Consider the following 53,258-nt stretch of genomic DNA (forward strand, 5'->3'; position numbering starts at 1 on the left):
GGGGTTGGCGTAGCGCTCGGTGTACTCGTCGACCAGCTCGGCGCGGCGGGCGACGGGATCGGCCGAGCTCTGCAGCTCCCGCCGGTAGAGGATCTCGACGGCGCCCTGGGGCCCCATCACGGCCAGCTCGGCCGACGGCCAGGCGAAGGCGAGATCGGCCCCGATGGACTTGGAGTTCATGACGACGTAGGCGCCGCCGTAGGCCTTGCGGGTGATCACCTGGATGCGGGGCACGGTGGCCTCGCAGAAGGCGTACAGCAGCTTGGCGCCGTGGCGGATGATGCCGCCGTACTCCTGGTCGACGCCGGGGAGGAAGCCGGGGACGTCGACGAACGTGAGCAGCGGGATGTTGAAGGCGTCGCAGGTGCGCACGAAGCGAGCGGCCTTCTCGGCCGACTCGATGTCGAGCACGCCGGCGAGGACCATGGGCTGGTTGCCGACGACGCCGACGGGCTGGCCGTTCACCCGGGCGAAGCCGCAGACGATGCTGCCGGCCCACCGGGGGAAGTACTCGAAGAAGTCACCGTCGTCGACGACCGCCTCGATGATCGTGTGCATGTCGTAGGGCACGTTGGGGCTGCTCGGCATGATGTCGTTCAGCTCCGTGCACAGCCGGTCCGGCGGGTCGGCGGGCACGTCGATCGGCGGCATCTCGAGGTTGTTCGAGGGCAGGAACCCGAAGAGGTACCGCACGTCGTCGAGGCAGGACTTCTCGTCGGGCGACACGAAGGTGGCCACGCCCGACTTGGTGGCATGGCTCTTGGCCCCGCCCAGCTCCTCGAGCGTGACCTCCTCGCCCGTCACCGTCTTCACCACGTCGGGACCGGTGATGAACATGTGGGAGGTCTCGTCGACCATGAAGATGAAGTCGGTCATGGCCGGGCTGTAGACCGCCCCGCCCGCGCACGGACCGAGGATCACCGAGATCTGCGGGGTGACGCCCGAGGCCAGCACGTTGCGGTGGAAGATCCCGCCGTAGCTGGCGAGGGAGACCACGCCTTCCTGGATGCGGGCACCCGCGCCGTCGTTGAGGCCGATGAGCGGCGCCCCGACGGAGAGGGCCAGGTCCATGACCTTGTGGATCTTCTCGGCGAAGACCTCGCCGAGAGCCCCACCGAAGACCGTGAAGTCCTGGGAGAAGATGAACACCTTGCGCCCGTCGATGGTGCCCCACCCGGTGATCACACCGTCGGTGTAGGGGCGCTCCTCGATGCCGCTCTCGTGGGCCCGGTGACGGGCCAGCATGTCGAGCTCGTGGAAGGAGCCCTCGTCGAGCAGGTACTCGATCCGCTCCCGGGCGAGCAGCTTGCCCTTCGAGTGCTGGCGCTCCACCGATCGCTCGGAACCGGCGTGGATGGCCTGGTCCTTGCGCTCGGCGAGCTCATCGAGCCGTTCCTGCATCGATCGTTCCGACATGGGACGGGATAGTACCGACCGCCCGGGCCCCCTCCGAAACGGCGGGCTCGTCGGGGGTGTCCGGCGGCGTTCCCGGGCGGCTCAGAGATCGAAGATCTGGTGCAGTTCGTAGGGGGCCACATGGTCGAGCTGGCCGTACGTGCACGAGGCCGGATCCCGGTCGGGCCGGAAGCGCACCAGCCGGGTGGCGTGGCGGAAGCGGTCGCCCTGGAGGTGCTCGTAGGCCACCTCGGCCACCAGCTCGGGCCGCAACGGGTGCCAGGAGAGGTCCTTCTTGGCGTTCCACCGGCTGGGGGCGCCCGGCATCCGGGTGGGCTCGGCCCCGCCGGCGGCCCCTCCCCACCCTCGCCACGGATGGTCGGCCAGGGCGTCGCGCTCGTAGGGGGCGACTTCGTCGACGAGCTCCCCTCGACGACGCGCCGTGAACGACGTGGCCACCCCGACGTGGTGGAGTCGCCCGCCGTCGTCGTGGAGGCCCAACAGCAACGACCCGATGCCGTCGCCGCTCTTGTGGCGCCGGTAGCCGGCCACCACCACGTCGGCGGTGCGCTGGTGCTTGACCTTGAGCTGGCTGCGCTTGTCGGGCGTGTAGACGCCGTCGAGCGCCTTGGCCATCACGCCGTCGAGCCCGGCCCCCTCGAAGCGCACGAACCAGTCCTCGGCGATGGCTCGGTCGGTCGTGGCCGGCGTGAGGTGCACCGGCGGGCGCACGCCCGCGAGCGCGGCCTCGAGCAGGGCTCGGCGCTCGGCCAGCGGACGGCCCATGAGGTCGGCGTCGTCGAGGGCGAGGAGGTCGAAGGCCACGAAGCTGGCGGGCGTCTCGGCGGCCAGCCGGTCGACGCGCGAGGCGGCCGGGTGGATGCGCTGCTGGAGGGCGTCGAAGTCGAGGCCGTCCGGGGTGGCGATCACGATCTCGCCGTCGACGACGCCGCGGTCGGGGAGCGCGGCGGACAGCGCCGCGACGAGCTCCGGGAAGTACCGGGTGAGCGGACGTTCGTTGCGGCTGCCCAGCTCGAGCTCGTCGCCGTCGCGGAAGACGATGCAGCGGAAGCCGTCCCACTTCGGTTCGAAGTGCCACCCGTCGCCCTCGGGCAACCGGTCGGCGGCCTTGGCCAGCATCGGCTTGACGGGCGGCATCACCGGCAGGTCCACGGCTCGACCGTACCGCCCGGCCCTTGCCGTCGAGCGGGGATCAGCCGGTCCCGTCGGGGTGCCGGGCCCGGCTGGGCTGCACCCGGGCCGGTTCGCCGGCGGCCTTCGGGAAGTTCGGGGGCCAGGGCGCATCGCCGAGACCTTCGGCCTCGTCGCGGGCCGCCAGGTCGAGCAGGGGCTGGAGCGAGAACGCCTGGTCGTCCATGGGCTTCTCGAGGTCGCCGACGTCGGCCCAGCGCGCCGGCACGGTGGCCAGCGTGAAGTCGGCCAGCTCGACGGCATCGAGCTCCTCCCACCGGAACGGCGCCGACACCCTGGCCTCGGGGTTGGCCCGCACCGAGTACACCGACGCCACCGTGCGATCCCGAGCGTTCTGGTTGTAGTCGAGGAACACCCGGTCGCCTCGCTCCTCCTTCCACCACTTCGAGGTGGCCAGGTGGGGCACCCGCCGCTCGACCTCGCGGGCCAGGGCCAAGGCGGCCCGCCGCACCTCGAGGAAGCCCCACATGGCGGCGATGCGCACGTTGACGTGGATGCCCCGCGATCCCGAGGTCTTGGGCCACCCGACGAGCTGGTGCTCCTGGAGGACGTCTCGCACCACCCCGGCGACCTCTCGGACGGCGGCGAAGGGGACCCCCGGCTGGGGATCGAGGTCGACCCGCAGCTCGTCGGGGTGGTCGAGGTCGAAGCGCCGCACGGCCCAGGGGTTGAGGTCGAGGCAACCGAGGTTCACCGCCCAGACGACGTGGGCCAGGTCGGCGGGGCAGAGCTCCTCGGCCGTGCGACCGCTCGGGAAGGCCACCGTGGTGGTCCTCAGCCACTCGGGGCGGCTCTTGGGCACCCGCTTCTGGAAGAACACCTTGCCCTCGGCGCCGTCCGGGAAGCGCTTCAGCACCGTGGGCCGGAGGTGCACGCCGCGCAGCGCCCCCTCGCCGACGAGGAGGTAGTGCTGGACCAGGTCGAGCTTGGTCTCGCCGCGAGCCGAGAAGAACACCTTGTCGGGATTGGTGACCTTCACCTCTCGGCCGGCCACCTCCACCATGGTGAACGGGCTCGCCATGGCCGCACAGGCTAGGTCGGCCGGCCGTCTCGAGCCCTCTGACCGACGGGCGGATGCCGGGGGCGGGTGACACTCCGGGCGCGGACCCCTTACCCTGTGAGGGAGGCACCCGTCGCCACACCCCGCGCGGCGTGCCGGACGAAAGGACGCCCCGTGTTCGCAAGCATCGGTCCCCCCGAGATCCTCATCGCCCTCCTCGTGATCGCCCTGCTCTTCGGCAGCACCAAGCTGCCCAAGCTGGCCCGGTCCCTCGGCTCGGCCAAGGGCGAGTTCGAGAAGGGCCTCAAGGACGGCGAGCAGATCAGCGCCGAGTCCGACGACGAGCCCACCAAGGACGCCAGGGACACCAAGGCCTGATCGCGGTCTCGGGCCTGGTCGACGGCCCGGCCTCGCCCGCTCCGACCCACCTCAGGATGCACAGCCCGGCGTCGGCCGGGCTGTGGCGCGTCGGGGCTCAGGTCCGGGCGGCCGCCAGCCGCTCGGCCCGCGCGGCCAGGTCGGGGGCGTCGAGCGCCGCCGCCACCTCGGCGAAGCCCGGGGTGGGGCCGGTCCAGGCCAGCTCGGCCACCGATTCGATGGTGGGGGCATCGGTCTCGATGGTGGCGATGCGGCGGAACAGCAGGGCCAGGTCGAGGTCCTGTTGGAGGGTGCTGGCCAGCTTGGCCGCCCCTCGCACCGACACGTCCCAGTCGGTGGCCGCCGCCGGGATCTCCTCGAGGTGCCCGTAGCGGGCCAGCACGGAGGCCGCCGACTTGGCTCCCCATCCCGGGAGCCCGGGGAACCCGTCGGCGCTGTCGCCGACCAGCGCGAGGTAGTCGGGGATCGACGCCGGCGGCACGCCGAACTTCTCCTCCACGCCGGCGGCGTCGAGGACCACGCCCTTGCGTCGATCGAGCTGCACGATTCGGTCGCCGACCACGCACTGGCCGAGGTCCTTGTCGGGGGTGCAGATGCGCACCTGGTCGACGGCCGGGTCGGTGGCCGCGATCGCCGCTGCCGCCCCGAGGGCGTCGTCGGCCTCGAACTCGATCATGGCGAAGACGGTGAAGCCGGCGGCCGCGAGCGCGTCCTCGAGCAGGGGGAACTGCGCCAGCAGCTCGGGGGGCATGCCCTCGCTGGTCTTGTAGCCCTCCCACAGCTCGTTGCGGAACGACTCGACCACGTGGTCGGTGGCGATGCCGACGTGGGTGGCGCCCTCCGCGAGCAGTTGGAGCATCGAGCCCACCACGCCGCGGGTGGCCGCCACCTCCCGTCCGTCGGCCGTCACGTGCGACGGCACGGCGAAGTGGTACCGGAACAGCTCGTAGGTCCCGTCGACCAGGTGCACCTGCATGACGGCAGCCTCGCACGACCGAGGAGGAGGTGCCGTCCGGGGGTCAGGACGGAAAGGCGGGCATCAACGCTCCACGCGACCGACGCGAACCCCGAACACGTGGGCGACGTCGCCGGACGCCAGCCGGGTGCTGTGGTCGAGCTCCAGACCGGCGGAGCGGCCGAGCGTGCGGAGCTCCGACGCCGTGCGCTCCTTGCCCCCGTCGGTGAGCGCCGCCATCAACACGTCGGCGGCCACGGCCATGTCCGGGCGAGGAACGATCGTGCGCTCGCTGTCCACGACCACCACACGCGCTCGCCCCTCCGCCGCCTCGGCAACACGCTGGAGGATCCGGGACGCGTCGCGGTCGTCCCAATCGTGAACGACGTTGACCAGGAGGTAGGTGTCGAACCCCGGCGGCACCTGTTCGAAGGCATCACCACCGACGGCGGTCAACCGTGGATGGTCGACGGCACGCTCGACGACGCCGGGGAGATCGAGAACGGTCGCCCGCCGACCGGGCAGCATCTCGAGCAGGGTCGCAGCCAGGGCGCCGGTGCCGCCGCCCACATCGCAGATGCTCTCGGTGCCGTCCCAGTCGAGGGCGGCGGCCAGCACGAGACCGTGCATGCGACCACCGGCAGCCATCGCCCGATCGAACGTCGCCCACCGGTCGGGATGGTCGGCCATCCACTCGAAGAAGGGGGCCCCGTTGGCCTGCGCGAAGCCGTCGGCTCTGCTGGAGTCGGCGGTGAGCCCGGCAACGGCGGTGACGACCTCCTCGCCGCCGGAGAAGTCGACCCAGGCCCTCCAACCGCCGGGATGATCGTGTCGGAGGAAGGCGGTGACGGCGTTGGGTCGAACTCGACCTCGTCGATCCATGCCGACCCACCCGCGTGTGGCCGCGAAGCGAAGGAGCCGCTCGAGCATGGCCGGATCGGCGTCGAGCTCGGCCGCGAGATCGAGGATGCGTCTGGGGCCGGTGAGCGCTTCGGGGACCCCGGCCTGACAGATGGCCACCAGAACTCGGTGGTCGAGCATCCCGAAGACGCCCTCGAGGATCCTCGCCGGAGGCGGTGCCATGGATGCGTGGACCCGACCGAGGAGGGCTCGGATGCGGTTCCCGACGAGGGTGACCCTGCCAGATGGAAGGAACGGGACGCCCAGCACGTCCTTCGAGGTGGGCGCTGTGGCGAGGACGCTGGTCGTGTTCACAGGATCTCTCTCGGGGTGAGTGGGTGGCTGGCGCCGGATCGGAGCTCGGCGCCAGCCCGCTTGTCGGTTTGGATCAGGCCGCGGCAACGAGCGGGTCCGCTTCAACGGGCGCTCTGGTCTCGAGCGCGAGCTGGGGCAAGCGGCGGTCGAGCCAGCCGGGCAGCCACCAATTGCGCTCGCCGAGGAGCTCCATGGTGGCCGGCACGAGGATCATGCGCACGAGTGTGGCGTCGAGGAGGACGGCCGTGGCGAGCCCGAGGCCGGCGAGTTTCGCGATCACGTCGTCGTTCAAGAGGAAGGCGCCGAAGACGACGACCATGATGGCCGCGGCGGCGGAGATCACCCGAGCGGTCGTGGCCAGTCCCTCCACCACGGCGTCGCTGTTGCTGCGCCCGCGCTGGTGCTCCTCGCGGATTCGGCTCAGGAGGAACACCTCGTAGTCCATCGAGAGGCCGAACAGCATCGCGAACATGAGGATGGGCACGAACACGGGCACTGGGGTGGCTTCGGGGATGCCGAGGAGCTCTCCGAACCGTCCGCCCTGCACGGCCAAGGCGACCACCCCATAGGCCGCGGCGATTCCCAGGAGGTTCAGCACCGCCGCCTTGAGGGCCACCAGTGGTGCCCGGAAGACCGCCAGCAACAGAACGAAGGACAAGAGCAGGACGGCGGCGATGAACCACGGCAGGCGGCTTCCCTCGTGGTCCGCCTCGTCGATGAACAGCGCCGTGAGTCCACCGACGAGCACCCCGGTGCCCGTCTCCGCCGACACCGCCGGGAGCACCTCTGCCCGCAGCCGACGAACCAGAGCTTCGGTGGACGCGTCCTGGGGACCACCGACCGGCACAACCGTGAGCAGCGTGGTGGTGCCGCCGTCGTCCGTGGCACCGGGCAGCACCGCGGCGACGGCCGGATCGTCGACGAGTCGATCGGTCGCCACCTGCGCGGCCACCGGGGCATCACCGGCCGGGGCATCGACGGTCACCAGGAGCGGCCCATTGGCGCCCGCCCCGAAGGCGGCGGCCGTCAGATCGAAGGCCCGCCGACTGGTGAGCGACGTGGGGTTGGTGCCGGCATCGGGGAATCCGAAGCGCAGGGTCGTCACCGGTGCGGCGAGACCAACGAGAATCACGACCGCGAGCAGGCCGAGGACGACCGGACGGCGCTGGACGCTTCGGCTCCAGCGAGCCCATCGCTCCGAGCGTCCGGAATGGCGCCGAGCTCCAGGCATGTGGAAACGGTCGATGCCGTGCCCGACGAAGCCGAGGACCGCAGGAAGCAGGGTCAGCGCTGTGCCCATCACTGCTGCGACGGCGATCACCATCGCCAAGGCCGCGCCCCACATGTACTCGAGGCCGATGATGCCGAGCCCGAGCAACGAGATGACCACCGTGCCCCCGGCGAAGACCACCGCACGCCCGGCGGTCGACATGGCCGTGACCACAGCTTCGTGCGGACTGGCTCCGGAGGCCAGTTCGTTGCGGTAGCGGGTGACGATGAACAACGCATAGTCGATGCCCACGCCGATGCCGATCATCGTCGCCAGCATCGAGCCCCATTCGGGGATGTCGATCAGGTGGGCGATCAGCATGGCCAGGCCCGATCCCACTCCGAGGCCCACCAGGGCGAGAGCGATCGGCACCCCGGCAGCGAGGACCGACCCGAAGGCAACGAGAAGGACCAGCAGAGCAGCGATGAGGCCGAGCCCTTCCTTGCCGGCGTCGCCCTGCTCGGCGTACTGGACGGGCCATCCCCCGAGCTCGATCTGCAGTCCGTCGCCGCCGGCAGCGACCGATCGGTCGATCAGCGCCCCGACGGCATCCGGGGGAACGGCTTCCGCCCGATCGTCGAGGGTCACCGCGACGAGCGTCGTTCGACCATCGGGTGCCGGTAGGGGCGCACCGACGTCGGCGACATGGGCCATGCCGGCCAGGCCGGCACGAAGTTCCTCGAGCCGACGGGTGGCATCTTCGGTCGCCAGACCGGTCGACGCCTTGGCGACCAGGTACACGGCGTCACCTGCCCGGTCGGGGAACCGGTCGGTCATGAGCTGGCGGACCGCAGCCGAGTCGGAGCCCGGCATCGAGTAGTCGGCGCGATGCTGGCCACCGGCGACGAACGCCAGTGCGGTCGCCAACGCCAACGCCATGGCCCAAGCAACGACGACCCGGCGGCGTCGGTGGTAGCACCACGAGGCCAACCGTGCGATCCCGCTGGTGACCGGAGTCGAGCTGTGGCTCATCGGGTCACCGCCGAAGAGTTGACCGTGAAGGCCGCCGCTGTCCGACGTGCGTAACGTCGTCGGCTCATTCGCCAGATCAACTCGATCATCTTCGGGGTGCTGTCGAACATCGCTTGCGTCTCGTCGGCGCTGAATGTCGAGACGAGCCACGGGACGGTGAAGGCCAGCTTGCGGGGGTCGTGATACTTCACAGCGCGTGCGTTCAGGGCCTCGAACTCAGCGGCAGTGAAGTGCCGCTCGAAGAGTGGCACCACGTCATCGTCCTCGGTTTCCAGATGTGACTGCACCAGCCGCGCCATCTGGACCGATGCATCGATGGCAACTCGTTGGTTCACCGACCAGTCGCCGTCGAGAGCCAGTCCTTCGATGGCTTCCCCGAGACGGCCGCCGACGTCGTCGAGGTGGTCATGATCGGCGGCCAAGCCCGTCTCGTAGGCGGCGAACGTCGGTACCCGCTCGGCCAGGGCCGGGAAGAAGATGTCGTCCTCGATGACATGGTGGTCATGGAGGTACGCCGCAAAACCTCGGTACCACCAGTGCAGGGCACGGGCCCGGCTCCGGTCCCCCGTGGGGATCTGGCCGATGGTCACGGCGAGGTCGCCGGCACTCTGGCGGAGCGCTCGGTGGATGAGGCGGAAGGTCGTGGTGTCGGGGGCGTCGTCCATGGTGTCTCCTCAGTCGTCGGAACGGACTGGAAGCACCGTGGGGCACGCCGGTTGGCGGGGACTTGGCGGGCACTTGGCGTGGGGCGGGCTCATCCCCGGTCGCGTACGTCAGCGGCGGCTTTCGGCAACCTGTCGGGCCACGTAGACCAGATCGTGGGTGGAGGCCAGGGCCTCAACTCGCCGCAACGCATCCTCTCCGCGGGAGCGGTCGCCCGGCCCGGCCATGTCGAGGAGGAATCGCCCCTGGTAGAGGAGCGACCGTGCGAGCCAGGCCGGCGTTCGCAGCCGCTCGTGGCCGGCGACCGCCTCGTCGAAGAGAGTTCGGGCTCGCTCCGTGTCCCCGAGGAGCACAGCCGAACGGGCCAGGGCCAACCCGACGAGACCGGCGCTCCCGCCGCCGGATCCCGTCGCCGCCCATCGCCCCTCGAAGGGCTCGAGTTGAGACGCGATGGCCGATGCTCCAGCGATGTCACCGAGGCTGACCCGGGTGTGCAGGCCATAGGTCGCTGCGCTGAGCATCGTGTAGTCGTCGGCGAACGGGATGCCGGTGTCGATCTGATCGACGACCGACGCCGCCATGTCGAGCCGACCAGCCTCGGTCACCAGCCATCCGGAGAACTCGGCGGCGAGTCGCCCGTAGTGAGGGCTGGCGGCCGCCGCCGCCCTGATCCGGGGCATGGTCGCGTCGATGCCACCTCGGTCAGCGGCGATGGCCGCGACCTGAGCCATCTCCATGAGGTCGGCATCCATTCGCCGGGTCCGTCGGTAACGGAGGGCCGCCTCGCTGCACAACGCCTGTGCCTCCTCGTACCGGCCGTGCGCGAGCGCCATGGCGCCCTGGAACCATCCGAGCTGAGCGAGCAACGGACCTCCGCCGATCCGGTCGGCCACGGCGCGGCACTCGGCGATGTGCGACGCGGCGCCGTCGTGGTCAGCCGATTCGTAGTGCGTCAGCGCGAGCTGAAAGCGAGCGATGAGTGCGAGGTGGTCGTCGAGCCCGTGCGTCTCGACGAGCTCGAGCACCTCGAGAGCGGACCTTCGACGCTCAGCGAGCTTGGTCGGTTCGAGGGGCCCACTGGCGTTCAGCATGACGCGACCGAGGACGTAGGGGTCGCCCGAGGCCCGGGCGGCCTCCACCGCCTCCGACCGGACTCCTTCGATCGCGGCGCTGTCTCCATAGGTCAACTCGACGGCAAGAGCCCCGAGCACGAGAGCCCGGCTCACGAAGTCGCCATGGTCGAGGAGGTCCGCAGTGCGCCGGAGAGCGGCGATGCACCGGGGATCGACCGTCCCGTAGCTCTGGTTGGGCCACAGATGGGGGCTGCCGAGCAGCGCCGCGGCCCGGCCGAGTGCCGCCACGTCACCTGCCACCTCCGCCAGTTCCATTGCCTCGAGCGCCGCCCTCCTCGCCGCTTCCACCAGATCGGCTTCGAAGCGGACGGCCGCCAGGTTGCACAGGGCACCGATCCGTCCGGCGAGGTCGCCGGGACGGAACGAAGCCAACGACTCGACCACGCGAGCCCAGTGACCGGCCGCGTCCTCGAAGCCGAACTGGTCGCTGGCCAGGCGGGCCGCCTCCGTGGAGGCCTCGATCGCCAACTCGGCCGTCCCGGCCATGGCCCCGGCCATGGCGTGGTGGGCGACCAGCGCAGCGCTCGAGCCCAGTACCGGGCCGGTGCGCCGGGCGACCGTGCGAGCGACGGCGGCATGGATACGGGCGCTGCGAACGGAATTGACCTCCGCCGCCAGCGCGTCGCAGACGAGGGCGTGGGAGAAGCGGAAGCGGCCGCCTTCCTCGTCGACCACCAGTCCAGCGTCGAGAGCCGGGGCAAGGGCATCGAGGGCTGCATCCAGCGGCTCCTCCGCCACGGTGGCCACCACAGTCAGCTCGAACCGGCGGCCGACCACCGACGCAACGGTCAACAGCTGCTGGGTGGGGGCGGGCAGTCGGGCGACCCGGCGCCTCACCACGAACTGCACCCCGGGCGGGATGGCGGTAGCAGCACGAGCCGCTGATGCATCCGTGAGCCGACCCTCGGAGGCCAACAACTCACTGAGCTCTTTGACGAACAGGGGATTGCCCCCCGTGCGGTCGTGGACCAGGGCGGCGACGTCGCTCGGCACGTCGACACCTGTTCGAGCGGCGAGCCACTCGGAAACTGCGCCCTTCTCGAGGCCGAAGAGCGGGACCTGCACGATCCCGGGGGTCCGGGACAAGGCGCCGAGTGCATCGACCAGCGCCACCCCGCTGTCATCCTCGAGCGGCCTGACCGTCACCACCACCAGGATCGAAAGGTCGGTCAGCTCACCGGCGACGTGAACGAGGAGGCGAAGGCTGTCGGCATCGGCCCATTGGAGATCGTCGATCACCAGCAACAGAGGCACCTTCGCCGAGCGCAACGTGTCCACGACGGCGCGATACAGGGCGAAAACGGCACCCGGGGCGACCTCGGACGACTGGTGGTATTCGTCGGGCGGAACGAGAACCCGGTCGACGACGCCTGCCTCGCGGACCTGTTCGGCGAGATGGGTCGCGGACCAGAACGACGGTGTGGCGCCGCTCTCGGGACAGCGGGCCCACGCGGTGACGAAGCCGCGCTGTCGGGCCGCGGCGGCCACCTCCTCGACCAGTCGCGTCTTCCCGACTCCCGGTTCCCCGAGCACCACGGCGGCAGCACCTCGACCGGCCGCGGCGCCGGCGAGGGCCGCCATGAGGGCGGCCAGCTCCCCGTGGCGGCCTATCAGCACGGGCCGGTCGGGTACCGCCACCGGCGACGCTGATCCCGAACCAGCGTCGTCGACGGGCGACGACCTCCGTGGCGGCTCGTCGGGCGCCGACGGGCTCGAAGGGCGCCACTGGAGCGCCATCGAGTGGTTCAAGAGATCGGCCTCGAGATCCCGCAACTCCGGGCCGGGGTCGAGACCGGCCGTGTTCGCCAGCGCTCGCCGAACTCGCTCAACCACACGCAAGGCCTCGGCCTGTCGGCCGGACCGGTACAGACCGAGAGCAAGGAGGGTGTGGAGGTGCTCGTCGAGCGGGTACTCGGCGACAGCCGACTCCAGCATGCCCACGACCTCGATGTGGTGGCCGAGACCGAGACGAGCCTGCGCGGCGAGGGCCAACGCGGCAAGGCGCCTCGACGAGAGGCGGGCGGTCGCCTCCACCACGAACGGCTCGTGGGCGAACTCGGGCAGCGGCGGACCGGTCCACAGGGCCAGGGCTTGATCGAGAGCTGCTACGGCGCCCGCCGGGTCGCCGGTGCGGAGACGGGTTCGGCCGTTGGCCACGAGATCCTCGAAGTGCAAGACGTCGACCTCGCGCCGACTCACATCGAGGCTGTACCCGGGGGCCTGCGTCCGCAGCACCTTGGCCGCCTGTCGCGGCCGACGGTCGGGTTCGAGCGCCCGGCGGAGGTTCGACACATAGGTCTGCAACGACACCCGCGCCTTCGGAGAGTCGTCCCAGAGCAGTTCGACGAGGCGATCAGAGGCGACGACCCTGCCGGCTTCGAGCAGGAGTACGGCCAGCACCGAGCGCTGCTTGGGAGGGCCGAGTTCGACCACCTGCCCGTCCACACGGACTTCGAGCCCGCCGAACAGTCGGTGGTACCGAATGGGGGAGCCCGCTCCTCTCGCCGAAACGGAACGGCTCTCATCGCCCACCGCCAGGGTCGGCCCCCCGGGATCGCCGTTCATGAGCCGGGGATCGTAGTCATCCGTGCGATGAGAGCGCATGCGCCGCTCCGGCCCCCGATCAGGTCGGTCCCTGCCGGGAGGGGCGAAGGATCGAGATCAACCCCCGGTCACGTCGAGGATCGCTGGGTCCGGTCGAGCCCGACCCGCTCAGAAGAGGAGCTCCTCGCCGGCGGTCGAATCGACACCGAGACCCTGGCCCAGGATCTGATCCGAGCGCGCGCCACCAACGTCGGTGCCGAACCTCCTGTGGCGCTGGTGTCCCCACCGAGGATCCGGCATCATCCGTCGGTGGGACTGCCCGGCAGGACACCGATCGAACGGGCGCCGAGAGTGCTCGCCTGGATGGTGGGGGCCACTCTCGCGCTGGCTTCGTGCGGAGGGGGCGAGTCGGGCGGACCCGCGACGGCCGACGCTCCTCCCCCCACGTCCGAGACCGATGCCTCGACGACGCCCCCGCCCTCGACGCCAGCCGTCGCGGCGGCGATCGAGTTCACCTGGACGACGTCCTACGTCGGCGATGGGTACGGGGTGAGGGTCGAGGTCAGCGGCACCGTGGGCGAAGGGTGGGCGTCGTACACGATGAACGGCGTCCCGTTGCTCGGCTCCGACGGCGGGGACTACGCCGACCTGATCCCGATGATGGTCGGTGCGGGGATCAACGGTTTCGTCGACCCGCCATCCGGTTCGGACACGATCGACTCCGCAGGTGTCACCGAGGTCGTTGTCGACGGCGACCTCCGCTGGTACCGCCTCCCTTGGCTGCTCGACGAAGCACCGTCCGCACTCGACGACGCCGAATGGGTGCAGGTCGACGCGTCCTCGGACACACCCCCCATCGACCTGGTCACCTACGTCGTCGCCGAACGGTTCGACACCGCCCTCGCTGAGCTCCGTCGGGCGGCCGGCGCCGGTGCGACGTACACGCCTCCTCCGGGGGACGATGAGATCGCCGCCCTCTTCGGACCCTGGGTCGGCGCCGACGGCGCGATCGAACCGACGGGCAACGCCGAAGAGGGTGAGGCCCGCTGGGGCGTCACCTACACCTACGAGCCAGACGGAGTGGACGGGTTCGCCCGAGGCGAGGTGTCGTGGCACACGACAACGGACAGCCGACCTCCAGCGCTCGCTCCCGACACGTCGATCACCGCCGGACGAGTGTCGACGGCGATGCGCTGAGCCGCTCGGCGAACGCGCCGTACCGCCGGAGCGTCGCCGGCGTGCGCTGTGGGCCGGCAATCGGACGAGGGCTCAGAAAAGGAACTCCTCGCCCGAGGCGCGCACGGTGACGTCGCTGATGGAGATGCCCCAGGGCTGGTCGATGACCCAGACCACCTGGCGGGCGAGCTCCTCGGGGCTGATCGCCCAGTAACGGATGTCGTCGGGGTCGGTCATCTCGGCGGGCAGAGCGCCCTCCATCATCTGGCCGATGTGGCCCCAGTAGCTGTCGGCGTTCTGGCCAAGCAGCCCGACCACCGCGGCGCCGTTGACGATGGAACCGCCGAGACCGGTGCCGGGCACGCCGGTGGGCTTGACCGTGGTGACCTTGATCCGCCCCTGGGACTCGGCCCGCAGCGCCTCGCCGAGCACGTTGACCGCGGCCTTGGTGGCGGCGTACACGGCGGCGCCGACGGTGGGGGTGTTGCCGTAGATCGACGAGATGTTGACGACGTGGCCGTGGCCCTGCTCGAGCATCTGGTCGTGCACGGCGATGATGCCGTGCAGCACGCCCTTGAGGTTCACGTCGATGCACCGGTCCCAGGCCCCGGCGGCCTGGGCGTGGTCGGCGTAGAAGGCGAGCGGCATGATGCCGGCGTTGTTGACCATCACGTCGATGTGGCCATAGGAGTCGACCGCCTCACGGGCGAGCGCCTTCATCTGGCCGAGGTCGGTGACGTCGGCGGCGACCGCCCGGGCCTCGCCCCCCTGGGCGCGGATGGCCTCCACCGTGGCCGTGACGGCGGCGACATCGACGTCGGCGGCGACCACGCGCCCGCCGCGGGCCGAGACCATCTCGGCCACCAGGCGACCGAAGCCGCTGCCGGCCCCGGTGACGACGACGACCTTGTCCACCACGTGATCAGCCATGCGCCGACGCTACTGCGCAGGCCCCCGGCGCGGTCAGGAGCGGGGCACGTCGCTCCAGGGGCGGTCCTTGTCGACGCGGACGTCGCCGGGGAGGCCGAGGATGCGCTCGCCGAGGATGTTGCGCATGACCTCGGAGGTCCCGCCCTCGATGGTGTTGGCCCGGCTGCGCAGGAACCGCGCCTGCGTGGTTCGGAACGCTCCCCCGCGACCCACGTCGTAGCTGCTGTAGAGCATCCCTTCGGCGCCCATGAGACCGAGGGCGAAGGCGTAGATCTCCTGGTTGAGCTCGGCCGACATCATCTTGCCGATCGAGCCCTCCGGCCCCGGCGTACCCACCCGTCGGGCGGCCGCCGCCCGCATGTTGGTGAGGCGCAACGCCTCGGCCCGGATCCAGAGGTCGACGAGCTGGTCACGCTCGACCGGACCCCCGCCGTACTTGTGCCACATGGCCACCGCCTCGGCGATGGTGCCGCTGCCCCGCGGCGGGGTGCCACCGCCGAGGGAGACCCGCTCGTTCATCAGCGTGGTGAGCGACACCCGCCAGCCCTCACCCACCTCGCCGAGGCGATGCGAGTCGGGGATCCGCACGTCGGTGAAGTACACCTCGTTGAACTCGGCGTCGCCGGTCATCTGGCGCAACGGGCGGACGTCGACGCCGGGGGCGTGCATGTCGACGACGAAGTAGGTCATGCCCTTGTGCTTGACCGCGTCGGGGTCGGTGCGGGCCAGCAGCATGCCGTAGCGGGAGACGTGCGCCAGGGTGGTCCACACCTTCTGGCCGTTCACGACCCACTCGTCGCCGTCGCGCACCGCTCGGGTCGACAGGGAGGCCACGTCGGAGCCGGCGCCGGGCTCGCTGAAGAGCTGGCACCAGATCTCCTCGCCGGTGAACAGCGGGCGCAGGTAGCGGTCGCTCAGCTCGTCGGCGCCGTGGCTCAGCACCGTGGGGGCACCCATGCCGTGCCCGATGGGGTTGCGGGCCCAGGCGTTGGGCCCGCCGGCGGCGGCGATGGCCTCGTCGATCTGCTTCTGGTGCTGGGGCGCGAGCCCGAGGCCGCCCTTGCCCACCGGGAAGTTGACCCAGGCCAGGCCGAGGTCGAACTGGGCTCCGAGGAACGCCACCGGATCGCCCTTGGGATCGTTCTCGCCGAGCAGGCGGTCGATCAGGTCCTGCACCTGGGCGGCGTCGTTGGTCACATCGGTCGCAGTCACGGGCCCGAGGGTAGGCCCACCCGGAGGCCCGGTGCCCACCGGAGCGGGCCGGTGCGTTCAGTCGCCGGATCCGGCCCAGAAGCGACCCCAGGAGGGCCAGCTCTCCGGCACCGTGCCCCTCCCCCACGACCGCTCGGGCCAGTTGGCCGGCGACTGGTCGAGCGGGTTCTCGTCGCGGGGGACCCCGTAGAAGAGCTCGTGGATGCGCCGCACGAAGAACCAACGGCCGTCACGGCGCTCGTACGTGTCGCGGTAGAGGATGGCCTGACGGATCATGCGGTGGTCCTCGACCACGTCGGCCAGGCAGTACACGCTGCCGGTGGCGTGGTCGGCGTCGACGAGGTCGACGACCTGGCTGGTGACATGGAGCATCGACGGACCGATGGCGCCCAGCGACGCCCGGAACGACTCGGCCAGCGCCTCGCGACCCGTGCGCCGGCGACCCACCTGCACGTCGTCGACGAAGAGGGCGACCAGTCCCTCGATGTCCCGCGCGTCGATGGCCACCGCGTAGCGGGAGGCCAGGGCCCGGATCTGGTCGTGGGCCCACAGCGCGCGCACCAGGGCCTCGGGGTCGTCGCCGGAGGGTGGGGAGGAGGACAGGTCGGCCATGGGCCAACGCTAGAGCGGAGCCCAGGGTGGGACCCTCCACGACAGCCCAGGGTGGGACCCTCCACGACAGCCCAGGGTGGGACCCTCCACGACAGCCCAGGGTGGGACCCTCCACGACAGCCCAGGGTGGGACCCTCCACGACAGGACAGCCCAGCGTGGGACGCCGGCCGACCGGGGACCGGATCACTAGCCTCGCCCCCGATGACGACCACCCCACCGTTCGCGCCCGGCTCGATCTCGCTGCGGCTCTACCCCCACAACGAGCTCGACGCCCCGGCGATCGTCGAGCACCTGTGCGCCATGGCGGCGCGGGCCATCGACGTCGGCTTCGACGGCGTCATGACCAGCGAGCACCACGGCGGCTTCGCCGGCTACCTCCCCAACCCGCTCCAGGTCACCGGCTTCCAGTTGGCCGCCATGGACGACGGGTGGGCCGCCCCGTGCCCGCTGCTCATGCCGCTGCGCCCGGTCGGCCTGCTGGCCGAGGAGGTGGCCTGGCTCGACGCCCGCTTCCCCGGCCGGGTGGGGCTGGGGGTGGGGCCCGGGTCGCTCGAGTTGGACTTCACCGTCGTGGACATGGAGCTGTCCGAGGCCGTGCCCCGGTTCAAGGCCGACCTCCCCCGCCTGGCGGCGATGCTGCGAGGCGCCGACCTGGGTGTGCTGGAGGGCGACCGAGCGCTCGCCGGCCTCGCCGCCGACGGCCGCCGCATCCCGATGCTCACCACCGCCATGAGCCCCGCCGCCGCCCGACGGGCGGCGTCGGTCGGCGCCGGCGTCCTCTACGACGGAGCCAGCGTGCTGAGCCGCCTGCGCCGCCTCTCCGACGAGCACCGCGCCGCCGGCGGCACCGCCCCTCGGGTGCTGCTGCGTCGGGTGTGGATCGGCGAGCCTCCCGAGGAGGCGTTCGCCGCCCAGTTCGAGGTGTACCAGGGCTACACGCCCGCCGAACGCCAGAGCCACTGGGAGGGATCGGGCTGGATGACCGGCGACGACCCCGCGGCCATCGCTCAGGAGCTGGCCACCGCCGTCCACGAGTCCGGCAGCGACGCCCTGAACCTGCGCATCCACGCCCCCGGCATCGCCGCCGAACGGGCCCACGAGCAGATCGAGGTGCTCGGCGCCGAGCTGCTCCCCCGACTCCGACCCCTGCTCGCCGCCGGAGGCTGACCCGGTGCGCCTGGTCGTCGACCGCATCGAGGTGCCCGGCGCCGGGCGGGTGCGCCTCAGCGGTCCGGGCGGGCCCGGCGGCGGGCTCGAGGGTCTGGCCACGTCGCTCTCCGGCCCGGCACCGTGGCCGGCGGAGCTGTTGCCGTCCGGGGCCGAGGGCGAGCGCTGGAGCTGGCGCATCGTCGAGGACGCCGGCGCACCCCGGGCCGTGCGGCGCGCCGCCCTCGTGTTCCGTCTCGTCGACGTCGTCGGCCCCGTGCGGATGTTCCGCCACGGCTACCAGTCGTGGAGCCCGTGCGGCACCGCCGTCTTCGGCCGTGACCGCGACCCGTCGCTGGCCGCCGGTTCGCTCGAGCTGGTCCGGGGGGTGCACCAGGCCGACCAGAGCGTCGTCGACGACCCCCAGGAGCTGCGCTCCGAGTGGGTGACGGTGCTGGCCGACAGCCGTGGAGAGGCGGTGCTCGTCGGAGCCGACGGCGGCACCGAGCACGACACCACCTTCCGGCTCCGGTCCGGCGAGGCCGACCCCGAGCTGTGGTGCGAGGCCTTCCTCGGCGACCTGGTGCTCGGCCCCGACGAGGTCCGCTCGTTCCACGACCTGGTGGTCGCCGCCGGCCTCCCGGCCGAGGACCTGCTGGCGGCCTGGGCCCGCCTCGCCGGCCGCGTCGGCGGGGCCCGCACGGACGCGCCCTTCCAAGTCGGGTGGTGCAGCTGGTACCAGTACTTCCACGACGTCACCGAAGGCGACATCGTGGCCAACCTCGACCGGGCAGGCGACTGGCCCTTCGACGTCGTGCAGGTCGACGACGGCCACCAGCGCGCCATCGGCGACTGGCTGGTCACCAACGACCGCTTCCCCAGCGGCCTCGAGGCCATGGCCGCCCGCATCCGGGATGCGGGGCACCGCCCCGGCATCTGGCTGGCGCCGTTCCTCGCCGCCCCCGACTCAGAGGTGGCCACGACCCATCCCGACTGGCTGGCCCGGTTCCCCGACGGCTCCCCGCTCATCACCATGTTCAACCCGCCGTGGGGCGGCGGCCTCGACGGGTTCATGTACGGCCTCGACACCAGCCATCCGGAGGTGCTGGCCCACCTCGAGGCGGTGGCCGCCACGCTCGTGCACGCGGGCTTCACCTACCTGAAGCTGGACTTCACGTTCAGCCCTTCCTTCGACGGCGTCTGGCACGACCGCTCCCTGACCCCCGCCCAGCGGGTGCGCGCCGGGTTCGACGCCGTCCGCGCCGGCGCCGACCGGGCGGCCCGGATCGCCGCCCCCGACGAGGGGGCCTTCCTCCTGGGCTGCGGAGCGCCGCTGGCCCACGTGGTGGGGGTCGTCGACGGCAACCGCATCGGTGCCGACGTCGCCCCCTCCTGGCCGGTCGAACCCGCCACCGAGCCGCTGGCCGGCTACGTCGAGAGCCAACCCTCCACGGCCAACGCCTGGCGCAACACCGCGGCTCGCAGCTCCATGCACCGCCGACTCTGGCTCAACGACCCCGACTGCGTGATGTTGCGCACCGACCACACCGCCCTCGGTGAGACGGCGGCCACCACCTGGGCCCACGCCGTCGGCGTGTCGGGAGGCATGGCGTTGGTGTCCGACGACCTGGCGTTGCTCGGCCCCGACGCCCGGCGGCTGTTCGACGAGGTCATCGCCCTGGGTCGCATCGCCGACGACGCCGCCCGGGCGGGGTCGCCACCCCGACCACCGGGCCTGATGGCCGCCGAGGCACCCGAACGGTTGTCGTCGGCCGCCGGTTCTCTCGTGGTGGAGGTCCCGACCGGCCGCTCCCGCCTCGACCGAGGCTGACCGGAGTTCAGACGATGAGGTCGCCGACGTCGCCGCGGACCAGCGTGCGGTACAGCTCGGCGTAGAGGCCCTCGGCGGCGAGCAGCTCCTCATGGCGCCCGGACTCCACCAGGCGCCCACGGTCGATCACCAGGATCTTGTCGGCGCTGCGGATGGTGGACAGGCGATGGGCGATCACGAGGGCGGTGCGACCCTCGAGCGCGGTGGCCAGCGCCTGTTGCACGAGCGACTCGTTCTCGCTGTCGAGGTGGCTGGTGGCCTCGTCGAGCACCACCACCGCTGGGTCCTTCACCAGCATCCGGGCGATGGCGAGGCGTTGCTTCTCGCCGCCGGACAGCCGGTAGCCCCGCTCGCCGACGACGGTGTCGTAGCCCTCGGGCAGGGCGGTGATGACCTCGTGGATCTGGGCCGCCCGGCAGGCGCCGATCAGCTCGGCGTCGGTGGCGTCGGGACGCGCGTAGCGCAGGTTGGAGGCCACCGTGTCGTGGAAGAGGTGCGGGTCCTGGCTGACCACCCCGACCGCGTCGCGCAGCGAGTCGAGGGTGAGGTCGCGAACGTCGTGGCCGTCGATGCGCACGGCACCGCCGGTCACGTCGTACAGGCGGGGCACCAGCGAGCTGAGCGTCGTCTTGCCCGCGCCCGAGGGGCCCACCAGGGCGACCAGCTGGCCCGGTTCGACGCTGACGGTGACGTCGTGGAGCACCTCGACACCGACCTGGTCGTCGAGGTCCGTGCCCGGGGCCTCGAGCGACGCCAACGACACCTGGCTGGCGGCCGGGTACCGGAACGAGACGTGGTCGAACTCGATGCCTCCCTTGGGGGCCTCGAGGGCCACCGCCCCGTCGCGATCGGTGATGGGGTTGGGCAGGTCGAGCACCTCGAAGACCCGGTCGAACGACACGAGGGCGGTCATCACGTCGACCCGGGCGTTGGAGAGCCCCGTGAGCGGGGCGTAGATGCGAGCGACCAACGCGGCGAGGGCGACCATGGTGCCCAGCGTGATGGTGCCGCTGATGACCAGTTGGCCGCCGAACCAGTAGACGAGGGCCGTGCCGATGGCCCCCACGAGCGTGAGCGCGATGAAGAACGTGCGCCCGTACATGGCGCTGCGGATGCCGATGTCGCGCACCCTCCCGGCGCGCGACGAGAACTCCGTCGACTCGCGCGAGCGATGCCCGAAGAGCTTGACCAGCAGGGCACCCGACACGTTGAAGCGCTCGGTCATGGTGGTGTTCATCGAGGCGTTGAGGTCGAACCCCTCCCGGGTCATGGCCGAGAGGCGCCGGCCGACCCGTTTGGCCGGGATGATGAAGATCGGGAGGACGACGAGGGTCATCAGCGTGAGGCGCCATTCGAGGGCCAACATGGCCGCCAGCGTGGTGACGAGCACGATGACGTTGGACACCACCGACCCGAGCGTGGTGGTGACGGCGCGCTGGGCACCGATGACATCGTTGTTGAGTCGACTCATCAGCGCACCGGTCTGGGTGCGGGTGAAGAAGGCGATCGGCATGGCCGACACGTGGTCGAAGAGCTTCACCCGCAGGTCGTAGATGACCCCCTCGCCGATGCGGGCCGAGTACCAACGTTCGACGAACGACAAGGCGGCCGCGGTGAGGGCGGCTCCGACGATGAGGGCCGCCAGCAGGTGCAGGGCGCTGCGGTCGCCCTCGGGGATGGCCTGGTCGATGATGCGCCGCAGCAGCAACGGCGGCACCAGCTCGAGCAGGGCCTGCACGACGATGACGCCGATGAACCCGACGATGGCGCCCGTGTAGGGCCGGGCGAACGAGAGGACCCGGCGCATGGTGCGGCGGCCGAGCTTGACGCCCTTGACCCGGTCGGGGTCCGAGCCCATCAGCATGTGGGGGGACTGGTGCATGAGACCCGCCAGGCTACGGCGGGCTGACCCGGACCACGCCACCGGGCGGGCGCGTGGTCGAGGCGTTGAGTGGCGGAGAGTGTGGGATTCGAACCCACGGTGACCCGAAGGCCACAACGGCTTTCGAGGCCGCCCCATTCGTCCGCTCTGGCAACTCTCCGCCGTCGACACTAGCGGCGCCCGTCGGGACCGGTCGAAACCGGTTCGCTCCGCATCCGACCCGTCCACCCAGGCGGCGGGGGCACCCGGACCAGCGGTCGCAGGACGGCGGGGCGGGATCGACGTGAAGGCTCAGCGGCGCTCGGCGAAGAACGCCGTGAGCAACGCCGCGCACTCGGCGGCGCGCACGTCGATGGTGGTGGCGAACTCGTGGTTCAGCCGGGGATCGCTGCCGAGGTGGTAGAGCGAGCCGCAGGCCCCCGCCTTCAGGTCACGAGCACCGAACACCAGCCGGCCGATGCGAGCGTTGACCAGGGCCCCGGCGCACATGGCGCACGGTTCGAGGGTCACCACGAGGGTGGCGTCGGAGAGCCGCCACCGGCCCAGGGCCTCGGCGGCGTCGCGAAGCGCCAGGACCTCGGCGTGGGCGGTGGGATCGCCGAGGAGCTCCCGCTCGTTGTGGCGCGCCGCGACCACCGCACCGTCGACCACCACCAGCGCACCCACCGGCACGTCACCGTGGGCGAGGGAGCGCTGCGCCTCGGCGAGGGCCAGGCCCATCAGGTCGTCGTCGGTGGGGGGCACGGCGGACGACGGAGCCCTCAGGGCGTCCGGGACTCGAGGATGGCCATGACCTCACGCAGCCGATCGGCATGCTTGGTCTCCTCGCGCCCGTTGAGGCGCAGCAGCCGGGCCACCTCCGGGTCGTCCTCGTGGTCGGCCCACCCCTGGTAGCCGGCGTCGCCGTCGATCTCGCCGGCCACGATGAGCGGCAGCATGGCCGGATCGATGGGATCGGGGAGGTCGATCTGGAGGGGCTCGGACAGCTCCGGCGGGGCCTCGTAGCCCTCGCCCACCTTCAGCTCGAGGGCCCGCAGGACCCGGCGGGCGTGGCCCGCTTCCTCCCGGCCGTTGCGCCGCAGGAGCACCGCGGCCTCCTCGTCGCCGATGCGGTCGGCGAGCACGTCGTAGAACGCCACCCCGCTGTTCTCGAGGCGCACCAGGAGCTCCATGTCGGCCACGTCGAGACGTTCGACGGCGGCCAGCTGGAGCGAGGCGGAGAGGAAGTCCATGGCGCCATCATGGTCCACATCGCCCGGCGCCGGACGCGAAGAACCCGCCTCGTCGAGGCGGGTTCCGGCGGAGGGAGTGGGATTCGAACCCACGGTGAGTTTCCCCACACACGCTTTCCAAGCGTGCCGATTCGGCCGCTCTCGCACCCCTCCAGGTGCCACCCGCCCGGGGAGCCGGGCGGACGATCGCAGCGATGAGGGTATCGTGTCGCAAGGCCCGCTCTCGCGTGTGGCGGTCGGGTCCTGTGCAATCGAAGCCTGTGAACCGAGTCAGGGCCGGAAGGCAGCAGCTCTCAGCGGGACCTTCGATGTGCCGCAGGTCGCCTGACCGTCACACGGGGGAGCGGGCCCGGCCGCGCCCGGGCCTCTCCCCGCCAGACCCCGGGCCGATCCGCCGCCGGTGAGCCCGGGATCCGGAGGGCGCCGTCACCGACGATCGGTAGGCTCGGATCCCGATGTCGTACCAGTCGCTCTACCGTCGCTACCGTCCCCGCCGCTTCGCCGAGGTGCGCGGCCAGCAGCACCTGGTCTCGGCCCTGCGCAACGCCGTGCGCGAAGACCGTGTGGGCCACGCCTACCTGCTCAGCGGCCCCCGGGGCACGGGCAAGACCTCCACCGCTCGCATCCTGGCCAAGGTCCTCAACTGCGAGAACCCGGTCGACGGCGAGCCGTGCTGCGAGTGCCCGTCGTGCGTGGCCATCGAGGCCGGCACCAGCTTCGACGTCCACGAGCTCGACGCCGCCTCCAACAACGGCGTGGAAGCCGTGCGAGAGCTCATCGCCAAGGCGTCGCTGGGCACCCCGGGGCGCACCAAGGTGTACATCCTCGACGAGGTCCACATGCTCTCGAGCGCGGCGTCGAACGCCTTGCTCAAGACCCTCGAGGAGCCGCCCGAGCACGTGGTGTTCGTGCTGGCCACCACCGATCCGCAGAAGGTGCTGCCCACCATCCGCAGCCGCACCCAGCACTTCGAGGTGCACCTGCTGCCGGCCACCGACCTCGAGTCGCTGGTCGACGACGTCGTCGCCGACGCCGGCCTCGACGTCGACGAGGTGGGCAAGGCCTACGTGCTGCGCGCCGGTGGCGGGTCGGCCCGCGACACCCTCTCGGCGCTCGACCGCGTCGTGGCCGCCGGCGGGGTGCCCGACGAGGCCGACGCCCTCGACGAGCTGGTCGAGGCGCTCTGCGACCGCGACACCGCACGGGCGCTCGTCGCCGTCGACGCCGCGCTGGCCCGCGGCCGCAGCCCCCGGGTCCTCGGTGAGTCGCTCATCGCCCGCCTGCGCGACGTGTTCCTCGCCGCGGTGCGGGCCGACCTGTCCCGCCTCACCGAGGCCGACCAACAACGCTGCCACGACCACGCCGAACGCCTCGGAGCCGCCGGTGCCACCCGGGCGCTCGAGGTCCTCGGCGACGCCTTCGTCGGTATCCAGGACGCCCTCGACCCGCGCATCCCGCTCGAGGTCGCCCTCGTCCGTCTCACCCGGGCCGACGCCGACACCTCCCCCGCGGCGCTCGCCGAACGGCTCACCCGTCTCGAACGGGCCCTCGCCGAGGGCGGCACGGTCGCCGCGCCGGCCGCCCCTCGCAGACCGGCGCCGTCAGCAGCCCCCGCCTCGGACGCCACACCCGCTCCGGATCCGGCGCCCGCCAGCGCCGCCGCGCCCGCAGCCCCGTCCACCTCGGCGTCTCCCGCCGAGGCCGAGCCCGAGAACGAGGACGACGGGCCGACCGCCCCCACCGGCCCCGGGCCGCGGTCCGGTGCGGGAGGACGACCGGGCGACGTGGCCCGCGAGCAGCTGGCCCGGGCCCGCGGCGCCGAGGGGGCACCTGCTCGCCCGCCCGCACCGGCCGACCCGGTCGCCACCGAGCGACCCCCCTCCCCTCCGCCCCGGCGCCCCGGACCCCCGTCCCGCCGTGCCCCCGGGGCTCCCGCGCCGTCCCCCCGGCCCGACCGCACGCCGGCTCCGACGCCGCCGTCCGCTGCACCCGGTCCGCCGTCGGCCGACCCGCCCGCCGACGCGCCTACCGCGGCCACCACCACGCCCCCGTCGGGCCAGGCCCTGCCCGACCGCGACATGCTCACCATCGCGTGGGGCGACACCGTGCTGAGTTCGCTCCCCCAGAAGGCCAAGGTGCGCTTCGCGGGCGGCCGGTGGGTCACGGTCGAGGACGGCGTCGCCGTGTTCGGGCTGCCCAACGCGGTGCACGCCCAGCGCTGCGAGGAGTGCCGCCCGGACGTCGAGACCGCCTTGGCGGCCCACTTCGGCACCGCGGTCCCGGTCCGTCTCGTCGTCGACGAGCACGCCGAAGCCCCCCCGACACCCGGGGCGCCGTCGCGCAGCACCCCCGACCACACCGAGGCCGACGACGACATCGACGTGAGCCAACTGGCCGATGCCGACGACGTGGCCGACACCGGCCTCGACCGAGTCACCTCGGTGTTCCCCGGCGCCGAGCTCGTCGACGACGGCACCGACCAGCTCCTCTGAGCCCCCCACCCACCCAGACCAGGAGCCCCGACGTGAACGACTCCCTCGACCTCAACGCCATCCTCGGCCAGGCCATGGAGATGCAACAGCAGCTCCTCGAGGCCCAGGCCGCCGCCGCCGACGCGGAGGTGACCGGCCACGCCGGCGGCGGTGCCGTCACCGTGACCGTCACGGGAGGCCTCGAGTTCCGCTCGGTCTCGATCCGCCCCGATGCCGTCGACCCCGACGACGTGGAGATGCTGGAGGACCTCGTGCTGGCGGCGCTGCAGGACGCCATGGGCCAGGTCGGCGAGATGCAGCAGAGCTCCCTCGGCGGCCTCGACATGGGCGCCCTCGGCGGCCTCGGCGGCCTGGGTGGCACGGCCGGAGCGGGCGGGCCCGCCGACCTCGACATGGGCGCCCTGCTCGGCGGCGTGATCGAGACCGACGCCACCGACGCCGACGGGGACGACGACGACCACACGACCGGTGGCGAGGGCTCGACCGGCTCGTGAGCGTCTACGCCGGACCCGTCCAGGACCTCATCGACGAACTGGGCCGCCTGCCGGGGGTCGGACCCAAGTCCGCCCAGCGCATCGCCTTCCACCTGCTCAAGGTGTCGCCCGACGACGCCGCCCGCCTGGCCCGGGCCATCACCGTGGCCAAGGAACGGGTCACGTTCTGCACCCGGTGCTTCAACATCGCCGAAGGCGCCGAGTGCGGCATCTGCAACGACCCCCGACGGGAGGCCGGCCTGGTGTGCGTGGTCGAGGAGTCCCGCGACATCGTGGCCGTCGAGAAGACCGGCGAGTACAAGGGCCGCTACCACGTGCTGCAGGGCGCCATCAGCCCCATCGAGGGCATCGGCCCGGACCAGCTGCGCGTCAAGGAGCTGCTGGCTCGCCTCGAGCCCGAGGGGATCACCGAGGTGATCCTGTGCACCAACCCGAACATCGAAGGCGAGGCCACCGCCATGTACCTGGGTCGGCTCCTCAAGCCCCTCGGCCTCGCCGTCACCCGCATCGCCAGCGGCCTTCCGGTCGGCGGCGATCTCGAGTACGCCGACGAGCTCACCCTCGGCCGCGCCCTCGAGGGCCGACGCGCCGTCGAGTAGCCCTCCCACCACGACGACCGGGCGGCGCGTGCGACGAAGGCCCGACTCGATGGCCCGGACCCTCGCCGCGCGGTGACACCGTCGGGCCGACCGCCCTGGGCGGCTGGGTCAGGCGACCGTCTCGACGAGCAGGGCGTCGCCCTGGCCGCCGCCGCCGCAGAGGGCCGCCGCGCCCTTGCCGCCACCACGCCGCTGGAGCTCCATGAGCAGGTGCAGCAGCACCCGGTTGCCCGACATCCCGATGGGGTGGCCGAGGGCGATGGCCCCGCCGTTGATGTTGGTGACCTCGTTGGTGATGCCGAGGGTGTCCATGGAGGCGATGCCGACGGCGGCGAAGGCCTCGTTGAGCTCGAACAGGTCGAGATCGCCCACGTTCATGCCGGCCCGGGCCAGGGCCTTGTTGATGGCGTTGGCGGGCTGGTTGAGCAACGACGCATCAGGACCGGCGACCTGCCCGAAGCCGAGGATGCGACCGAGCGGCGTCACGCCGAGGCGTTCGGCGACGGCTTCGGAGCACACGACCATGGCCGAACCCCCGTCGGAGATCTGCGAGGCGTTGCCGGCCGTGATGTTGCCGGCCTTGTCGAAGGCGGGTCGCAGGGCACCCAGGCTCTCGGCGGTGGTGCCGGGTCGCACCCCTTCGTCCTCGCGGAACACCACCGGGTCGCCCTTGCGCTGGGGGATCTCGACCGGCGTGATCTCGTCGTCGAACAGGCCGTCCTTCTGGGCCTTGGCCGCCCGCTCGTGGCTGAGGGCGGCGAGCTCGTCCTGGGCCTCGCGGGAGATCCCGGCGCTGGCCGCGTACTTCTCGGTGCCCGCCCCCATGGCGCACTGGTCGATGGCGCAGAACAGCCCGTCGTACATCATCGAGTCGACGACGGAGGCATCGCCCAGGCGGTAGCCCTGACGGGCGCCCGGCAGCAGGTAGGGGGCGTTGGTCATCGACTCCATGCCGCCGGCCACCACGATCTCGGCTTCGCCCGTCTGGATCATCATGTCGGCCACGTGCACGGCGTTGAGACCAGAGAGGCAGACCTTGTTGATGGTGGTGGCGGGAACCTCGAGGGGGACCCCACCGGCGATGGCCGCCTGGCGGGCGGTGAGCTGGCCGGCGCCGGCGAGCAGCACCTGGCCCATGAGCACGGCGTCGACCTGGTCGCCGGAGATGCCGGCCCGCTCGAGTGCGGCCTTGATGGCGATGCCACCGAGGTCGGTGCCCTGGAAGCCGGCGAGGGCGCCGGAGAGCTTGCCGATGGGCGTACGTGCGCCCGTGAGGATGACGGATCCAGCCATGGGTTCCCTCCCGAGGGTGACAGGGTCGTCAGTGTAGGGACGCGGGGCCGGGGTCAGCCAGCGCAACGCCCCCCGGCGAGACGGTCGACGGCGGCTCGGGACCCCGACGACACGCCGGGATCAACCCAGATCGCGTCGGTTGGCGCGCAGGGCCTCGCGCTGGCCGGCCGGGTCGCCGGGCCACGACGGCGCGTCGGCGGCCGCCCGGGCCGCCCGGCCGACGGCGGCTCGCACCATGCGACCGACGGGGTCGCCGCCGCCTGCCCTCGGATCGGCCATCGGCGGCTCGGAGATGGAGGGCGCCCCGGCATCAGCCGATCGACCACTGCCCCCCAGAGGCACCACGCGCCCGTCGCCGTGGTTGCCCCCTTGGGGGGAGAGGTCGACCGGATCGACGGCCGCATCGAGGTCGGCGGGACCGGCGGCCGCATCGAGGTCGGCGGTGAGGTCGACGAGGGCGTTGGGCGACGAGGCGAGCTGTTCGATGGTGGTCTCGAGCTCGCGTCGGGCGGCGACGAGGCGACCGAGTGTCCCGTCGGCCGACCGTCGCACCTGCTCGGCCTCGGCCGTGAGCTCGCGGGCCTGACGCTCGGCCTCGGCGACGAGGTCGGCGGCCCGCTCCCGTTCGTGGCGGGCCAGCGCCTCGGCCTCGGCGGCCTCCACCCGAGCGCGGGCGACGAGCGCATCGGCATCGGCCTGGGCCCGGGCTCGCGTGGCCGCGGCCTCCACCTCGGCGCGCCCGATGATGGCGTCGGCCTCGGCCCGCGCCCGCGCCAGCAGGGCGGTGGCATCGATGTCGTCGGGGGTGGGGCCCATCAGTGCCTCCTCGCGCCGCACGAGCCGAACGCTGTGCGTGACGGGCATGCTCACACTACCCAGGGTGGTCGGTTGATGTGCGGACCGGGTGGGGCCTCCCGGAGGCCCTTCGGTGACGACCGCGTCAGCTTCCTGGCACGGCGACCCGGGACGCCGCTACCTTGCCGCCATGCAGCCCATCCTCGACGCCATCTCGGCCGGTGCCTCCTCCGAGGAGTTCGCCGCCCTGGAACTGCCGGAGTCCTACCGGGCCGTGGTCGTCCGCAAGGACGAACAGACCATGTTCGAGGGCATGGACTCGGCCGACAAGGACCCCCGCCGCGCCCTACACGTCCAGGAGATCGCGCGCCCGGAGCTGGCGCCCGACGAGGCGGTCATCGCGGTGATGGCCAGCTCCATCAACTTCAACACCGTGTGGACCTCGATCTTCGAACCGCTGCCCACGTTCGGGTTCCTCACGCGCCTCGGCAAGGAGAGCTACTGGGGCAAGCGCCACGACCAGGACTTCCACAACGTGGGGTCGGACGCGTCGGGTGTGGTGCTGCGCGTCGGCTCGGCGGTGCGCAAGTGGAAGCCGGGAGACAAGGTCGTGGTGCACTGCAACCACGTCGACGACCAGGACCCGTCGAGCCACAACGACTCGATGCTCGGCGACAACCAGCGCATCTGGGGCTTCGAGACCAACTACGGCGGTCTGGCCGACCTGTCGGTGGTGAAGGCCAACCAGCTGATGCCCAAGCCGGCCCACCTCACCTGGGAGGAGGCCGCCGTCAACGCCCTGTGCAACTCCACCAGCTACCGCATGCTGGTCTCACCGCACGCCGCCGCCATGAAGCAGGGCGACGCCGTGCTCGTCTGGGGGGCCACCGGAGGTCTCGGCGGCTACGCGGTGCAGTACGTGCTCAACGGCGGGGGGACGCCCGTCGGGGTGGTCTCCTCACCCGAGAAGGCCGAGCTGCTGCGTGACCTCGGTTGCGAAGCCGTCATCGACCGCAAGGCCGCCGGCTATCGCTTCTGGGCCGACGAGCACACCCAGGACGAAGCCGAGTGGCGCCGTCTCGGCAAGGACATCCGGGGGCTGATCGGCCGCGACGTCGACATCGTCTTCGAGCACCCGGGACGTCAGACGTTCGGGGCGTCGGTGTTCGTGGCCGCCCGGGGCGGCACCATCGTCACCTGTGCCGCCACCAGCGGCTTCATGATCGAGTACGACAACCGCCACCTCTGGATGAAGCTCAAGCGCATCGTGAGCTCGCACTTCGCCAACTACGCCGAGGCCTGGGCCGCCAACGAGCTCATCCGGCAGGGCAAGGTGCAACCCATCCTGTCGGCCGTCTACCCCCTCACCGAGACGGGCGAAGCCGCCTACCAGGTGCACAAGAACCTCCACGAAGGCAAGATCGGGGTGCTGTGCCTGGCTCCCGAGGAGGGGTTGGGCATCGACGATCCCGAGTTCCGCGCCCAGGTCGGCGAAGATCGCATCACCGCCTTCCGCCGTCACGGCGCCTGACCCCACCCCCCGAGGAGCACCCCCATGAGCATCTCCACCCGCCGCCCCGGAGACGAGGACCCCGGCGTGCAGTCCACCCAGTCGGGGGCCACCCGGCCGCTGCTCACCGAGATCGATCACATCGCCATCGCCGTGCCCGACCTCGGCGAGGGCATCGACTACTACCGCGAGACCTTCGGCGCCACCGTCGAGCACCGCGAGGTGGTCGAGAGCGACGGGGTCGAGGAGGCCCTCCTGCGGGTGGCGGAGAGCTACGTGCAGCTCCTCACCCCCACCCGACCGGACTCCACCGTCGCCAAGTGGCTCGACAAGAAGGGCGGCCCGGGCATCCACCACGTGGGCTACCGGGTGGCCGACTGCGCCGAGGCCCTCGACTCGGTGAAGCGCCAGGGCTTCCGTGTCCTCGACGAGGAACCCCGTCCGGGCTCCCGTGGCACCACCGTGGCGTTCATCCACCCCAAGGACGCCCTCGGGACCCTCATCGAGCTCGTCCAGGAGTGACCACACCGGGCCGCGGCGAGCGCCCGGCCCGGCCGCCGAGACGTCGCCGGGTCGGGGCGAGGGGCTAGGCGCAGTTCACGCCCCGCCAGCGATCGACCTCGCTGGCGGCGGCACCGACCTCGCCCTGCGCCGGGTAGGTGTCGATGCGCCGGCGGGCATCGGCCGCGCTCGACGTCCCCCGAACCTCGTCGGCCAGCCACCCGGTGAAGTCGGCCAGCACCACGAGCGGCTCCGACAGCGCCGCGGGGGCACCCGGCTGGGCCGAGGCATAGAGCGCCGCGTCACGCCGGGCGTCCATCTCCACCCGCATCCTCTCGTCGGGCCAGCTCACGCCGTCGCGGGGGATCAGGTCGGGGACGGGCAGCACCTCGGCGAGGACGACGCAGACATCCACCGAGCCGGCACCCCCGGGCGCGGGCGGAGCGGGAGGGACGACCGAAGGGGCAGGGGCGGGGGGCGCGGTCGTTGGTTCGGGCACCGTCGTGGTCGTGGTCGTCGTGGTGGTGACGACGGTGGTCGTCGACGACGTCGAGGTCGAGGTGGTGGTCGTGGCGGCGGCGTCGTCGCCTCCGCTCGAGCAGCTCGAGGCGAGCACCACCACGGCGAGCAGGGCGACGAGGGCGAGCGGGCGGCGGAGCAGCGACATCACGGCCGACTCTAGGCACGCCGCCGGGCGGCGGGGGGCCACCCACCGCCCAGCTCCCGGCGGCCGCGCCCCGGCGAGCGCTCGACGGGGGTCGTCCCGCTACGGTGCTGGGCCCATGAGCGGTCGCACCTTCACCGTCGCCGAGCTGGTGGGCGAGGTGGCCACCGTCCTCGAGGAGCGCCTCGGTGGGGGCTTCTGGCTCCAGGGCGAGGTGGCCGGCCTGACCCGCAGCCGGGGCGGCCACGTGTACTTCGACCTCGTCGAGCGGCCCGCCGACGGTGCCGCCCCGACCGCCGCGGTGCCGGTGGTGTTGTGGTCGTCGGTCCGCGACCGGGTCAACCTGCACCTGCGCCGGGCCGGCAGCATCCGCATCGAGGACGGGGTGCGCATCCGGATCTCCGGGCGCCTGGAGCTCTACGAACCCAAGGGGCGACTGCAGGTGCAGATGCAGGGCATCGACCCCACGTACACGCTGGGGCTGCTCGCCAGCGAGCGCGACCGCGTCCTGCAGGTGCTCGAGACCGAGGGCCTCTTGCATCGCAACCGCCGCATGGAGATCCCACCGCTGCCCCTCCGAGTGGGGCTCGTCACCGCGGCCGGCAGCGCCGCCGAGGCCGACGCCCTCCAGACCCTCACCGACAGCGGTCTGGCGTGGAGGGTGCTCCACGTCGACGCACGGGTCCAGGGGGTCGGGGCCGCCGAGCAGGTGGCGGCCGCCCTGCGCACGGCCGCGGCCTGGGGCGTCGACGTCGTCGCCCTCGTGCGTGGGGGCGGCGCCCGCACCGACCTGGCCACCTTCGACCACGAGGTGGTGGCCCGAGCCATCGCCACGCTCGACGTCCCCGTGGTCACCGGCATCGGCCACGAGACCGACCAGAGCCTGGCCGACCTCGTCGCCCACCTCAGCGAGCGCACGCCCACGGCCTGCGCCGCCGCCCTGGTGGCCCACGTCCGCCGCACCCACGAGCGCGCCGAGGCGGCCTGGGCCGACGTCGCCCTCCGATCGTTCGACCTCCTGTCCCGGAGCCACGCCGCCCACGAGCACCGTGCCCGCCGGGTGGCGCGCTCGGCCCAGGCCCTGCTGACCCTCGAGAGCCGACACCTCGACCGCACCGCGGAGCACCTCGGGCGGCGGGCCCCCAGCGCCGTCGCCGCCGCCTCCGCCCGGGTGGAACGAGCGGCCGGGAGCATCGACGCCGCCAGCCGGGCCCACCTGCGCACCCACGAACGGCACCTCACCGGCGCCACCGCCGTGCTGGGCCGTGCCGCACCCCGCTCGGTGCGCCACACCGAGGCCGCGCTCGAGGCCCTCGCCGCCCGCGTGGTCGCCCACGATCCCGCTCGCGCCCTGGCCCGGGGGTGGTCGGTGACACGCCGGGCGGACGGCCGAGTCGTGCGCCGCGCCGCCGATCTCGCCGCCGGCGACACCGTCGTCACCACCGTCGCCGACGGCCGCTTCCGAGCCACGGTGGACGACCCGCCCGCGGTCCCGCCGGACCCGACACCGAGGGAGACTGGCCCCGATGGCCGCTGACGACACCGAACCCGCCACGACCGCCGGAGACGACCCGGAGGGGCTCGGCTACGCCGAGGCCGTCACCGAGCTCGAGGAGATCCTGGCCCAGCTCGACGGCGACGAGATCGACGTCGACCACCTGGCCACCCAGGTGCGCCGGGCGGCCTCGCTCATCGCCCTGTGCCGCGAGCGCCTCGGTGCCGCTCGCGTCGAGGTGACCCGCATCGTGGCCGACCTCGACCTGGCGGCGCCCACCGTCGTCGACGACGGCGAGCTGGCCCTCGACGACGCCGACGACGCCGACGGGGACCCCGAGGACGACGACGGGTGATCCCGGCGCCTCGGGAGGCACCACCCGCCCTGCGGTCGGTGGCCGGGCCGGTCGAGGACCGGCTCCGATCGGTGCTCGACGCCGAGACCCTCCGCTGGGCCGAGGTCGACCCCGACCTCGCCGCCCCGCTCGAAGCCCTCACCCGCTTCGTCCTCGACGGTGGGAAGCGCCTGCGTCCGGCGTTCTGCCACTGGGCCTACGTGGGAGCCGGCGGCGACGGGGGCGATGCCCTCGTGGTCGACACCGGCGCCGCCTTCGAACTCCTGCACGCCTTCGCCCTGGTCCATGACGACGTCATGGACGGTTCGGACACCCGACGTGGCGAACGCACCGTCCACCTCGAGTTCGGCGACCGGCACGCCCGGGAGGGTTGGCGGGGCGAGTCACGCCGCTTCGGCGAGGGGGTGGCGATCCTGGTCGGCGACCTCGCCGAGGTCTACGCCGACCGCCTCCTCCGCCCCGCCCCGCCCGAGGCGCGGGCCGTGTGGCACGAGCTGAAGGTGGAGCTCAACGTGGGCCAGTACCTCGACGTGCTGGGCACCGCCCGGCCCGGCACGGACCTGGCGACCGCGCATCGCATCGCCCGCTACAAGTCCGGCAAGTACACGATCGAGCGACCGCTGCACGTGGGCGCGGCGCTGGCCGGACGCCACGACGACCTGGCCCCTGCGCTGTCGGCGTACGGCGCCCCGCTGGGCGAGGCGTTCCAGCTGCGCGACGACCTCCTCGGCGTCTTCGGCGACCAGGCCCGCACCGGCAAGCCGGTGGGCGACGACCTCCGCGAGGGCAAGCCCACCCCGCTGCTGGCGACGGCGATCGACCGGGCTCGAGGCGCCGATGCCGAGCTCCTGCGGCGGGTCGGGGCGCCCGACCTGGCCGACGACGAGGTGACGGCTCTCCAGCAGGTGCTGGTGGCCACCGGAGCCCGGGAGCACATGGAGTCCACCATCGCCACCCTGACCGCCGAGGCCCTCGACGCGCTCGGACGCGCGCCCCTGCAGCCCGACGCGGTGGAGGCCCTCACCGACCTGGCCCACTACGTGGGCGCCCGCGACCTGTAGCTCCGGGGGGGGGCCGACCGCGTCAGGTGGCGGTGCGGGCGAGGTGGGCGACGGCCTCCTCGAGAGGCAGGTCGATCACGCCCACCGCGTCGGCCACCGCCTCCACCCACGGGGGCCGGATGCGGGCGCTGACCACGATCGGGGCCTCGAGGTCGCTCTCCTCCACCACGAAGCGCAGGAAGTCCATGGCGTAGTCCGGCGGGCGCACGTCGCGGGAGAGCTCGAGCAGGGCGTACGGGTCGGGCGGCCCGGACGGCTGGGCCGGGAACGAGGTGACGTGGGGTGACGGTGGCTCCGGCCCCCCGCCGGCCAGCCCGGTGCCGTCGGCGAGGACGACACCGTGCACCAGGTGGGGCCGAGCACCCGCGATCAGCAGGGCCACCCAGGCGCCCAACCCCCGCCCGACGATGCACACCGGGCCGTGGACGGCGAGCACGGCGTCGACGTCGGCCATGAGGTTCTCAGGGGTGTACCCGCCGCCGGTGGGGATGTCGGAGGCGCCGTGGCCGGTGAAGTCGAGGCCGAGGACCGGGCCCGGCCAGGCCGCACTCCACGGCGGACGGGCGGTGCCCGTGCGGTCTCCCAGGCCGTGCAGCACCAGGAGGGGGAGGCCCTCGCCCTCGGCCAGGACGTGCAGGGCCAGGCGGAGGCGACCGTTGGGGACGTGCTCGGTGCGGTGGCTCATCGGAGGGGCTCCAGGAACTCGAGCACCAGATCGGCGATGAATCGAGGCTGTTCGATGTGCAGGAAGTGCCCGATGTCGTCGAAGTACTCGAGGCGTCCCCCCGGCGGGAGGTAGGGGGCCACGTCGTCCCGGCGGCTCTTCCACCCCATGGGGTCGTCCTGCACACCGGAGAGGACACCGAGGAAGGGCAGATCGAGGGCGGCCAGGTGCTCCATCGACCACTGAGGTCGCCAGGGCCCGAACCCGCCGAGGTGCAGGACGGGGTCGATCTTCCAGCGCCATCCCTCGGCGTCGCGACGGGCGCCCACGGTGACGAGGTACTCGAGCCACTCCCGCGACAACCGAGGGTTCATCGGGGCCCGCCGTTCGGCCAGTCCCCCGATCGTGTCGGGACGCCGTCGCAGCTCGTTGCGCCGGCGGCGACGGTCGAGCGACGCGGCGAGGTCGGCCCGCCGCATCCGTCGGCGCTCCCGGTCGTTGATGTCGGGCGCGGAGAACTGCGACGGGAGCCCGTCGAGGTTGACGAAGGCCCGGGCCAGCTGGGGTCGGGCGTCGAGCAGGTCGAGGAGCTGGCCCCCGCCCTTGGAGTGCCCGAGCAGGACGATCGGCTCGTCGAACAGCGCCGTGATGGCGCAGAAGTGGTCGCGGACGTCGGCGGGCCAGCTGTAGAGGTGGGCGTGCTCGGAGTCACCGTGGCCCCGGGCGTCCCATGCGACGACCCGCCACCCGCCGTCGGCGAGCATGGGGCCGAAGACGTCGAAGGTGCGCGAGAAGTCGAAGCCGCCGTGCACCAGGGCCACGGCCGGCGCATCCGCCTCACCCCACTCGTTGACCGCCAGGCGCAGCCCGCCCGCGTCCACCCACCCGGTGCGCTCCGGTGGACGCGCCCCGGGGAACGTACGTGTCTCGTCGTCGCCCTCCACGAGCGGGGACCTTACGAGACCACGGCACGACCAGCCCGCCGCCACGGGCCGAACCAGCCCCCCGCTACCCTCGAACGGCCATGTCTTCCCCCGCTTCCGAGGCCTCACGGCGTCGCACGTTCGCCATCATCAGCCACCCCGACGCCGGCAAGACCACCCTCACCGAGAAGTTCCTCCTGTACGGAGGGGCGCTCAACGCCGAGGCCGGATCCGTCAAGGCCCGGTCGGGTCGTCGGTCGGCCACGTCGGACTGGATGGGCCTGGAGCAGCAGCGGGGCATCTCCATCACCTCGACGGTGCTGCAGTTCCCCTACCGGGACTGCGTCGTGAACCTGCTCGACACCCCCGGCCACCGCGACTTCTCCGAGGACACCTACCGGGTGCTGGCGGCCGCCGACGCGGCCGTGATGGTGCTCGACGCGGCCAAGGGCATCGAGCCCCAGACTCTCAAGCTGTTCGACGTGTGCCGCCAGCGCGAGCTGCCCCTGTTGACCTTCATCAACAAGTGGGACCGTCCCGGCCTCGACGCCCTCGAGCTGATCGACGAGATCGAGTCCAAGATCGACCTCGTCGTCACCCCGGTCACCTGGCCGGTGGGGATCGCCGGCGACTTCCGCGGTGTGATCGACCGTCGCGACGGCCAGTTCACCCGCTTCACCCGGGTGGCCCGAGGTGCCACCGAGGCCCCGGAAGAGGTGGTGGATCCCACCGTGGCGGCCGTGGAGGAGGACGAGGCCTGGACCGCCGCCCAGGACGAGCTGGCCCTGCTCGACTCGGTGGGTGCCGACATGGACGTCGAGCTCTTCGTCGGTGCCCAGTCCACCCCGACCTTCTTCGGTTCGGCCTTGACCAACTTCGGGGTGCGCAAGCTCCTCGACGCCGTCATCGACCTCGTGCCGCCGCCCGGCCCCCGACCCGACGTCGACGGCGAGCCCCGGTCGCTCGACGCACCGTTCTCGGGGTTCGTGTTCAAGGTGCAGGCCAACATGGACCCGTCACACCGCGACCGCATCGCCTTCCTGCGGGTGTGCTCCGGCGAGTTCGACCGGGGCATGGTCGTGACCCACGGACCCACCGGCAAGCCCTTCAACACCAAGTACGCCCACCAGGTGTTCGGCTCGGAGCGAGAGACGATCGACCTGGCCTACCCGGGCGACGTCGTCGGCCTGGTCAACGCCACCGACGTGCGGGTCGGCGACACGCTGTGGTTCGGCGATCCGGTCGAGTACCCGAGCATCCCGAGCTTCGCCCCCGAGCACTTCACCGTGGCCCGGGTGCGCGACACCGGCCGCTACAAGCAGTTCCGTCGGGGCATCGCCCAGCTCGACGAGGAGGGCGTGGTGCAGGTCTTCCGCGATGCCGACCTGGGTGACCAGGCCCCCATGCTGGCCGCGGTGGGCCCCATGCAGTTCGACGTCGCCGTGTACCGCCTGGAGCAGGAGTTCGGGGCCCCGGTGGAGCTGTCGCCGACCAACTACCGCATCGCCCGCCGCACCGACCCGCCGAGCGCCGAGGCGCTGAGTGGCATGCGGGGTGTCCGGGTCCTGAGCCGGGCCGACGGTACCCTCATGGCGCTGTTCGAGAGCCAGTACTGGCTGGAACGTCTCGAGCAGGACCACCCCGATCTGGTGCTGGAACGCCTCGTCGCCGAGGGCAGCGCCGGTTGACCCGACCGACCCCCGAGGTGTGATGGACGACCCGAGCAGGCCCTACGCCCCCACCGCCGGTGGTCCACGGGGCTCCGGTTCCTCGCGCCCGCCCTGGCTCGGGCCGGTCGCCGTGCTGGTGGCCCTGGTGCTCGTGTGGGGCGGCTACGCCCTCGTCACGAGCGGGTCCGACGACGACTCGGCGGCCAGCCCGCCCGACACCAGCGAGAGCGAGCCCTCCGAGCCGGTCGACGTGGACGCGGGCGACTCCACCACCACCACCACCGAGGCCGAGCTGCCCCCGTTCGACGGCTGGGTGAACCCGGCCAGCTCGGGGCGCATGTGGAGCGAGGAGGTGCCCGGGATCCTCACCTTCCGGGGCAACCCCACCCGTTCCTTCTACGGCCAGGGCATGCCCGAGGACCCCTCGGTGCTGTGGTCGTACCCCGAGAGCGGCGGCATGTGCGGGCTGTCCTCCGGGGCCACCTGGTGCGGCATGGGCTGGACGGGCCAGCCCAACGTGTACGAGAAGGACGGCCGCACCATCGTGTCGTTCGGGGCCTATGACTACGGGGTGCACTGGCTCGACGGGGTCACGGGCGAGACCGTGCTCCCGTCGTTCAAGACCGGCGACATCATCAAGGGCACGGTGACCACCGACCCCGACGGCTTCCCGCTCACCTACACCGGCTCACGCGACGACAACTACCGCATCATCGCCACCGATCGGCCCGGCGAGGCCGTGGAGCTGTGGCGGGTCAACGCCTACGAGTACGGCGTGCAGCAGCGGTGGAACGACGACTGGGACTCCTCGGGCCTGATCATCGACGACCACCTCTTCATCGGCGGCGAGAACAGCTGGTTCTACATCTTCAAGCTGAACCGGGGCTACGACGCCGCCGGCCTCGTCACGGTGAACCCCGAACTGCTCTTCACCGCCCCCAGCTGGGACGACCAGCTCCTGACGGAGACGTCGCTCACCGCCTTCTCGATCGAGAACTCGGTGGCCATCTCGGGCGACACGGTGTACTTCGCCAACTCGGCGGGGCTCATCCAGGGCTTCGACATCAGCGGCCTGGCCGACGGCGTCCAACCCACCCGCAACTTCCGGTTCTGGGCCGGCGACGACATCGACGCCTCGATCGTGATCGACGCCGACGGCTACCTCTACGTCGGGTCGGAATGGGAGACCCAGAGCGCCCGCTCGGCCGAGGTGGGCCAGATCTTCAAGCTCGATCCCCGCAACCCCGACGACCCGCTGGTCTGGTCGGTCGCCGACCAGGGTGGCGGGGTTCGGGGCGTGTGGGGCACGGTCGCCCTGGCCAACGGCGTGGTGTATGCCGACACCAACACCGGCCGGGTGCTCGGCATCGACCAGATGACGGGCGAGATCCTATGGGAGAAGGAGCTCGGCTCCCAGACCTGGCAGTCCCCCGTGGTGGTCGACGACGTCCTGGTGGTCGGTGACTGCCAGGGCGTGCTGCACGCCTACGACGTGAGCGATCCGCGGGTGGACCCACCGGAGCTCTGGACGGTCCAGCTCGACGGCTGCATCGAGTCCACCCCTGCGGTGTGGAACGGCCGCATCTACGTCGGGGCCCGGGGTGGGAAGTTCTACGCCATCGGCGACGCCTGATCCCCGGCTCTCGCCACCCGCCCGGCACCCCCGTCGTCACCAGGTGATCTCGTCGCACCCCGTGTGGGTGTCGGGTTCCACCTGCACGGTCGCGTGGTCGATGCCGAAGTCGTCGCGAAGGAGGTCGCGGGCCTCGTCGAGCACCCGGTGGGCGTCGGTCCCTTCGGCGACCACGAGGTGGACGGTCGCCACGTCCATCTCCGAGGTGAGGGTCCACACGTGCACGTCGTGGACGCCGACGACGGAGGCGATGGCCGCCAACCGGTCTGCGATGGCCTCCACGTCGAGGTCCTCGGGCGCGGCCTGGACGAGCACGCGCACCGCCTGGGCAGCGAGGCGGTAGGTGCGCGGGAAGATGAACAGCCCGATGCCGGCGGCCATGATGGGGTCGGCGGCCTCCCACCCGGTGGCGAGGATGATCACGGCGGCGGCCACCACGGCGACCGAGCCCAACAGGTCGGCCAGGACCTCGAGATAGGCGCCCTTGACGTTGAGGCTCTCCCCGGCGCCCTCTCGCAGGAGCCAGAAGCCGACCAGGTTGGCCAGCCCGCCGAGCACCGCCACCACCAACATGGCGCCGCTGGCCACCTCCACCGGTTCGCGGAGGCGCAACACGGCCTCGTAGAGCACGTACAGCCCGACGCCGAACAACAGCACGGCGTTGGCCAGGGCGGCGAGGATCTCGAGGCGGTACAGCCCGAAGGTGCGGTCGGCTCGCCGGGCGGGCCGATCGGCGACGTGGATGGCGGCCAGGGCCATGGACAGGCCCACGACGTCGGTGAGCATGTGGCCGGCGTCGGACAGCAGGGCCAACGAGTTCGTGGCGAAGGCGGCTACCACCTCGACGACGAGGAAGGTGGCCTGCAGGCCCAGCACCTGCCAGAGACGGCGGCGGTGCCGGGCCCCGGCCCGCCCGGCCGCGGCCACTCCCCCGCCGTGGCTGTGCGCGTGGCCGTGACCTCGCGCTGCCCCCGACCCGGTGTCGTCGCCGCTCACCCCGACATCGTCGCGCCACCCGCAGCATCGGCCCGCGGCCGTGTGAAGTTTGACACCCTTGGTCGAGGCCGAGTGGAATCTCGGCGCCCGTGCAGGGGGAAGCGCGCACGGGCGACCGTCCGCCGGCTCACCGGCGATCAGAGAGGGGCACCATCCACATGTACGACGTCCTCGCCGCAGCCGAAGGTGGCTGGCAGGAGTTCACCCTCGGGGGAACCGAGTGGGGTTGGCTCATCTTCGTGACCGTGGTGGCGCTGGCCGCCCTCGGGCTCGGAGTCGTGCTCATGAAGGGCGTCCTCGCCGCCGAGCCGGGCACCGACGAGATGCAAGAGGTTGCCGGCGCCATCCAGGAGGGGGCCAGCGCCTACCTACGGCGCCAGTTCCGCACCATCGGCGTGATCGTCGTACCGCTGGCCATCATCGTGTTCCTCACCTCGACCGAGGTCCTCGACCCTGACGGTGCCCTGGCCTTGAGCTTCGGCCTCTCGGGGGCCTGGCGCACGGTGGCGTTCCTGCTCGGGGCGGTGTTCTCGGGCGCCATCGGGTTCTTCGGCATGTGGTTGGCCGTGCGGGGCAACGTGCGCACCGCCGCCGCCGCCCGCCGCAACGACTTCCCCGCCGCGCTCAAGGTGGCGTTCCGCACCGGCGGCGTGGCCGGCCTGCTCACCGCCGGGCTCGGCCTGTTCGGCACCGTCGTCATCATCATGCTGTTCCAGAACACCGCGTCGGCCATCCTCGTCGGCTTCGGTTTCGGTGGCTCGCTGCTGGCACTGTTCCTGCGCGTCGGTGGCGGCATCTTCACCAAGGCCGCCGACGTGGGTGCCGACCTCGTGGGCAAGGTCGAGGCGGGCATCCCCGAGGACGACCCCCGTAACCCGGCCACCATCGCCGACAACGTGGGCGACAACGTGGGCGACTGCGCCGGCATGGCCTCAGATCTGTTCGAGAGCTTCGCCGTGGTCCTGGTGGCGTCGGTGATCCTCGGTGTGTCGGGCTTCCGGGCCATCGGCCTCGAGGCCGGCGACGAGGCGGTGAAGGGCCTCATGTTCCCGCTCATCGTCATGGCCATCGGCCTGCTCGCCTCCATGGTCGGCATCTTCCTGGTGCGAGCCCGTGCCGGGGAGTCCAACGCCCTCACCGCCATCAACCGGGGCATCTACATCGCCCAGGTGCTGGCCGTCATCGGTGCGGGCGTGGTCGCCTTCGTCTACATCGGCAACCCCGCCGGCGCCACCGTCTCCCAGGTCGGCCTGCGCATCTTCGGCGCCATCGTGGTGGGTGTGATCCTCGGCTTCGCCGCGTCGAAGATCACCCAGTTCTTCACCTCCACCGAGACCGAACCTGTCCAGGAGATCGCCAAGGCGGCCCGCACCGGCCCCGCCACCACTGTGCTCGAGGGCATCTCCTCGGGTCTCGAGTCGGCGGTGTGGGCGCTGCTCGCCATCGTCGTGGCCATCGGTGCGGCGCTCGGCCTGGGCGACGGCAACATCGGCTTCTCGCTCTACCTGGTGGCGCTGGCCGGCATCGGCATGCTGTCCACCACCGCCATCGTGGTGGCCGAGGACACCTTCGGTCCCGTCGCCGACAACGCCGCGGGCATCGCCGAGATGGCCGGCGAGTTCGAGGGCGAGCCCGAGCGGATCATGGTGAGCCTCGACGCGGTGGGCAACACCACCAAGGCCGTGACCAAGGGCTTCGCCATCGGCTCGGCGGTCATCGCCGCCGTGGCCCTGTTCGCCTCGTTCGCCGAGACGATCGCCAAGAGCACCTTCGACGCCACCGAGGTGGCGACGGCCGAGCTGGCCGGCACGCTCACCAGCCTGGTGCAGATCAACGTGGCCGACCCCAAGACCTTCATCGGTCTGCTGGTCGGTGGCTCCATCGTCTTCCTCTTCTCGTCGTTGGCCATCCGGGCCGTCTCTCGCACCGCCGGCACGGTGGTCCAGGAGGTGCGGCGCCAGTTCCGCGAGAAGCCGGGGATCATGGACGGCAGCGAGCGCCCGGATTACGGCCCGGTCATCGACATCTGCACCACCGCGTCGTTGCGGGAGTTGGCCACGCCGGCGCTGCTGGCCGTGCTCACGCCGGTCATCATCGGCTTCGGCATCGGCTACATCGCCCTCGGGGCCTTCCTGGCGTCGATCATCGTCGTGGGTCAGCTGATGGCCAACTTCTTGTCGAACTCGGGCGGGGCGTGGGACAACGCCAAGAAGTACATCGAGGACGGCAACGAGGGCGGCAAGGGTTCGGAAGCCCACAAGGCCGCCGTCATCGGCGACACCGTCGGCGATCCGTTCAAGGACACCGCCGGCCCCGCCCTCAACCCGCTGATCAAGGTGATGAACCTGGTCTCGCTGCTCATGCTCCCGGCCATGATCAGCCTGGAGGACAACAACATCCGCTTCCTCATCGCCGGTGTGGCCCTCGTCGTCGTGCTCGGCGCGGTGGCGTTCTCCCGCCGTGGCGGGTCCAACCTGGTCGACCAGGCCGCCAACGCCACCGACGATGCCGAGGCCATGGCCGTCATGCACGGTGACCGCAACGCCACCCTGCACCAGGCCATCGACATGTGGGTCAGCGACCTCGGCCACCGCGACCACGAGCTGCGCGAACGCCTACTCGAGGTCAAGGGGTCGATCCCGGAATCCGAGGACGCGCACACCGACTGACCGCCGTCGCCGTCCGCGACGGCGAGACCTACGTCGTAGGAGGGCCCGGCCTTCACGGCCGGGCCCTCTCGCGTCACCCCTCTGCGGCGGCGGGAAGCTCGAAGGTGAACACCGCTCCTCCGGCGGGGTGATCGCCGACCGACACCGCGCCTCCGTGGGCGGCCGCCGTCTGCGAGACGATGGCCAGGCCGAGCCCGGAACCCGGGAGGGCACGCGCCTCGGCGCTGCGGTAGAAGCGCTCGAAGACCCGATTCCGGTCGTCGCTAGCCACGCCTGGTCCGTGGTCTCGCACCTCGACGCGAGCTGGCGCGACCATCGACACCTCGACCGGGGTGTCCGGTGGGCTGAACTTGAGCGCGTTGTCGACCAGGTTCCCGATCGCCCGGGCCAGGGCCCGCCGGCGGCCGGCCACCGGCATGGGGATCGTGGCCGCGGGGCCGCCCACCACGACGGAGCGACCGGAGCGTCGCGCCGCCCGTTCGGCCACCTCGCGCACCACGACGCCCAGGTCGATGACCTCGATCGGCTCGTCGTCGACACCCTCGGTGGCCAGCTGGACCAGTTCGTCGACCAACCCACTCAGCTCGCGGCTCTCGCGGTCGAGATCGGTGAGGACCTCGACCCGGGTGGCCTCGGGCAGGTCGTAGCGGGCCAGCAGCTCGATGTTGGTGCGCACGCTGGTGAGGGGCGTGCGCAGCTCGTGGCCGGCGTCCTGCACCAGCTGTTGCTGCTGGTCCCGCGAGCGGGCCAGGGCGGCGAGCATGGCCCCGAACGCCCGAGCCAGGCGTCCTGGCTCGTCGCCACCCGACGGGGGGAGCGCGACGTCGAGGCGTCCGGTGTCGGCCACCTCCTCGGCCGCGTCGGTGAGGCGCACCAGGGGCCGGGTGGCGGTCCGAGCGACCAGCCACCCCGCCAGCGCACCGGCCGCGGTCACCACGATCCCGATGGCCAGGAGCTGGCGTCGCAAGCCGTCCAGGATGCGCTGGCTCTCGCTGTAGTCGCGGGCGATCTGCACCGCCCCGCCACCAGCCGCGGCGGCGGTCTGGATCCGGTACGGCTCGCCGTCGATGTCGACGGTGCGGGTGCGCACACCGACCCCATCGGCAGCGATGGCTCGGTCGGTGGCATCGACGGGGAGCTCGACGGCTCCCGTCGAGCCGATCACCTCACCATCGGGAGCGAGGCACTGCACGGTGGCGCCGGGGCCGGTCAGCTCGTCGAGCGGCCCGCGCGGTCGGGGCGCGACCTGTCCGGCGCACAGCGCGTCGCGGACCCGCCCGTCGACGTTGAGGATGCGTCGGGCGTTCTGGTTCAGGCTCTCGTCCACCTCGGCCTCGAGGCGGGCGCCGGTAGCGACGTAGGCGGCCGAGGCCACGGCCAGCGCGGCGAGGCCGGCCAGCACGGCGAGGGCCAGGGCGATCTTGGAGCGCAGGGTCATGGCGCCCGCAGCGTGTACCCGACGCCGCGCACGGTCTGGATGAGCCGGGGCTCGCCCGCCTCCTCGGTCTTTCGGCGCAGGTACCCGATGTAGACGGCCAGGGCCTTGGAGTCGGGGCCGAAGTCGTAGCCCCAGATGCGGTCGTAGATGGTGCCGTGGGCCAGGACGACGCCTGCGTTGGTGACCAGCAGGGCGAGCAGGTCGAACTCGGTCTTGGTGAGCTCGAGCTCGCGGTCGCCGCGCCAGGCCCGCCGGGCCGCCTCGTCGACCACCACACCCTCGGCCCGCAGCTCCCGGGTGTCGTCGGCAGCAACGCTGGATCGCCGCAGCAGGGCCCGCAGCCGGGCCAGCAGCTCGTCGAGAGAGAACGGCTTGGGGAGGTAGTCGTCGGCGCCGGCGTCGAGGCCCGACACCCGGTCGGACACCTCGGTGCGGGCGGTGAGGACCAGGATCGGCAGGCGGGCGCCCTGCGAGCGCAGCCGGCGGCACACGGTGAGGCCGTCGACGTGGGGCAGGCCCAGGTCCAGCACCAGCAGGTCGACATCGTCGGCGGAGGCCAGCTCCAGCGCCGCGGCGCCATCGGCCACCGGCGTCACGCGGTAGCCCTCGAGCTCGAGGGCTCGGGTGACCGATTCGCGGACGGCCCGGTCGTCCTCGGCGACGACGAGGTGCGCAGTCATGGCTGCAGTCTGCTCGGCGGAGGTGAGGAGACGGTGAGATCCTCCGGCCAGCGACGGACCCCTCGTTCGGGGCCCGGCTTACCCGGTCGTTACCGTCCACCCCCTAGCGTGCCCCGGGTGACTTCTCTTCCCCCCACCAATCTCCTGCCGTCGCGTCGGACCCCACACCCCCTCCGCACGGCTGCCTTGGCCATGGTCGCCGTGGCCACCCTCCTGCTGGCCGCGTGCGGCAGCGACGACGGTTCCGACGACGCCGCCAGCGACGAGACCACCGCCACGGAGAACACCGAGAGCGCCGACGTGAACACCACGTCGCTCGCCGACGTCGACATCTCCTCTGATCTCGACGCCGCCCCCAGTGCCACCTTCACCCCGGCCTTCGTGGCCGGAGAACCCCAGTCCGAGGTCGTCGTCGAGGGCGACGGCGCCGTGGTGGCGGAGGGCCAGCGGGTGACCCTCGACTACGTGGCCGTCAGCGGCGCCACCGGCGAGGAGCTCCAGAGCACGTGGGACGCCCAGCCCGAGTCGCTGGTCGTCAACGAGATGCTGACCCCCAACATCCGTGACGCCCTCGTCGGCAACGCCGTCGGCAGCCGGGTGGCCACCGCCAACGACGACGGCACCCAGTGGGTGATCCTCATCATCGACATCCGCGACGCGGTCGAGGTCCCCGAGCGGGCCGAGGGCGAGGCCGTGACCCCGCCCGCCGGCCTCCCCACGGTGGAAGAGGTCGAAGGGGTTCCGACCATCACCATCCCCGAGGGCGAGCCCCCCGTGAACCTCATCACCCAGCCCCTCATCGAGGGCAGCGGGCCCGAGGTGCAGGCCGGTGAGACCGTGACGGTCAAGTACGTCGGCGTGAAGTGGGCCGACGGCTCCGTATTCGACTCGTCGTGGACCAACGACCAGACCGTCGACTTCCCGGTGGGCACCGGCGGGGTGATCGCCGGGTTCGAGGAAGGCCTCATCGGCCAGACCGTCGGCTCCCGGGTGATGCTGGTCATCCCTCCGGACAAGGGCTACGGACCCGAGGGCAACGCCTCGGCCGGTATCTCGGGCACCGACACCCTGGTGTTCGTGGTCGACATCCTCGTCGCCGGCTGATCATCACGGCGTGACCACAGGCCGGGCCGCCCGGTGGTGTAACTACGCCACCGGCATCCGCTCTACGCTCATCGCCGGCCCGGCGACCACCCCGGCGCCTGTCCACCATCCCCCGGAGGTGCCCCGTGAAGCGATCCCTGGCCGTCGCCGCAGCCGTCGTCGTCCTCGCCGTCCCGCTCGCCGCCTGCGGCGACGACGACGACAGCACGACCACGACCACGGAGGCGTCGGGGGGCTCGGACACCACCGAGGCCCCGATCGGAGGCGACGTGCTGCCACCCGTGATCCTCACGCCCGAGGGCGAGACCTCGGCCACCGTGTCGGTGGGCACCGTCGTCAGCTTCGACATGGGCGATCCCGGCGACGGCACCTTCGTGGCCGTCTCCGAGGACCCGTCGGTGTTCCAGGTGGACGGCGAGGGCAAGGTCGACGGGTCGGCCACCTTCAACGCCGGCGGCACCGCCGTGGGCGAGGGCACCACCGAGGTGTCGGTGTCCTACCGCGGCTCCCTGAACGGCATGGGCACCCCCACCGTGTTCACCATCACGGTCGAGTAGCGCTCGCCGTCCCGGCCACGACCACCTCCACCGGCGGTAGGTGCCACCATGGGAGGCGACGAGCGGGGGCCACCGGGGCACCCCGACCACCGAGCTGGGGGACGATCCACATGAGCGACGGCGCGCACTACGAGGACCTGGTGCGGCAGTTCTGCCAGAAGTGGGCCGACGCCGACTTCGACGCGGTCGTCGGCTTCTTCACCGAGAACGCCACGTACCACAACATCCCCGTCGACCCGATGGTCGGCCACGAGCAGATCCGGGCCATGATCGACGGCTTCACCGCCGGGCTCGAGGTGGTCGAGTTCAAGATCCTCGAGATGCTGTCGCGGGGCTCCACCGTGATCACCGAACGGGTCGACATCTTCCGCAAGCCCGACAGCGCGCTCGTCGAGCTGCCGGTGATGGGGATCTTCGAGTTCGAGGGCGACAAGATCGCCAACTGGCGCGAGTACTTCGACCTCGGGCAGTTCATGACCCAGGCCGCGCCGACCGAGGGCTGACCGCCGCGCTCCTCGCCGAGGCCGACACCCGGGGCTCAGCCGGCCAGGAAGTCCAGGACCTCGGGGAAGGCCTTGCGGTCCTGGGCGAAGAAGCCGTGGCCCCCTTCGTAGACCCGTAGCTCGGCCCCGGGGATGCGCGAGGCGATGGCCTCGCCGTTGGCCAGCGGGGCGATGCCGTCGTAGCGCCCGCTGGCCACGAGCGTCGGGCAGGTGATGCGCGCCAGCCGGTCCCACACGTCGTGGTGGGCGCGAGCCGCCGCCTGCTCGCGTTCGCCCCGCTCAGCCTCGCTGCCGGGCGCCACACCGGGCCGGTTGGCCAGGCCCTCGACGAACATCCGGTCGGCGGGGTGCTCGGCCAGCCACTCCGGGGTGAAGCGGGTGTCCATGATGCGCCGCGAGACCTCGGCCCGTTCGGCGGGGTCCATCTCGCGCAGCTCGTGCATCGGGTAGGAGCTGCCGCCCTCCCCTCCCGGGGAGGTGCACAACAGCGCCAGGCGCTCGATGCGCTCGGGCGCGGTGACGGCGATCTCCTGGGCGACCATCCCACCGAAGCTGATCCCCACCAGCCGGAAGGTGTCCCACCCCACGTGGTCGGCGAGGGCGAGGGCGTCGGCGGCGTAGTCGCCCATCGAGTACGGGCCCGGCGGGATCTCGGTGCGCCCGAGGCCCCGCTGGTCGTGGGCGACCGTGTCGAAGCGACCCCGGAAGACGTCGACCAGCATCGCGCTGGTGGCCAGGGTGGCGAACGATCCGTTGCAGAACAGCAGCCGGGGGCCGTCGCCGCCCCGCTCGTAGAAGACGTCGATCCCGTTGACGTGGGCGGTGGGCATGGTCGGCGAACCTATCCCCGCCCGTGGACGGGCGCTCGTCTCGACGCAGGGGTCAGGCCACGGGACCCCGGAACCCGCCGAGCATGCGTCCCATCACCGGCGACGAGGTGGGGGTGACCTCGTGGGTCGGGCCGCCCGTGACCTCGTCGAGGTGGGCGGCGATCGACTCGATGGTGGCGTCGCGATCGAGGTAGCCGTCGTTGACCGCCAACGAGACGCGGGCGACGTGTCCCCCACCGACGCTGAAGCACTCGCCGGTCACGGGGCAGTCGCGGTGGGCCAACCAACCCACCAGCGGGGCGACCAGCCGGGGGTGGAGCCACTCGCCCAGCTCGTCGCTCCAGGGGATGGGCCCGAAGCCGGTGCCGAGGCGGGTCTTGGCGTAGGGGGCGATGACGTTGACGGCGATGCCGAGCGGGGCGCCCTCGACGGACTGCTGGCGGGTGAGCCCGACCACGCCGAGCTTGGCCATCCCGTAGACCGAGCCGTCGGGCACGCCCCCGAACGCGGCACCGGACGAGACGTTGACGATCCGCCCTCCGCCGTTGGCCTCCATCCACCGCCACGCCGGGCGGCTGACGTTGATGGTGCCGCGCAGCTGGGTGTCGAGCACGGTGTCGAGGTGCTCGTCGGGGAAGGTGCCGAAGGGCTGCAGGCGCACCTGGCCGGCGTTGTTGACCACCACGTCGACCCGGCCCCACGCCTCGAGGGCGGTGGCCACGATGGCCTCGCCGCCCTCGGTCGTGGCGATGGTGTCGTGGTTGGCCACGGCCTCACCGCCGGCGGCGGTGATCTCGGCGACGACCTCGTCGGCCGGGTTGGCGGCCGGGGCCTCGCCACCGTCGCCGGTGTCGGTGATGGCCACGCCGAGGTCGTTGACCACGACCCGGGCGCCACGCTCGGCGAGGAGCAGGGCGTACTCGCGCCCCAACCCCCGACCGGCACCGCTGATGATCACGACCTGGCCGTCGAAGCGCATCTCGTCCATGGCCGCCGAGTCTGGCTCATCGCCTCACACCTCGTCGCCGTAGGCCTCGCAGTCGGGGTTCTCGCAGACGAAGCCGCCGTGCTCGTCGGGGAGCGCCGTCACCCCGCAGGCAGGGCAGATCGGTGCACCACCGTCGGGCTCGAGGAGGTCGTCGTCACGGTCGGCCATCCGTTCAGTGTGGCGTGGCCCTGATCGAGGCTGGGTCCCGGACCGGACGACCTTCCCCGACGCCGCCGGTTCAGCGGCGGCCGAGGGGCGCTCGCCCGGCAGCCACCCAGTCGGTCGCCGACCAGATGTCGTGGTTCTCGCCCCACCCGTCCTCACCCGAGCCCAGGTCCCATTGGACCAGGTTGAGCACGGCGTAGAGGTCGTGGCCGGCGTCGACGGCCTGGCGGTTGCGGCAGGTCCCCTCGGCCCGGAGGTGCCGCCCGGCGGCGTCGGTGGCCTCGATGACCACGCGGCGGGGGAAGTCGCCATCGAGCTCGGTGCGGCGCTCGCCTGCGATGAGGCGGGCGGCCCGCCCGTCAACCAGCCAGTACCCACCCGTGACCGGTTCGCGGCCGGCGACCGGGTTCACGTAGGCGAAGAACGACCGGCCGTCGAGGGTGGTGCCGTGGGCGTTGCCGAGGCGCAGCCCCGGGCGCATGGTCCGAGGCCCCCACGAGCGGTCGCGGACGGTGGGGCAGTCCACGTCGAACCAGTCGGCCCCGAGGCGGACCCGTCCGGTCACCCGTCCGGGCTGCTCGAGGTGGCCGTCGAACATGCCCGGCGATTCCTCGGGTGGCACCGGGTTCGGTTCCATGCACGACTCGAACTCGACGTCGAGCTCCACCCGGTCGGTTCGGTGCCGGATGCGGTAGCGGTGCAACGGCTCGAGGCACTCGAGGTGGAACCCGTTGGCCAGGCGCAGGTCGCGGAGGCTGGGAGGGGCGTCGCCCACTGCGTCGAGAGCGTCGTCCCAGCCGTCGTGGGCCAGGTAGCGGTTCTCGCCGGTCCAGGCCGTCACCGCGCCGCCCTGGCGACCCTCGTTGGGCCGGAACCACACCCGCGTGTGCACCGAGACATCGCGCTCGGGCAGCCACAGCGGGAACCACGCCGTCTCGATCCACGTGGGGTCGTCGCTGGTCGGCGGGTGGAAGCCGTCGTCGGCCTCGGTGACGACCAGGCCGGGGTCGTTGCCCTCGATGGTCACGGTGCCTCCAGGGGTTGGGGGACGCGGTCGGCCAGTTCGCCGAGAAGGGGGGCGGCCAGGGCCGCCTCGTGGAGCATGTGGACGGCGAGAGCCGCGGCGACGGCGCCCTCGAAAGCGGGTTCGGTGGTCTCGGCACCGTCCCGGACCACGGTCGCGAGCTCCGACAGGCCGTCGGACACGGACCCGGGACGACGGCCGAGCACCACGGCCAGCTGGTCGCGCTCTCGTTCGTCGCGCTCGGCGCCGTGGCGCAGGTGCCCCTCCAGGGTCCCCAGCACGCCGGCCACGCCTGCCGCCCGACCAGCGGCGTAGGCGTCGTCGAGCGCGGGCCGCACCGTGTCGTCCTGGTCGCGCCGGGCGTGGGCGACCAGGTCGGCCAGACCGGCCCGTCCGAACGTGGCCGGACTCGGCCCGTCTTGGGGGGCGAAGGGCTCGACCGTGGGACGGGCCACCCCGACGGCGTCGCAGAGCACCAGCGCCGCGGCCCGCATCAGCATGGTGCGGTACATGGTGAGCTGCGCTCGGTCGACTGCCGGGTCGTCACCGCCCAGGCCCAGCCCGATGAACATGGCGTTGCGGGTGAGGACGAGGATCCGGTACCACTCGACGACCGTCGTGTCGACGGCGGCGCCACCGGCGGCCTCGTACTCGGCGAACCGGTCCAGCAGGTGCCCCATCGGGGTGGCCATGTCGCGCACGGCCACCGCGGCCAGGTCCTCCATGGGGTCGCCCCAGTGGGCCACCTCCCAGTCGAGGACCGCCGTGACCCGGCCCGCGGCGGCCAGGAAGTTGCCCGGCCCCATGTCGCTGTGGACCAACGAGGTCGACGAGCGGCCCGCCGGGAGGTGACGACGCAACCAGACCAACGTGATGGCGAACAACGGGTGCAACTGGTCGCCGATCATCTCGGCCACGCCCTCCACGGCGGCCAGCTGGGTGACGGCGTGGTCGGGCGCCGACGGGGGTGCGCCGAGGTGCTCGATGGGCAGGTCGTCGGGGGCGAGGGCGTGGAGGGCGGCGGTGAGCTCCATGAGGTGGCGGGCCGTCGGTTCCCGGTCGGCCTCGTCGTCCACTGCCGGGAAGTCGCTGCGCCCCTCCACCCGTTCGAGCAGCAGGGCCCCGAGCTCGCGGTCGTGGGCGTGCACGGTCGGCACCGGCACCGCCGTGGGCGCCAGGGCCCGCAGCACGGCGGCGTCGCGCCGCGAGCCCCCGCCGCGACCGAGGTCTCGCAGCACGAACAGCGCCGAGGTGTCGCCGTCGCGCTCGACGTCCACCGACCAGGCCTGGCGGCTGGCCCCGACGAGGTGGCGGCGAGCCGAGGTGACCGGGCCGCCCGCCTCCCGTTCGATCCAGCGGCTCAGGTCGTCGGGGAGGGCGCCGTCGCCGCTCACAGGTAGGACGTGATGGTCGTGCCGGCGTCGGCCACGTCGGCCTCTTGGGTGACGATCACGGTCGGGCTGGCGTCGATGTCCATGAAGGTCTGCAGGTCGGCCCAGTGCTCGCGGCCAGCGTCGGTGTCGGCGTAGAAGGCCGACGTGGCCAGCATGGCGTCCATGTCGGGCCAGTGGTTCTCGGCGATGCCCACGTAGTCGGGATGGCCGGCCACCATCATCAGGCGGTTCTTGGTGATGTAGGGGTGATCGCGCAGGTCGAAGTCACGGGTGTGCTCGGTCCAGCGGGCGAAGAACTCGGCGTCGCTGATCCCCTCCCGCTTGCGCACGAACGTGAACGACACGACCATCCGTTCCCCCCAAGGTCAGACTCGGGGCACCATATCCGGCGGGGCTCGCCCGTCCGTCGCCGAGCGCTGGCCCGCCCCGGTCGCGCGGGGCCGTCAGAACAGCGTCGTGAGGTGGGTGCCGGCGTCGACGGGGACCATGGTGCCGGCGACGTAGGAGCTGTCGGGACCGGCGAGGAAGGCGATGGCCGCGGCGAACTCGTCGTAGCGGCCACCGCGGCGCAGGTGGGTGGCCTCGTCGAGCACGGCCTGGCGGTCGGGCGTCCGTACGGGGTGGGGGGCGTTGCACACCACGATGCCGTTGACGCCGATGCCCGATGGCCCGACCTCCTTCGACAGCGAGGCCACGAGAGCGTGCAGGCCGGCCTTGCCGACGGCGTAGCCGGCACCGTTGCGCTGCCCGGTGCTGGCCACGATGGAGGACACGCACACGATGCGCCCCCAACCGGCGGCGAGCATGCCGGGCAGCACCGCCCGTGAGCAGATGTAGGCCGAAGTGAGGTTCATGCGCAGGAACGCCTCGAAGTCCGCCACCGGCGTGTCGAGGATGGAGGCCCACTGAGGTGGCCCGGCCTCGCCCGCCGAGCCCCGGTCGGCGAAGTCGACGGTGGCGGGGGTGCCGCCGGCGTTGTTGACGAGGATCGCGATCGGACCGAGCTCGCCGGCCACTCGTTCCACCATCTCGTCCACCGCCGTCTCGGAGGTCACGTCGGCGATCGCCGGCACGGCCCGGATGCCGAGAGAGGCGAGCTCGTCGACGGCGGTCGCAGCCCGGTCGGCGTCGACGTCGTTGACCGCCACCGCGCACCCGTCGGCACCCAACCGCTCGGCGGTGGCCCGCCCGATCCCGTGTGCCGCGCCGGTGATCAGGGCGACCCTCTGCACATCGGCCATCGCGTTCGCACTCCCCCTCGTCGTCGACCCCCGCAACAAGGCAGAGAGCGTCCCTCGGATCCATCCTGCCCGGTGCGCCCCGCCCGCGGCGACTCGTCAGACGCCGGTGCAGGGGCCACGAGGAACGCTTCCTGACCGAGCTCCTCGACCGCGCCGTGGATCCCGCCTCGACGGACGAGAACACCGGCTGATCCGAGATCGACCGTGCCGGGCTAGCCTGGCCACCCGCTTCCGTCGGCGGCACTCGTGGTCGGCGAAGGCACCTCGGGGCTGTAGCTCAGCTGGCTAGAGCACCTGCTTTGCAAGCAGGGGGTCGTGGGTTCGAGTCCCATCAGCTCCACCGCACTGCCCCACCGGTCGACAGGTCCGGGGCCCCGGACGAGGCCCGACGAGGACCTCGGCTCCGTCCCGACGGTTGCGGCGACGACTCGTGGAGGGGATGGGCGACGGATCACCCGGCGGCGGCGCTCAGGCGGCGGTGACGTAGACGGCGATCGGCGTCCCGTCCTCGGCTCGGCCGAGCAGGTCCGGCGGCCGACGCCGGCGAAGGCCGCCGGTGAGACGGTTCCGGGGCTCGATCCGTGGGCTGCCGGCTTGCGGGGTCGAGCCGGAGCCGGGTCGAGAACCGGGACCAGAGCCGGAGTCGGAATCGGAATCGGGGCCGGGGCCGGGGCCGGGGCCGGGGCCGGGGCTCGCTGCATCGGCGGCCCGCCCGGGGCCTTCGGTCGCCCCGGTGGTGAGGCCCGGGTGGGTGGAGCCGT

The 53,258-nt window shown here is 72.2% G+C and carries 47 protein-coding genes, 3 tRNA genes, 1 other RNA gene and 2 pseudogenes (1 of these 53 cut by a window edge); 20 read left to right on the top strand and 33 right to left on the bottom strand.

Translation table 11 applies throughout. The annotated features are described in order from the left end of the window. From LUW87_RS16330 to LUW87_RS16340, 3 genes are all read right to left on the bottom strand, one after another. Positions 1 to 1,416, bottom strand: the 5' portion of a protein-coding gene (locus LUW87_RS16330) for an acyl-CoA carboxylase subunit beta (RefSeq protein WP_232672270.1). Its footprint begins 141 nt before the window's first position; the window shows 1,416 of its 1,557 coding nt (coding positions 1-1,416); it begins with the start codon at positions 1,414 to 1,416; the stop codon falls past the left edge of the window. A gap of 81 nt (positions 1,417 to 1,497) precedes the next feature. Further along, the gene (locus LUW87_RS16335; RefSeq protein WP_232672271.1) at positions 1,498 to 2,568 is read right to left on the bottom strand and encodes an ATP-dependent DNA ligase; all 1,071 of its coding nucleotides are present in this window, start codon (positions 2,566 to 2,568) and stop codon (positions 1,498 to 1,500) included. Between the two features lie 40 nt (positions 2,569 to 2,608). After that, positions 2,609 to 3,628, bottom strand: a complete 1,020-nt coding sequence (locus LUW87_RS16340) for a DNA polymerase domain-containing protein (RefSeq protein ID WP_232672272.1) — start codon at positions 3,626 to 3,628, stop codon at positions 2,609 to 2,611. Positions 3,629 to 3,781: 153 nt separating this feature from the next. Between LUW87_RS16340 and tatA the strand changes: the two genes are divergently transcribed. Next, positions 3,782 to 3,985, top strand: a complete 204-nt coding sequence (gene tatA / locus LUW87_RS16345; protein WP_232672273.1) for a twin-arginine translocase TatA/TatE family subunit — start codon at positions 3,782 to 3,784, stop codon at positions 3,983 to 3,985. 97 nt (positions 3,986 to 4,082) lie between these two features. Here tatA and LUW87_RS16350 read toward each other — a convergent pair whose 3' ends face one another. From LUW87_RS16350 to LUW87_RS19455, 6 genes and pseudogenes are all read right to left on the bottom strand, one after another. Continuing rightward, positions 4,083 to 4,961, bottom strand: a complete 879-nt coding sequence (locus LUW87_RS16350) for a 5'-3' exonuclease (protein WP_232672274.1) — start codon at positions 4,959 to 4,961, stop codon at positions 4,083 to 4,085. Between the two features lie 63 nt (positions 4,962 to 5,024). After that, positions 5,025 to 6,023 (bottom strand): methyltransferase, encoded by a 999-nt coding sequence (locus LUW87_RS16355; RefSeq protein WP_232672275.1) that lies wholly within the window; start codon positions 6,021 to 6,023, stop codon positions 5,025 to 5,027. A gap of 205 nt (positions 6,024 to 6,228) precedes the next feature. Then, entirely contained in the window at positions 6,229 to 8,397 is a 2,169-nt protein-coding gene (locus tag LUW87_RS16360) for an MMPL family transporter (protein ID WP_232672276.1), read from the bottom strand. Next, positions 8,394 to 9,062 (bottom strand): hemerythrin domain-containing protein, encoded by a 669-nt coding sequence (locus tag LUW87_RS16365; protein WP_232672277.1) that lies wholly within the window; start codon positions 9,060 to 9,062, stop codon positions 8,394 to 8,396. Before LUW87_RS16365 ends, LUW87_RS16360 begins: the two co-directional genes overlap by 4 nt. A 108-nt stretch (positions 9,063 to 9,170) precedes the next feature. Then, entirely contained in the window at positions 9,171 to 11,810 is a 2,640-nt protein-coding gene (locus LUW87_RS16370; RefSeq protein WP_232672278.1) for an ATP-binding protein, read from the bottom strand. A gap of 189 nt (positions 11,811 to 11,999) precedes the next feature. Next, positions 12,000 to 12,797, bottom strand: a pseudogene (locus LUW87_RS19455) (AfsR/SARP family transcriptional regulator); the annotation flags it as partial. Positions 12,798 to 13,286: 489 nt separating this feature from the next. On the opposite strand from LUW87_RS19455, the gene LUW87_RS19460 reads away from it, so the two are divergent. Beyond that, positions 13,287 to 13,934 (top strand): hypothetical protein, encoded by a 648-nt coding sequence (locus LUW87_RS19460; RefSeq protein ID WP_430300543.1) that lies wholly within the window; start codon positions 13,287 to 13,289, stop codon positions 13,932 to 13,934. A gap of 72 nt (positions 13,935 to 14,006) precedes the next feature. Here LUW87_RS19460 and LUW87_RS16380 read toward each other — a convergent pair whose 3' ends face one another. Genes LUW87_RS16380 through LUW87_RS16390 form a run of 3 tightly spaced genes read right to left on the bottom strand, consistent with a single transcriptional unit; the run spans position 14,007 to position 16,667 of the window. Next, entirely contained in the window at positions 14,007 to 14,843 is an 837-nt protein-coding gene (locus tag LUW87_RS16380) for an SDR family oxidoreductase (protein WP_232672280.1), read from the bottom strand. A gap of 33 nt (positions 14,844 to 14,876) precedes the next feature. Beyond that, a complete protein-coding gene (locus LUW87_RS16385) occupies positions 14,877 to 16,055 on the bottom strand; it encodes an acyl-CoA dehydrogenase family protein (RefSeq protein WP_232672281.1) in 1,179 nt (392 codons plus the stop codon). A 57-nt stretch (positions 16,056 to 16,112) separates the two neighbouring features. Beyond that, positions 16,113 to 16,667: a nuclear transport factor 2 family protein gene (locus LUW87_RS16390; protein ID WP_232672282.1), complete on the bottom strand. Its 555-nt coding sequence runs from the start codon at positions 16,665 to 16,667 to the stop codon at positions 16,113 to 16,115. Between the two features lie 202 nt (positions 16,668 to 16,869). Here LUW87_RS16390 and LUW87_RS16395 point away from each other — a divergent pair, with 202 nt between their 5' ends. Together LUW87_RS16395 and LUW87_RS16400 are read left to right on the top strand one after the other, a co-directional pair. Further along, positions 16,870 to 17,835: an LLM class flavin-dependent oxidoreductase gene (locus LUW87_RS16395; protein WP_232672283.1), complete on the top strand. Its 966-nt coding sequence runs from the start codon at positions 16,870 to 16,872 to the stop codon at positions 17,833 to 17,835. Between the two features lie 4 nt (positions 17,836 to 17,839). Continuing rightward, positions 17,840 to 19,645, top strand: coding sequence for a glycoside hydrolase family 36 protein (locus LUW87_RS16400; RefSeq protein WP_232672284.1), 1,806 nt, complete (start codon positions 17,840 to 17,842; stop codon positions 19,643 to 19,645). A 7-nt stretch (positions 19,646 to 19,652) separates the two neighbouring features. Here LUW87_RS16400 and LUW87_RS16405 read toward each other — a convergent pair whose 3' ends face one another. The 5 genes from LUW87_RS16405 to LUW87_RS16425 all read right to left on the bottom strand — a co-directional run bounded on the left by LUW87_RS16405 (position 19,653) and on the right by LUW87_RS16425 (position 22,912). Then, the gene (locus LUW87_RS16405; protein ID WP_232672285.1) at positions 19,653 to 21,527 is read right to left on the bottom strand and encodes an ABC transporter ATP-binding protein; all 1,875 of its coding nucleotides are present in this window, start codon (positions 21,525 to 21,527) and stop codon (positions 19,653 to 19,655) included. Positions 21,528 to 21,597: 70 nt separating this feature from the next. Continuing rightward, positions 21,598 to 21,687: transfer RNA gene (locus LUW87_RS16410), tRNA-Ser, on the bottom strand. A 131-nt stretch (positions 21,688 to 21,818) separates the two neighbouring features. Next, positions 21,819 to 22,271, bottom strand: coding sequence for a tRNA adenosine(34) deaminase TadA (gene tadA / locus LUW87_RS16415; RefSeq protein ID WP_232672286.1), 453 nt, complete (start codon positions 22,269 to 22,271; stop codon positions 21,819 to 21,821). Between the two features lie 17 nt (positions 22,272 to 22,288). Beyond that, complete coding sequence (locus LUW87_RS16420) at positions 22,289 to 22,759, bottom strand: ferritin-like domain-containing protein (RefSeq protein WP_232672287.1); 471 nt, start codon at positions 22,757 to 22,759, stop codon at positions 22,289 to 22,291. A gap of 68 nt (positions 22,760 to 22,827) precedes the next feature. Continuing rightward, a tRNA-Ser gene (locus LUW87_RS16425) sits at positions 22,828 to 22,912 on the bottom strand. An 81-nt stretch (positions 22,913 to 22,993) separates the two neighbouring features. Here LUW87_RS16425 and ffs point away from each other — a divergent pair. The 4 genes from ffs to recR all read left to right on the top strand — a co-directional run bounded on the left by ffs (position 22,994) and on the right by recR (position 26,344). After that, positions 22,994 to 23,092, top strand: an RNA gene (gene ffs, locus LUW87_RS16430) — signal recognition particle sRNA small type. A gap of 122 nt (positions 23,093 to 23,214) precedes the next feature. After that, on the top strand, positions 23,215 to 25,251 hold the full coding sequence (gene dnaX / locus LUW87_RS16435; protein ID WP_232672288.1) for a DNA polymerase III subunit gamma/tau: 2,037 nt from the start codon (positions 23,215 to 23,217) through the stop codon (positions 25,249 to 25,251). Positions 25,252 to 25,283: 32 nt separating this feature from the next. Then, positions 25,284 to 25,745 (top strand): YbaB/EbfC family nucleoid-associated protein, encoded by a 462-nt coding sequence (locus LUW87_RS16440; protein WP_232672289.1) that lies wholly within the window; start codon positions 25,284 to 25,286, stop codon positions 25,743 to 25,745. Continuing rightward, on the top strand, positions 25,742 to 26,344 hold the full coding sequence (gene recR, locus LUW87_RS16445) for a recombination mediator RecR (protein ID WP_232672290.1): 603 nt from the start codon (positions 25,742 to 25,744) through the stop codon (positions 26,342 to 26,344). The genes LUW87_RS16440 and recR overlap by 4 nt, the downstream gene beginning before the upstream one ends. A 108-nt stretch (positions 26,345 to 26,452) precedes the next feature. On the opposite strand, the gene LUW87_RS16450 is transcribed toward recR, so the two are convergent. Next, complete coding sequence (locus tag LUW87_RS16450) at positions 26,453 to 27,637, bottom strand: acetyl-CoA C-acetyltransferase (protein WP_232672291.1); 1,185 nt, start codon at positions 27,635 to 27,637, stop codon at positions 26,453 to 26,455. A gap of 120 nt (positions 27,638 to 27,757) precedes the next feature. Further along, entirely contained in the window at positions 27,758 to 28,507 is a 750-nt protein-coding gene (locus LUW87_RS16455) for a hypothetical protein (RefSeq protein ID WP_232672292.1), read from the bottom strand. Between the two features lie 115 nt (positions 28,508 to 28,622). Here LUW87_RS16455 and ccrA point away from each other — a divergent pair, with 115 nt between their 5' ends. Both ccrA and mce read left to right on the top strand, forming a co-directional pair. Then, positions 28,623 to 29,963 (top strand): crotonyl-CoA carboxylase/reductase, encoded by a 1,341-nt coding sequence (ccrA, locus tag LUW87_RS16460; protein WP_232672293.1) that lies wholly within the window; start codon positions 28,623 to 28,625, stop codon positions 29,961 to 29,963. Between the two features lie 99 nt (positions 29,964 to 30,062). Then, on the top strand, positions 30,063 to 30,464 hold the full coding sequence (gene mce, locus LUW87_RS16465) for a methylmalonyl-CoA epimerase (protein WP_346742583.1): 402 nt from the start codon (positions 30,063 to 30,065) through the stop codon (positions 30,462 to 30,464). A gap of 64 nt (positions 30,465 to 30,528) precedes the next feature. Here mce and LUW87_RS16470 read toward each other — a convergent pair whose 3' ends face one another. Continuing rightward, entirely contained in the window at positions 30,529 to 31,110 is a 582-nt protein-coding gene (locus tag LUW87_RS16470; protein WP_232672295.1) for a hypothetical protein, read from the bottom strand. A 115-nt stretch (positions 31,111 to 31,225) separates the two neighbouring features. Here LUW87_RS16470 and xseA point away from each other — a divergent pair, with 115 nt between their 5' ends. From xseA to LUW87_RS16485, 3 genes are read left to right on the top strand one after another with little or no spacing between them, the layout of a single operon-like run. Further along, positions 31,226 to 32,644 carry an exodeoxyribonuclease VII large subunit gene (gene xseA / locus LUW87_RS16475; protein WP_232672296.1) on the top strand — a complete coding sequence of 473 codons (1,419 nt, stop codon included), beginning with the start codon at positions 31,226 to 31,228 and terminating at the stop codon, positions 32,642 to 32,644. Next, entirely contained in the window at positions 32,634 to 32,957 is a 324-nt protein-coding gene (xseB, locus tag LUW87_RS16480) for an exodeoxyribonuclease VII small subunit (RefSeq protein ID WP_232672297.1), read from the top strand. Before xseA ends, xseB begins: the two co-directional genes overlap by 11 nt. Beyond that, positions 32,954 to 34,018: a polyprenyl synthetase family protein gene (locus LUW87_RS16485; protein WP_232672298.1), complete on the top strand. Its 1,065-nt coding sequence runs from the start codon at positions 32,954 to 32,956 to the stop codon at positions 34,016 to 34,018. Before xseB ends, LUW87_RS16485 begins: the two co-directional genes overlap by 4 nt. A gap of 22 nt (positions 34,019 to 34,040) precedes the next feature. On the opposite strand, the gene LUW87_RS16490 is transcribed toward LUW87_RS16485, so the two are convergent. Together LUW87_RS16490 and LUW87_RS16495 are read right to left on the bottom strand one after the other, a co-directional pair. Continuing rightward, positions 34,041 to 34,703 carry an alpha/beta fold hydrolase gene (locus LUW87_RS16490; RefSeq protein WP_232672299.1) on the bottom strand — a complete coding sequence of 221 codons (663 nt, stop codon included), beginning with the start codon at positions 34,701 to 34,703 and terminating at the stop codon, positions 34,041 to 34,043. After that, positions 34,700 to 35,626, bottom strand: a complete 927-nt coding sequence (locus LUW87_RS16495) for an alpha/beta fold hydrolase (protein ID WP_232672300.1) — start codon at positions 35,624 to 35,626, stop codon at positions 34,700 to 34,702. Before LUW87_RS16495 ends, LUW87_RS16490 begins: the two co-directional genes overlap by 4 nt. Positions 35,627 to 35,706: 80 nt before the next feature. Between LUW87_RS16495 and LUW87_RS16500 the strand changes: the two genes are divergently transcribed. After that, the gene (locus tag LUW87_RS16500; RefSeq protein WP_232672301.1) at positions 35,707 to 37,293 is read left to right on the top strand and encodes a peptide chain release factor 3; all 1,587 of its coding nucleotides are present in this window, start codon (positions 35,707 to 35,709) and stop codon (positions 37,291 to 37,293) included. Positions 37,294 to 37,315: 22 nt separating this feature from the next. Further along, positions 37,316 to 38,908: an outer membrane protein assembly factor BamB family protein gene (locus LUW87_RS16505; protein ID WP_232672302.1), complete on the top strand. Its 1,593-nt coding sequence runs from the start codon at positions 37,316 to 37,318 to the stop codon at positions 38,906 to 38,908. Positions 38,909 to 38,944: 36 nt separating this feature from the next. On the opposite strand, the gene LUW87_RS16510 is transcribed toward LUW87_RS16505, so the two are convergent. Continuing rightward, entirely contained in the window at positions 38,945 to 39,904 is a 960-nt protein-coding gene (locus LUW87_RS16510) for a cation diffusion facilitator family transporter (protein ID WP_232672303.1), read from the bottom strand. 158 nt (positions 39,905 to 40,062) lie between these two features. On the opposite strand from LUW87_RS16510, the gene LUW87_RS16515 reads away from it, so the two are divergent. Next, positions 40,063 to 42,573: a sodium-translocating pyrophosphatase gene (locus LUW87_RS16515; RefSeq protein WP_232672304.1), complete on the top strand. Its 2,511-nt coding sequence runs from the start codon at positions 40,063 to 40,065 to the stop codon at positions 42,571 to 42,573. A 73-nt stretch (positions 42,574 to 42,646) separates the two neighbouring features. On the opposite strand, the gene LUW87_RS16520 is transcribed toward LUW87_RS16515, so the two are convergent. Both LUW87_RS16520 and LUW87_RS16525 read right to left on the bottom strand, forming a co-directional pair. Beyond that, positions 42,647 to 44,011, bottom strand: coding sequence for a HAMP domain-containing sensor histidine kinase (locus tag LUW87_RS16520; protein ID WP_232672305.1), 1,365 nt, complete (start codon positions 44,009 to 44,011; stop codon positions 42,647 to 42,649). Then, positions 44,008 to 44,691, bottom strand: coding sequence for a response regulator transcription factor (locus LUW87_RS16525; RefSeq protein ID WP_232672306.1), 684 nt, complete (start codon positions 44,689 to 44,691; stop codon positions 44,008 to 44,010). Before LUW87_RS16525 ends, LUW87_RS16520 begins: the two co-directional genes overlap by 4 nt. A gap of 117 nt (positions 44,692 to 44,808) precedes the next feature. Between LUW87_RS16525 and LUW87_RS19400 the strand changes: the two genes are divergently transcribed. The 3 genes from LUW87_RS19400 (at position 44,809) to LUW87_RS16540 (ending at position 46,855) form a co-directional block, all read left to right on the top strand. Beyond that, entirely contained in the window at positions 44,809 to 45,795 is a 987-nt protein-coding gene (locus tag LUW87_RS19400; protein WP_232672307.1) for an FKBP-type peptidyl-prolyl cis-trans isomerase, read from the top strand. A 125-nt stretch (positions 45,796 to 45,920) separates the two neighbouring features. Next, the gene (locus LUW87_RS16535) at positions 45,921 to 46,352 is read left to right on the top strand and encodes a hypothetical protein (RefSeq protein WP_232672308.1); all 432 of its coding nucleotides are present in this window, start codon (positions 45,921 to 45,923) and stop codon (positions 46,350 to 46,352) included. Positions 46,353 to 46,462: 110 nt separating this feature from the next. Further along, a complete protein-coding gene (locus LUW87_RS16540) occupies positions 46,463 to 46,855 on the top strand; it encodes a limonene-1,2-epoxide hydrolase family protein (RefSeq protein WP_232672309.1) in 393 nt (130 codons plus the stop codon). 35 nt (positions 46,856 to 46,890) lie between these two features. Here the strand turns inward: LUW87_RS16540 and LUW87_RS16545 are convergent, their stop codons facing one another. From LUW87_RS16545 to LUW87_RS16575, 7 genes are all read right to left on the bottom strand, one after another. Further along, complete coding sequence (locus LUW87_RS16545) at positions 46,891 to 47,685, bottom strand: alpha/beta fold hydrolase (protein ID WP_232672310.1); 795 nt, start codon at positions 47,683 to 47,685, stop codon at positions 46,891 to 46,893. 52 nt (positions 47,686 to 47,737) lie between these two features. Next, a complete protein-coding gene (locus LUW87_RS16550; protein WP_232672311.1) occupies positions 47,738 to 48,673 on the bottom strand; it encodes an SDR family NAD(P)-dependent oxidoreductase in 936 nt (311 codons plus the stop codon). A 24-nt stretch (positions 48,674 to 48,697) separates the two neighbouring features. After that, complete coding sequence (locus LUW87_RS16555) at positions 48,698 to 48,841, bottom strand: hypothetical protein (RefSeq protein WP_232672312.1); 144 nt, start codon at positions 48,839 to 48,841, stop codon at positions 48,698 to 48,700. A gap of 70 nt (positions 48,842 to 48,911) precedes the next feature. Further along, complete coding sequence (locus LUW87_RS16560) at positions 48,912 to 49,865, bottom strand: DUF7064 domain-containing protein (RefSeq protein ID WP_232672313.1); 954 nt, start codon at positions 49,863 to 49,865, stop codon at positions 48,912 to 48,914. Next, positions 49,862 to 51,256, bottom strand: coding sequence for a phosphotransferase family protein (locus tag LUW87_RS16565; RefSeq protein ID WP_232672314.1), 1,395 nt, complete (start codon positions 51,254 to 51,256; stop codon positions 49,862 to 49,864). Before LUW87_RS16565 ends, LUW87_RS16560 begins: the two co-directional genes overlap by 4 nt. Beyond that, the gene (locus tag LUW87_RS16570) at positions 51,253 to 51,606 is read right to left on the bottom strand and encodes a hypothetical protein (RefSeq protein ID WP_232672315.1); all 354 of its coding nucleotides are present in this window, start codon (positions 51,604 to 51,606) and stop codon (positions 51,253 to 51,255) included. The genes LUW87_RS16565 and LUW87_RS16570 overlap by 4 nt, the downstream gene beginning before the upstream one ends. 93 nt (positions 51,607 to 51,699) lie before the next feature. Beyond that, positions 51,700 to 52,497: an SDR family NAD(P)-dependent oxidoreductase gene (locus LUW87_RS16575; protein WP_232672316.1), complete on the bottom strand. Its 798-nt coding sequence runs from the start codon at positions 52,495 to 52,497 to the stop codon at positions 51,700 to 51,702. A gap of 266 nt (positions 52,498 to 52,763) precedes the next feature. On the opposite strand from LUW87_RS16575, the gene LUW87_RS16580 reads away from it, so the two are divergent. After that, positions 52,764 to 52,837: transfer RNA gene (locus LUW87_RS16580), tRNA-Ala, on the top strand. A 128-nt stretch (positions 52,838 to 52,965) separates the two neighbouring features. On the opposite strand, the pseudogene LUW87_RS16585 reads toward LUW87_RS16580, so the two are convergent. Next, positions 52,966 to 53,258 (bottom strand): annotated as a pseudogene (locus tag LUW87_RS16585) (hypothetical protein); the annotation flags it as partial.

Source organism: Rhabdothermincola salaria, assembly GCF_021246445.1.
Taxonomy (GTDB): Bacteria; Actinomycetota; Acidimicrobiia; order Acidimicrobiales; family Acidimicrobilacustridaceae; genus Rhabdothermincola_A; species Rhabdothermincola_A salaria.

Bases quoted from the DNA above. Each gene is read 5' to 3' on its own strand.
- LUW87_RS16405 (WP_232672285.1), bottom strand. From the start codon at position 21,527: ATGCACCAGTCCCCCCACATGCTGATGGGCTCGGACCCCGACCGGGTC.
- LUW87_RS16520 (WP_232672305.1), bottom strand. From the start codon at position 44,011: ATGACCCTGCGCTCCAAGATCGCCCTGGCCCTCGCCGTGCTGGCCGGC.
- xseB (WP_232672297.1), top strand. From the start codon at position 32,634: ATGGCCGCTGACGACACCGAACCCGCCACGACCGCCGGAGACGACCCG.
- LUW87_RS16500 (WP_232672301.1), top strand. From the start codon at position 35,707: ATGTCTTCCCCCGCTTCCGAGGCCTCACGGCGTCGCACGTTCGCCATC.
- LUW87_RS16470 (WP_232672295.1), bottom strand. From the start codon at position 31,110: ATGTCGCTGCTCCGCCGCCCGCTCGCCCTCGTCGCCCTGCTCGCCGTG.
- LUW87_RS16570 (WP_232672315.1), bottom strand. From the start codon at position 51,606: ATGGTCGTGTCGTTCACGTTCGTGCGCAAGCGGGAGGGGATCAGCGAC.
- LUW87_RS16350 (WP_232672274.1), bottom strand. From the start codon at position 4,961: ATGCAGGTGCACCTGGTCGACGGGACCTACGAGCTGTTCCGGTACCAC.
- LUW87_RS16515 (WP_232672304.1), top strand. From the start codon at position 40,063: ATGTACGACGTCCTCGCCGCAGCCGAAGGTGGCTGGCAGGAGTTCACC.
- LUW87_RS16380 (WP_232672280.1), bottom strand. From the start codon at position 14,843: ATGGCTGATCACGTGGTGGACAAGGTCGTCGTCGTCACCGGGGCCGGC.
- xseA (WP_232672296.1), top strand. From the start codon at position 31,226: ATGAGCGGTCGCACCTTCACCGTCGCCGAGCTGGTGGGCGAGGTGGCC.
- LUW87_RS16360 (WP_232672276.1), bottom strand. From the start codon at position 8,397: ATGAGCCACAGCTCGACTCCGGTCACCAGCGGGATCGCACGGTTGGCC.
- LUW87_RS16490 (WP_232672299.1), bottom strand. From the start codon at position 34,703: ATGAGCCACCGCACCGAGCACGTCCCCAACGGTCGCCTCCGCCTGGCC.
- LUW87_RS16540 (WP_232672309.1), top strand. From the start codon at position 46,463: ATGAGCGACGGCGCGCACTACGAGGACCTGGTGCGGCAGTTCTGCCAG.
- LUW87_RS16505 (WP_232672302.1), top strand. From the start codon at position 37,316: ATGGACGACCCGAGCAGGCCCTACGCCCCCACCGCCGGTGGTCCACGG.
- LUW87_RS16575 (WP_232672316.1), bottom strand. From the start codon at position 52,497: ATGGCCGATGTGCAGAGGGTCGCCCTGATCACCGGCGCGGCACACGGG.
- LUW87_RS16550 (WP_232672311.1), bottom strand. From the start codon at position 48,673: ATGGACGAGATGCGCTTCGACGGCCAGGTCGTGATCATCAGCGGTGCC.
- LUW87_RS16545 (WP_232672310.1), bottom strand. From the start codon at position 47,685: ATGCCCACCGCCCACGTCAACGGGATCGACGTCTTCTACGAGCGGGGC.
- LUW87_RS16525 (WP_232672306.1), bottom strand. From the start codon at position 44,691: ATGACTGCGCACCTCGTCGTCGCCGAGGACGACCGGGCCGTCCGCGAA.
- dnaX (WP_232672288.1), top strand. From the start codon at position 23,215: ATGTCGTACCAGTCGCTCTACCGTCGCTACCGTCCCCGCCGCTTCGCC.
- LUW87_RS16355 (WP_232672275.1), bottom strand. From the start codon at position 6,023: ATGGCACCGCCTCCGGCGAGGATCCTCGAGGGCGTCTTCGGGATGCTC.
- LUW87_RS16555 (WP_232672312.1), bottom strand. From the start codon at position 48,841: ATGGCCGACCGTGACGACGACCTCCTCGAGCCCGACGGTGGTGCACCG.
- LUW87_RS16420 (WP_232672287.1), bottom strand. From the start codon at position 22,759: ATGGACTTCCTCTCCGCCTCGCTCCAGCTGGCCGCCGTCGAACGTCTC.
- LUW87_RS16340 (WP_232672272.1), bottom strand. From the start codon at position 3,628: ATGGCGAGCCCGTTCACCATGGTGGAGGTGGCCGGCCGAGAGGTGAAG.
- LUW87_RS16365 (WP_232672277.1), bottom strand. From the start codon at position 9,062: ATGGACGACGCCCCCGACACCACGACCTTCCGCCTCATCCACCGAGCG.
- LUW87_RS16395 (WP_232672283.1), top strand. From the start codon at position 16,870: ATGACGACCACCCCACCGTTCGCGCCCGGCTCGATCTCGCTGCGGCTC.
- ccrA (WP_232672293.1), top strand. From the start codon at position 28,623: ATGCAGCCCATCCTCGACGCCATCTCGGCCGGTGCCTCCTCCGAGGAG.
- LUW87_RS16390 (WP_232672282.1), bottom strand. From the start codon at position 16,667: ATGGCCGACCTGTCCTCCTCCCCACCCTCCGGCGACGACCCCGAGGCC.
- LUW87_RS16450 (WP_232672291.1), bottom strand. From the start codon at position 27,637: ATGGCTGGATCCGTCATCCTCACGGGCGCACGTACGCCCATCGGCAAG.